53 protein-coding genes and 1 CRISPR repeat array (2 of these 54 cut by a window edge) are annotated in these 57,671 nt (G+C 35.0%); of the genes, 48 read left to right on the forward strand and 5 right to left on the reverse strand.

The genetic code is table 11. The features are described 5' to 3' along the window. Together mnmG and rsmG are read left to right on the forward strand one after the other, a co-directional pair. Positions 1–825, forward strand: the end of a protein-coding gene (gene mnmG / locus ACUN8G_RS03400) for a tRNA uridine-5-carboxymethylaminomethyl(34) synthesis enzyme MnmG (protein WP_437345718.1). Its footprint begins 1,059 nt before the window's first position; the window shows 825 of its 1,884 coding nt (coding positions 1,060–1,884); the start codon falls outside the window, past its left edge; its stop codon occupies positions 823–825. 8 nt (positions 826–833) lie between these two features. Then, complete coding sequence (rsmG, locus tag ACUN8G_RS03405) at positions 834–1,520, forward strand: 16S rRNA (guanine(527)-N(7))-methyltransferase RsmG (RefSeq protein WP_437345719.1); 687 nt, start codon at positions 834–836, stop codon at positions 1,518–1,520. Positions 1,521–1,744: 224 nt separating this feature from the next. Here rsmG and ACUN8G_RS03410 read toward each other — a convergent pair whose 3' ends face one another. Next, entirely contained in the window at positions 1,745–3,214 is a 1,470-nt protein-coding gene (locus ACUN8G_RS03410; protein WP_437345720.1) for an RtcB family protein, read from the reverse strand. Positions 3,215–3,332: 118 nt separating this feature from the next. Here ACUN8G_RS03410 and ACUN8G_RS03415 point away from each other — a divergent pair, with 118 nt between their 5' ends. From ACUN8G_RS03415 to ACUN8G_RS03455, 9 genes are all read left to right on the forward strand, one after another. Continuing rightward, positions 3,333–3,698: a YraN family protein gene (locus ACUN8G_RS03415; RefSeq protein WP_437345721.1), complete on the forward strand. Its 366-nt coding sequence runs from the start codon at positions 3,333–3,335 to the stop codon at positions 3,696–3,698. Positions 3,699–4,424: 726 nt separating this feature from the next. Beyond that, positions 4,425–5,729, forward strand: coding sequence for a S41 family peptidase (locus ACUN8G_RS03420; RefSeq protein WP_437345722.1), 1,305 nt, complete (start codon positions 4,425–4,427; stop codon positions 5,727–5,729). A gap of 224 nt (positions 5,730–5,953) precedes the next feature. Continuing rightward, positions 5,954–6,511 (forward strand): GNAT family N-acetyltransferase, encoded by a 558-nt coding sequence (locus tag ACUN8G_RS03425; RefSeq protein ID WP_437345723.1) that lies wholly within the window; start codon positions 5,954–5,956, stop codon positions 6,509–6,511. 148 nt (positions 6,512–6,659) lie between these two features. Further along, positions 6,660–7,133, forward strand: a complete 474-nt coding sequence (locus ACUN8G_RS03430) for a class I SAM-dependent methyltransferase (RefSeq protein WP_437345789.1) — start codon at positions 6,660–6,662, stop codon at positions 7,131–7,133. Further along, positions 7,123–7,959: a CPBP family intramembrane glutamic endopeptidase gene (locus ACUN8G_RS03435; protein WP_437345724.1), complete on the forward strand. Its 837-nt coding sequence runs from the start codon at positions 7,123–7,125 to the stop codon at positions 7,957–7,959. The genes ACUN8G_RS03430 and ACUN8G_RS03435 overlap by 11 nt, the downstream gene beginning before the upstream one ends. Positions 7,960–8,030: 71 nt before the next feature. After that, complete coding sequence (locus ACUN8G_RS03440; RefSeq protein WP_437345725.1) at positions 8,031–8,663, forward strand: class I SAM-dependent methyltransferase; 633 nt, start codon at positions 8,031–8,033, stop codon at positions 8,661–8,663. A 49-nt stretch (positions 8,664–8,712) separates the two neighbouring features. Continuing rightward, a complete protein-coding gene (locus ACUN8G_RS03445; protein ID WP_437345726.1) occupies positions 8,713–10,230 on the forward strand; it encodes a M1 family metallopeptidase in 1,518 nt (505 codons plus the stop codon). Between the two features lie 373 nt (positions 10,231–10,603). Then, positions 10,604–11,512 (forward strand): MBL fold metallo-hydrolase, encoded by a 909-nt coding sequence (locus ACUN8G_RS03450; RefSeq protein WP_437345727.1) that lies wholly within the window; start codon positions 10,604–10,606, stop codon positions 11,510–11,512. Next, positions 11,509–11,991: a hypothetical protein gene (locus tag ACUN8G_RS03455; RefSeq protein WP_437345728.1), complete on the forward strand. Its 483-nt coding sequence runs from the start codon at positions 11,509–11,511 to the stop codon at positions 11,989–11,991. The genes ACUN8G_RS03450 and ACUN8G_RS03455 overlap by 4 nt, the downstream gene beginning before the upstream one ends. Before the next feature lie 3 nt (positions 11,992–11,994). On the opposite strand, the gene ACUN8G_RS03460 is transcribed toward ACUN8G_RS03455, so the two are convergent. Next, positions 11,995–14,247 carry a PAS domain S-box protein gene (locus ACUN8G_RS03460; RefSeq protein WP_437345729.1) on the reverse strand — a complete coding sequence of 751 codons (2,253 nt, stop codon included), beginning with the start codon at positions 14,245–14,247 and terminating at the stop codon, positions 11,995–11,997. A gap of 205 nt (positions 14,248–14,452) precedes the next feature. Between ACUN8G_RS03460 and ACUN8G_RS03465 the strand changes: the two genes are divergently transcribed. Beyond that, positions 14,453–15,232, forward strand: coding sequence for a hypothetical protein (locus tag ACUN8G_RS03465; RefSeq protein ID WP_437345730.1), 780 nt, complete (start codon positions 14,453–14,455; stop codon positions 15,230–15,232). On the opposite strand, the gene trmB is transcribed toward ACUN8G_RS03465, so the two are convergent. After that, positions 15,229–15,873, reverse strand: a complete 645-nt coding sequence (trmB, locus tag ACUN8G_RS03470) for a tRNA (guanosine(46)-N7)-methyltransferase TrmB (RefSeq protein ID WP_437345731.1) — start codon at positions 15,871–15,873, stop codon at positions 15,229–15,231. The two genes, ACUN8G_RS03465 and trmB, sit on opposite strands and share 4 nt — an antisense overlap. A gap of 124 nt (positions 15,874–15,997) precedes the next feature. Here trmB and ACUN8G_RS03475 point away from each other — a divergent pair, with 124 nt between their 5' ends. The 28 genes from ACUN8G_RS03475 (at position 15,998) to ACUN8G_RS03610 (ending at position 45,991) form a co-directional block, all read left to right on the forward strand. Beyond that, positions 15,998–16,639, forward strand: coding sequence for an SOS response-associated peptidase (locus tag ACUN8G_RS03475; RefSeq protein WP_437345732.1), 642 nt, complete (start codon positions 15,998–16,000; stop codon positions 16,637–16,639). A 35-nt stretch (positions 16,640–16,674) separates the two neighbouring features. Further along, complete coding sequence (prfA, locus tag ACUN8G_RS03480; protein WP_437345733.1) at positions 16,675–17,760, forward strand: peptide chain release factor 1; 1,086 nt, start codon at positions 16,675–16,677, stop codon at positions 17,758–17,760. Positions 17,761–18,161: 401 nt separating this feature from the next. Further along, positions 18,162–18,635: a hypothetical protein gene (locus ACUN8G_RS03485; RefSeq protein WP_437345734.1), complete on the forward strand. Its 474-nt coding sequence runs from the start codon at positions 18,162–18,164 to the stop codon at positions 18,633–18,635. Then, positions 18,625–19,680, forward strand: a complete 1,056-nt coding sequence (locus ACUN8G_RS03490) for a hypothetical protein (protein WP_437345735.1) — start codon at positions 18,625–18,627, stop codon at positions 19,678–19,680. Before ACUN8G_RS03485 ends, ACUN8G_RS03490 begins: the two co-directional genes overlap by 11 nt. A gap of 19 nt (positions 19,681–19,699) precedes the next feature. After that, positions 19,700–20,572 (forward strand): hypothetical protein, encoded by an 873-nt coding sequence (locus ACUN8G_RS03495; RefSeq protein WP_437345736.1) that lies wholly within the window; start codon positions 19,700–19,702, stop codon positions 20,570–20,572. Continuing rightward, a complete protein-coding gene (locus ACUN8G_RS03500) occupies positions 20,556–21,644 on the forward strand; it encodes a hypothetical protein (RefSeq protein WP_437345737.1) in 1,089 nt (362 codons plus the stop codon). Before ACUN8G_RS03495 ends, ACUN8G_RS03500 begins: the two co-directional genes overlap by 17 nt. A 370-nt stretch (positions 21,645–22,014) precedes the next feature. Further along, positions 22,015–22,959 carry a type III-B CRISPR module RAMP protein Cmr1 gene (gene cmr1, locus ACUN8G_RS03505; RefSeq protein ID WP_437345738.1) on the forward strand — a complete coding sequence of 315 codons (945 nt, stop codon included), beginning with the start codon at positions 22,015–22,017 and terminating at the stop codon, positions 22,957–22,959. Beyond that, the gene (gene cas10 / locus ACUN8G_RS03510; protein ID WP_437345739.1) at positions 22,956–24,656 is read left to right on the forward strand and encodes a type III-B CRISPR-associated protein Cas10/Cmr2; all 1,701 of its coding nucleotides are present in this window, start codon (positions 22,956–22,958) and stop codon (positions 24,654–24,656) included. Before cmr1 ends, cas10 begins: the two co-directional genes overlap by 4 nt. Further along, a complete protein-coding gene (locus ACUN8G_RS03515; protein WP_437345740.1) occupies positions 24,640–25,290 on the forward strand; it encodes a type III-B CRISPR module-associated Cmr3 family protein in 651 nt (216 codons plus the stop codon). Before cas10 ends, ACUN8G_RS03515 begins: the two co-directional genes overlap by 17 nt. Positions 25,291–25,343: 53 nt before the next feature. Next, positions 25,344–25,688, forward strand: a complete 345-nt coding sequence (locus ACUN8G_RS03520) for a type III-B CRISPR module-associated Cmr3 family protein (protein WP_437345790.1) — start codon at positions 25,344–25,346, stop codon at positions 25,686–25,688. Next, complete coding sequence (locus tag ACUN8G_RS03525; RefSeq protein WP_437345741.1) at positions 25,685–26,848, forward strand: hypothetical protein; 1,164 nt, start codon at positions 25,685–25,687, stop codon at positions 26,846–26,848. Before ACUN8G_RS03520 ends, ACUN8G_RS03525 begins: the two co-directional genes overlap by 4 nt. A gap of 3 nt (positions 26,849–26,851) precedes the next feature. Next, positions 26,852–27,772, forward strand: a complete 921-nt coding sequence (gene cmr4 / locus ACUN8G_RS03530) for a type III-B CRISPR module RAMP protein Cmr4 (protein ID WP_437345742.1) — start codon at positions 26,852–26,854, stop codon at positions 27,770–27,772. A gap of 10 nt (positions 27,773–27,782) precedes the next feature. Continuing rightward, on the forward strand, positions 27,783–28,190 hold the full coding sequence (cmr5, locus tag ACUN8G_RS03535) for a type III-B CRISPR module-associated protein Cmr5 (RefSeq protein WP_437345743.1): 408 nt from the start codon (positions 27,783–27,785) through the stop codon (positions 28,188–28,190). Next, the gene (gene cmr6 / locus ACUN8G_RS03540; protein WP_437345744.1) at positions 28,183–29,040 is read left to right on the forward strand and encodes a type III-B CRISPR module RAMP protein Cmr6; all 858 of its coding nucleotides are present in this window, start codon (positions 28,183–28,185) and stop codon (positions 29,038–29,040) included. The genes cmr5 and cmr6 overlap by 8 nt, the downstream gene beginning before the upstream one ends. Positions 29,041–29,046: 6 nt before the next feature. After that, a complete protein-coding gene (gene cas6, locus ACUN8G_RS03545) occupies positions 29,047–29,985 on the forward strand; it encodes a CRISPR system precrRNA processing endoribonuclease RAMP protein Cas6 (protein WP_437345745.1) in 939 nt (312 codons plus the stop codon). 93 nt (positions 29,986–30,078) lie between these two features. Next, positions 30,079–31,035: a CRISPR-associated endonuclease Cas1 gene (cas1, locus tag ACUN8G_RS03550; RefSeq protein ID WP_437345746.1), complete on the forward strand. Its 957-nt coding sequence runs from the start codon at positions 30,079–30,081 to the stop codon at positions 31,033–31,035. Between the two features lie 7 nt (positions 31,036–31,042). After that, the gene (cas2, locus tag ACUN8G_RS03555) at positions 31,043–31,321 is read left to right on the forward strand and encodes a CRISPR-associated endonuclease Cas2 (RefSeq protein WP_437345747.1); all 279 of its coding nucleotides are present in this window, start codon (positions 31,043–31,045) and stop codon (positions 31,319–31,321) included. A 175-nt stretch (positions 31,322–31,496) separates the two neighbouring features. Next, positions 31,497–33,129: a CRISPR direct-repeat array (repeat unit 37 nt; unit sequence ATTCAAATTCACCACCTTGATAAAGAAGGATTGAGAC). Positions 33,130–33,570: 441 nt separating this feature from the next. Beyond that, positions 33,571–34,665 (forward strand): C39 family peptidase, encoded by a 1,095-nt coding sequence (locus tag ACUN8G_RS03560; protein ID WP_437345748.1) that lies wholly within the window; start codon positions 33,571–33,573, stop codon positions 34,663–34,665. 224 nt (positions 34,666–34,889) lie between these two features. After that, positions 34,890–35,141 (forward strand): hypothetical protein, encoded by a 252-nt coding sequence (locus ACUN8G_RS03565; RefSeq protein ID WP_437345749.1) that lies wholly within the window; start codon positions 34,890–34,892, stop codon positions 35,139–35,141. Between the two features lie 145 nt (positions 35,142–35,286). Further along, complete coding sequence (locus ACUN8G_RS03570; RefSeq protein ID WP_437345750.1) at positions 35,287–35,895, forward strand: hypothetical protein; 609 nt, start codon at positions 35,287–35,289, stop codon at positions 35,893–35,895. A gap of 77 nt (positions 35,896–35,972) precedes the next feature. Continuing rightward, the gene (locus ACUN8G_RS03575) at positions 35,973–36,332 is read left to right on the forward strand and encodes a hypothetical protein (RefSeq protein WP_437345751.1); all 360 of its coding nucleotides are present in this window, start codon (positions 35,973–35,975) and stop codon (positions 36,330–36,332) included. Further along, complete coding sequence (locus tag ACUN8G_RS03580) at positions 36,322–38,823, forward strand: ATP-dependent helicase (protein WP_437345752.1); 2,502 nt, start codon at positions 36,322–36,324, stop codon at positions 38,821–38,823. Before ACUN8G_RS03575 ends, ACUN8G_RS03580 begins: the two co-directional genes overlap by 11 nt. A 27-nt stretch (positions 38,824–38,850) precedes the next feature. Continuing rightward, on the forward strand, positions 38,851–39,645 hold the full coding sequence (locus tag ACUN8G_RS03585; protein ID WP_437345753.1) for a hypothetical protein: 795 nt from the start codon (positions 38,851–38,853) through the stop codon (positions 39,643–39,645). 9 nt (positions 39,646–39,654) lie between these two features. Further along, positions 39,655–40,023 (forward strand): hypothetical protein, encoded by a 369-nt coding sequence (locus ACUN8G_RS03590; protein ID WP_437345754.1) that lies wholly within the window; start codon positions 39,655–39,657, stop codon positions 40,021–40,023. 95 nt (positions 40,024–40,118) lie between these two features. After that, on the forward strand, positions 40,119–41,033 hold the full coding sequence (locus tag ACUN8G_RS03595; RefSeq protein WP_437345755.1) for a patatin-like phospholipase family protein: 915 nt from the start codon (positions 40,119–40,121) through the stop codon (positions 41,031–41,033). A 73-nt stretch (positions 41,034–41,106) separates the two neighbouring features. Next, positions 41,107–42,969: an NAD(P)/FAD-dependent oxidoreductase gene (locus tag ACUN8G_RS03600; RefSeq protein ID WP_437345756.1), complete on the forward strand. Its 1,863-nt coding sequence runs from the start codon at positions 41,107–41,109 to the stop codon at positions 42,967–42,969. 366 nt (positions 42,970–43,335) lie between these two features. Beyond that, complete coding sequence (locus ACUN8G_RS03605) at positions 43,336–44,592, forward strand: MFS transporter (protein ID WP_437345757.1); 1,257 nt, start codon at positions 43,336–43,338, stop codon at positions 44,590–44,592. Positions 44,593–44,692: 100 nt separating this feature from the next. After that, the gene (locus tag ACUN8G_RS03610) at positions 44,693–45,991 is read left to right on the forward strand and encodes a sodium:proton antiporter (RefSeq protein WP_437345758.1); all 1,299 of its coding nucleotides are present in this window, start codon (positions 44,693–44,695) and stop codon (positions 45,989–45,991) included. On the opposite strand, the gene ACUN8G_RS03615 is transcribed toward ACUN8G_RS03610, so the two are convergent. Together ACUN8G_RS03615 and ACUN8G_RS03620 are read right to left on the reverse strand one after the other, a co-directional pair. Continuing rightward, on the reverse strand, positions 45,977–46,519 hold the full coding sequence (locus ACUN8G_RS03615; RefSeq protein ID WP_437345759.1) for a hypothetical protein: 543 nt from the start codon (positions 46,517–46,519) through the stop codon (positions 45,977–45,979). The two genes, ACUN8G_RS03610 and ACUN8G_RS03615, sit on opposite strands and share 15 nt — an antisense overlap. After that, positions 46,512–47,489, reverse strand: coding sequence for an asparaginase (locus tag ACUN8G_RS03620; RefSeq protein ID WP_437345760.1), 978 nt, complete (start codon positions 47,487–47,489; stop codon positions 46,512–46,514). Before ACUN8G_RS03620 ends, ACUN8G_RS03615 begins: the two co-directional genes overlap by 8 nt. Positions 47,490–47,877: 388 nt before the next feature. Here ACUN8G_RS03620 and dnaA point away from each other — a divergent pair, with 388 nt between their 5' ends. The 8 genes from dnaA to ACUN8G_RS03660 all read left to right on the forward strand — a co-directional run. After that, the gene (gene dnaA / locus ACUN8G_RS03625; RefSeq protein ID WP_437345761.1) at positions 47,878–49,287 is read left to right on the forward strand and encodes a chromosomal replication initiator protein DnaA; all 1,410 of its coding nucleotides are present in this window, start codon (positions 47,878–47,880) and stop codon (positions 49,285–49,287) included. Between the two features lie 303 nt (positions 49,288–49,590). Next, a complete protein-coding gene (gene dnaN / locus ACUN8G_RS03630; RefSeq protein WP_437345762.1) occupies positions 49,591–50,712 on the forward strand; it encodes a DNA polymerase III subunit beta in 1,122 nt (373 codons plus the stop codon). A 1-nt stretch (position 50,713) separates the two neighbouring features. Beyond that, complete coding sequence (recF, locus tag ACUN8G_RS03635; protein WP_437345763.1) at positions 50,714–51,814, forward strand: DNA replication/repair protein RecF; 1,101 nt, start codon at positions 50,714–50,716, stop codon at positions 51,812–51,814. Continuing rightward, positions 51,789–52,085 (forward strand): DciA family protein, encoded by a 297-nt coding sequence (locus ACUN8G_RS03640; protein WP_437345764.1) that lies wholly within the window; start codon positions 51,789–51,791, stop codon positions 52,083–52,085. The genes recF and ACUN8G_RS03640 overlap by 26 nt, the downstream gene beginning before the upstream one ends. A gap of 2 nt (positions 52,086–52,087) precedes the next feature. Beyond that, positions 52,088–54,076, forward strand: a complete 1,989-nt coding sequence (gyrB, locus tag ACUN8G_RS03645) for a DNA topoisomerase (ATP-hydrolyzing) subunit B (protein WP_437345765.1) — start codon at positions 52,088–52,090, stop codon at positions 54,074–54,076. Then, positions 54,076–55,071 (forward strand): magnesium transporter, encoded by a 996-nt coding sequence (locus ACUN8G_RS03650; protein ID WP_437345766.1) that lies wholly within the window; start codon positions 54,076–54,078, stop codon positions 55,069–55,071. Before gyrB ends, ACUN8G_RS03650 begins: the two co-directional genes overlap by 1 nt. 33 nt (positions 55,072–55,104) lie before the next feature. Continuing rightward, positions 55,105–57,540 carry a DNA gyrase subunit A gene (gene gyrA / locus ACUN8G_RS03655; protein ID WP_437345767.1) on the forward strand — a complete coding sequence of 812 codons (2,436 nt, stop codon included), beginning with the start codon at positions 55,105–55,107 and terminating at the stop codon, positions 57,538–57,540. A gap of 95 nt (positions 57,541–57,635) precedes the next feature. Continuing rightward, a protein-coding gene (locus tag ACUN8G_RS03660; protein ID WP_437345768.1) for a M1 family metallopeptidase crosses the window boundary here: on the forward strand, positions 57,636–57,671 show its 5' end (the start). It continues 1,803 nt past the right edge of the window; only the first 36 of its 1,839 coding nucleotides appear in the window; the start codon lies at positions 57,636–57,638; its stop codon lies off the right edge, out of view.

A 57,671-nucleotide genomic window follows, 5' to 3' on the forward strand; every position in this document is an offset into this window, starting at 1 on the left:
TTAACTCTCGAAACTAAATTGATAGAAGGACTCTACTTTGCCGGACAAATTAATGGCACGTCCGGTTACGAAGAGGCGGCTGCTCAGGGTTTAATTGCCGGAATCAATGCCGCATTAAAAATTCAAGGTAGACCCGAATTCGTCCTAAAACGAAGCGAAGCTTATATCGGTGTATTGATTGATGACCTCGTGGATAAATCGACCGACGAGCCCTACCGAATGTTCACTTCAAGAGCTGAACATCGACTTATTCTCCGTCAGGATAATGCAGATAGGAGGCTGTTGAAATACGGATATCAATTCGGTCTAATACCTGAAGATTTATATAAGGATTTACAGGAGCGGGAAATATTAATTACAAAAGCTAAAGATTTCCTTTCGAACACAAAAATTCATCCCGACGAAATCAATCACTTACTCGAAAACACTGGTTCTTCTCCACTGAACAATTCCGAACAAATTGCCAAAGTTTTGAAACGACCGGAAGTTAAATTAGAAGATTTGTTGAAGCAGCTATTATCCAATCATAGTGAAAACAAGTTGGTCAAAGATCTACTAAACGACGTCAAAGCACTTCTTCAGGTAGAAATCGAAATTAAATATGAAGGATATATTCAACGCCAATTCGAATTAATCGAAAAGATGGAGAAAATGGAAGACCTGCTAATACCTTCTAATTTTAATTATAATAATTTGAAAGCAATATCTGCCGAAGGTCGTGAAAAGTTGAACAGAGTGCGTCCCCGTTCGATTGGTCAGGCGTCTCGAATTTCGGGTGTTTCCCCTTCGGATATTTCCGTTTTATTAGTATATTTGAAAGGCTAAATTTTGAGGTGTTTTTGGATTTACTGGAACAATACCTGAAAGAACTAAAAACATTATTCTGGGAAAACAATATTGTACCCGACGAATATCAGCTGGAAAGACTTGCTCGATTTGCTGAATTGGTTGTAGAAAAAAATTCGAAAGTAAATTTAATCTCCAGAAAAGACACGCAGAACATTATCGAGAATCATGTTTTTATTTCATCTTTTATTTCTGAGTTTATACCCAAAAAAGTAACAAGATTTATTGATATCGGAACCGGCGGTGGATTTCCCGGAATACCGCTTGCCATAACCCGCCCTCTTTTAAAAGGCGTCCTTGTCGATTCAACTGCAAAAAAAATTGATGCTGTTAAAGAATTTATTGACAAGCTTAAACTCACCAATCTAACCGCTGAAAACTATCGCGTGGAAGACGAGGAATTCATTCAAAAATACCACGACGCTTTCGATATGGTTATCAGTCGTGCAACAGTTCCTTTAATCATTCTCTTCCAGTACGCCCTTCCATTAATTAAAGAAAAGGCTTATTTAGTTTCGATAAAGGGCGGAGATTTATCAGAAGAACTAAAAACAGCCACTACCAAATACAAAGCTTATATTAAAAAAGATACTATCTTTGAACTTGCATACAAACCGACCAACTGCCGTAATGAAAAAGGGAAAAAACTGATTATTATTGAGATTTCTAAATAATAGAAAATTTAATACGATTTACATTCTGGCTACCAATGCATAAACCATCTAAATTCATTTTCCCCTACTAACTGCATAATCATTAATTTCTTAGGTTAAATGTGAAAAAGTGGATAAAAAAATTTTAATTTCTGTACACTGAAAAAAATACACTACTGAAGAATTGACTTGTTTTTTACGGAATATCTTTCAAACTGATTTTTTAAGAAATAAGAGTTAATCTTTCATCCTTTAATTACACCTACTGGTTTAAGTCGAGCTACCTTTTTGCTTATGCCAGCACTATGAATAATTTCTACAACTTCCGAAACATCTTTATAAGCATCTGGCATTTCTTCTGCGATCGTTTTTTTACCTTTAGCCTGAACAGTAATCCCCTTCTGCTTTAATTCGTGAATGATGTCTTTTCCCTTTGCAGACTGAAGTGCTTTATGGCGACTTTGCAGTCTTCCTGCACCGTGACACGAACTTCCGAAAGTTTCATTCATTGCCGATTCCAAACCGGCAAGTACGAACGAATAGCGTCCCATATCACCTGGAATTAAGACGGGCTGGCCAACGTTTTTATATTTTTCGGGTATGAATTTACTTCCTGGAGGAAAAGCTCGGGTTGCACCTTTTCGATGCACACAAACCTTCTTCAATTTTTTCTTGCCATTTTTTTCTGTAATTATATGTTCTTCAATCTTTGCAATATTATGGCAGACGTCGTAGACCAGGCTGAATCCCAGTTCATTTTTGGAAATCGAGAAAGTCTTAAGAAAAGTCTCCTTTGCAAGGTGCATAATGATTTGCCTATTATTCCATGCAAAATTGGCTGCAGCTTTCATTGCATTAAAATAGTCTACTCCTTCTTGCGATTTAATTGGAGCGCACGCAAGTTGTTTATCGGGTAAATTAAAGCCGTATTTCTTTTCTGAATTCAGGAGCAATTTCAGATAATCATCACAAACCTGATAGCCAAGTCCTCGGGAACCAGTATGAATTAAGACTACAATCTGATTTTTGAATAAACCGAATTGATGGGCAATATTATCGTCATAAATTTCAGTAACAACATCAATTTCGAGGAAATGATTTCCTGAACCGAGAGTTCCTGCCTGATCGGTTCCTCTTTCAATTGCTCTACTGCTTACGGCGTCGGGATCGGCTCCGTCAAGCTTTCCGTTTTCTTCAGTAAAATTTAGATCTTCTTCAGATCCATATCCATTCTCGACAGCCCAATGCGAACCGTTTATCAAAATTTTTTTGATCTCTTTTTCGGATAACTTTCGTATAGCACCACTTGCACCGACTCCCGTTGGTATTGCTCTGAACAGATTTTCAATTAATTGCGGAATTTTATTGTGTACTTCATCGTAATTGAGATTTGTACGTGCAAGTCGAACACCGCAATTAATATCATAACCGACTCCACCCGGAGAAATAACCCCTTCGTTTAAGTCAGTTGCTGCAACCCCTCCAATAGGAAATCCATACCCCCAGTGAATATCTGGCATTGCAATGCTATACATTTGAATTCCGGGAAGATGTGCAACATTAATCACCTGACGAATCGCTTCGTCTTTGCTTATTTGAGTCAGCAGCATATTTTCTGTGGTATAAATTCTGCCAGGTACAAGCATTCTTTCCTGCGCAGGTATTTCCCATAAATAGTCGTGTATTTTTTCAATTTCATAATCCCCGATTTTCATCTTAAGCCTCATTTAAATTTATTCTTCCCAGATGAATATACAATTCTTTCGCTTATTCATAAAGTGATGAATTATTCCATTTAATAATTTATCTTTATAATGAAAATGAAGAAGCACAATGAGTGGCAACTTCAATAAACGCAAAATAGGGAATCTGGGCGAAGAGATTGCATGCAATTATCTGATCAATTGCGGTATGGAGATTATCGAAAGAAATTATCACTACGGACATGGTGAAATCGATATAATCTGTAAGGAGAATGAAACCATTGTTTTTGTGGAAGTTAAATATAGAAAATCATTCAAATACGGTGACCCGGAACTGGCAATTACAAAAAGCAAACAAAGGCAAATTCGTAAAATTGCCGAAGCTTATCTCTATGAAAAAAATATTTTCGATGTTCCCTGCAGAATTGATGTAATTACAATTCTACATGAAAGTGGAAAAGAACCCGTGCTTAATCACTTTAAAGATGCCTTTTGATTTGAATAAACTTCTTCTCCTACTTAATAACAGCTGATTGCTCTCTCACAACCAAATTTGTCATCAGTTTGTTTTCGTAAAAGGAAAGAATGTTTTGCGACTGTCTAATTATTATCACTTTTAAAGTAACCAGGCAGAAATTTCCACGAATAAATTATATAGCTTTTTTGGTGCTTATGTATCTCTGAATAAAGAGCCTTTTATTTGTAGATCTATTATCGACAGTTATATCAGCCTTTTAGATAATCAATTATTAGTTTCTATTTATTCCTGCATTAATTCCAGCTGCCATCTGACTCAATTTTTATGCACAGCAATTAACCATAATAAAAGTAGCAGCAAAATTTTTAACTTATTCCCCTGTTCATCGGATCTTAGTTTATGTAACTTTTTTACTCTACTGCAAGTCATAATTGGGTATAAAATAAACGTTCTTTTAATAAGTAATTTCAAACACAAAAACCAATGCTATCTCCTTCGATGTGTATACTTATCTAATCTACCACCAAATAAATGCATTAGAAGCCGAAGAATAAATCATCTTCTGCATTTATGTAGGGGATCTAAAGTTTAAGTATATACTTACTTGCAATATTTTCAATGGAAGATGGTAAAACTTAGAATTAATCTGGAGTCACATTAAATCAAGAGTGTAGTTCCTGAAGAAAATACGGGATTTTTATGCGTTGACTCATATTATTTTAAATTTACTCAACGGAGGATAAAGTGAAAAAGTTTAGACTATTAATTTTATTGCACATCGTCCTATCTTCGATTGTGTTTGCTCAACTTGAAAATACGCTCTCAAGAGAGGACAAATTGAATGGACTGTCAAAGATATGGATGGAAGTTACATATAATTTTGCTTTCTTTCATCATGTACCTGATTTGAACTGGGATAGTACCTACAAAGCTTTTATACCAAAAGTATTAGAAACAAAAAGTGACTGGGATTACTATTTAGAATTACAAAAATTCATGGCGCTCTTAAAAGATGCTCACACCCGTCTTTTTCCGCCAGTTGCTTTACGAAAAAAATATTATGGGACTGCAACCAAACAAATTTTGACCCGCCTGATAGAAGGAAAAGTAATCATCACAAAAGTAATATCTGACTCACTTCGACAAAAAGGATTAAAAGAAGGAATGGAAATAGTAGCAATCAACAATACAAATGTTTTTGACTACGTCGAAAAAAATGTGGCACCTTATGTATTTGCATCTACTATACAGGACCTCAATTTGCAAAAATATGGTCATTTTTTGTTGAATGGTAGCGTTACAAAACCAATACAAATTGATGTAAAAGATTTCAGAGGCAAAATTAAAACATACTACATAAACCGCGAACCCTGGATTTTAGAAGAACAACTTTTTAGTGGAAAACAGTGGGATTTTGAAATACTGAACAATAATATTGGTTATTTAAAAACATATAATTTTATTTCGAGTGAACAATTTCAAACAAAATTCGATTCCCTATACAAAATAATTTTAACAACCGATGGATTAATTATTGATGTACGAAACAATATTGGTGGTTCGACACAAGTAGCTCATTATATTTTAAGACATTTTACACAAAAACCATTTAAATCGGTAAATTGGAGAACACCCAAAAATATCTCAGCAAATCGATCATGGGGTAAAAAAATTGAATGGTTAAATGTAGAGGGAAATTTTGTATATCCACACACGGACAAAACAATATACACGAAACCTCTAATTGTATTAGCGGATGAAAGTACATTTTCTGCAGCTGAAGATTTTTGTGTAGCGTTTCTAACAATGGAGCGGGGTAAATTGATTGGTCGCAAAACTGCAGGAAGCTCGGGTAGTCCACTATTAATTAATTTGCCCGGAGAAGCTTTTGCCTCAATATGTACAAAGGAAGATTTTTTCCCGGACGGTAGAGAATTTGTCGGCATCGGCATCTTGCCTGATATCGAAGTAAAGACTACAGTCAATGATATTATAGAAAATAAAGATGCCACGCTGGAAATGGCAATAAAAGAAATAATAAATGAATAGTCTTTTTTCAATTTATAGAAAAAAAGTTTCGCAAAGATTTGTAATTTTTTGTCGGTGTACCACCAGCAGCTTCTATAAAAGTAAGCAAATAAAGATTTAACAGAGCCATTTAAAATGGGAAAATTTATAAAAAATAATCTTTTTATTGAGTTTTCTCAGGATTTGTTCGTTATCAGATATGAATAGTACAAACTAACGTCCCGAAGAGAAAGGGAAATCATAATATGGATGAGTTAGAATTACAGCTGCCAGCATTAGAGCATAAAACAGCAGCAGAAAAATTCAAAAGTGAATTTTTTGAAAACAAGGAATATGTTATAAATGGAAGTGCTTTGTTTGACCGGATGGAATATGAAGAGTGGCTGATACATAATACAAATAATCGCCATGAAAGTACTGTAAATCCTGGCTGGGTAACGGCAACCACATTTTTTGCTGTCAGAAAAAGTGACTTAAAAATTATAGGAATGATTGATATCAGGCATAATCTTGAAAATGATTTTCTGGCAAAGTATGGTGGTCATATAGGTTATTCAGTTTGTCCGAGCGAAAGGAGAAAGGGGTATGCGACAGAAATCTTAAGAATGGGAATTGAATATGCAAAATCCTTGCATATTAAAAAACTAATGCTTGCATGTTTTTCGGATAATATTGCATCTATTAAAACAATTGTAAAAAATGGTGGAGTGTTGACTGAAACAAAAATATATACGGACGACCAACAGGTAAATATGCCTGACTCAAAAGGGAAACTTGTAAATATTTACTGGATTGACTTATGAGTTTTTAATTATAAAAAAAATAAAAAGGAGCGAGCGTAGATATACTAATATGAAAAAGAGTTTTGCAACAAAAGGTGTTTTTCCTCACCAATGAGCTTTTACACTGCTTTTTCCTTTAAGAAATATTTTTCTATCGCCGGAAAAATTAATTAAAAGGCTTGATGTAAAGGAAAACTATAAAGTATTGGAAGTAGTACCGGGTCCGGGTTATTTCAGTATTCCTGTTGCAAGAAAACTAAAAAGCGGTAAACTTTATCTTGCCGACATTCAATCTGAAATGCTGGATTATGCAAAAAAACGATTCGAAAAAAGAAAGATGAAAAATGTAGAATACTATTTGTGTAATGGAAAGACATTTGATTTCAGCGATGATTTCTTTGATGTTATTTATTTAATTACCGTATTAGGAGAAGTTGAAAATAAGGATGCGTACATCAAGGAGTTTTATCGAATGTTAAAAAGAGATGGAATAGTTTCGATTTCTGAACTTGCCGGGGATCCCGATAAGATGAGTATCGAAGAATTAGTTGCTCTCTTTGAAAAGCATAATTTTTATGTTGATGCTCAGTATGGAAACAAAAGAAATTTCACAATAAATTTTAAGAGGAAAAATGGAAAATAAAATTATTGAAAAGTACAACCGGCCGGTTTTCTTTTACGGCCTATCATTGTTAATCCCATGGATTTTATGGTTTGCAGCAGCCTATATCAGCCATATGCCAGAAAGAAATAACCTGTTACTTTTTGCCCAGGCAGGATTGTCCATACTTGGTTTACTGGCTCCGGTATTTGTAGCAGCTTATTTATTTTTATCGAATAAAGAGCTATACAACGACCTGAAAAACAGAATGTTCAGCCAAAAAGGGTTCAGTCCGATATATACTGTGTCAGCTTTTATATTGATTTTTCTATCAATGGTTGCAGCGCAGTTCATATCCCTTGTGTTTGGACATAGCCTCGACCAGTTTCACATTTCAGGTTCACCGAGTTTTACCTCTGCAATATTTTCACCATGGTTCATTCTGCTTTTTGCACCTATTGTTGAAGAATTAGCCTGGCACTCTTATGGCACTGATACATTGCGCAGGAGGTTCAATTTATTTAACACTTCGATTATATTTTCTTTATACTGGGTTTTATGGCATGTGCCTCTTTCCTTTATCAGTGGCTACTATCACAGTAATGTTGTAGCTCAAGGCGTATTGTATTCGTTAAATTTTGTATTCAGCCTGTTTGTATTTGTAATTTTAATGAACTGGCTGTATTATAAAACAAATCGCAATATTTTAGTAGCCGTAATATTTCACTGCTCGGCAAATGTAACGAATGAAATTTTTGCCACTCACCCCGATAGCAAAGTCATTCAAACAGTATTGCTGCTCATTATTGCTATCATAGTTTTAATTAAAGAAAGAGAGATGTTCTTCAGAAAGGATGTAATAAAGTAATAAATCAATCAAGCTATGATAATAAATTAATTTTTTTGGAAAAATATTTAGTTTAATCTGGGAATTCGAAGATGAATAATCCATGGGAAAAGATAGACTTAAATATTTATGAGACTCATATGTCATCAAAAAATGTGTTTCAACTTCAAACACTGAATAAGATTACGAAGGAACAGCTAACAGATTATGATAACTCTTTTATAACCATTCTTGGCATAGCAGGTGGGAATGGACTTGAGCATATAGATTGTGCAAGAACAAAAAAAGTCTATGGTATCGATGTCAATAAAGACTATTTAAAGGCCTGCAGAGAGAGGTATCCGAATCTTAATGAGATTCTGGAGTTGATTCATTGTGACCTCACAAAAGATGATGTCATTTTGCCTGAATCGGATGTTTTGATTTGTAATTTGATAGTTGAATACATTGGAGAAAAAAAATTTGCTAAACTCATTCAAAGAAACAGGAAAAATGTAAAGGTTATTTCTTGTACTATCCAAATCAATGATGGGAACGGTTTTGTGAGCCGTTCCGAAGTTCAGTCTGCTTTTGATTGTTTATCAGAGATTCACAATGATATTGATAAAAATGAACTTGTAAAGGAGCTTGCGGCCATTAACTTCGCCTGTATCAAAGAAATTAATCACCCACTTCCAAACGGTAAACGTTTAATGAGAATCGATTTTCGGAATAATGATGGATAATAGATTCAAAATATATTTTGATTTGCCAGGATTCGTTAAGGAGTAAAGTATGATCCGCAAATTATTCATTTTCACTTTTATTAGCTTTGTCTCGACAGTTTTTGCCCGGAGTAATTCTTACGATATTAAACAGTATGATTTGTATATTCAGCCCGACTTTGTAAACAAAAGCCTTTTCATCTCCACAACGATTCGTGTGAATAATCCGGCACTTCAGGATACTTTTTATTTCGGGCTTAACGATCGTTATGAGATGCCAACGGTCAGATCAAATACATCACCGGTTTCTGTACAAAGAGAAAATGGATGGATTATTGTCGTCTTGCAAAGGCCCGCTAAAAATGTCACTCTTGTAATAGAAACAAAAGGAATAATCGGGAAAAGTGATAGCGAGAACAGGCAGGTAATAACAGATTCGAGCCTTTTTTTACTCTGGTCAGATAGATTTTACCCTATTGATTTTACCCACTGGGCAAAGGTCAAAACCACAATTTTACTTCCTGATAATTTTCTTGCAATTGCTCCAGGAAAACTGATTAGCACAAGAAAAAATGGTAAAATGATTGAGCATACATTTTTAACAACTAATCCTACGGTATGCTTCTCAGTCTTCGCAGATTCAAGATGGATTATGTCGAAAAGGAAAATCAACGGGATAACGATGCAGACGCTCCTTTATCCGGAAAGTCAAAAATTTTTGGAGCAGATTTTTAGTACGAGTAGCGAAATATTAAAATTCTATTCAGAAACTTATTGTGCTTATCCCTTCGACCAGTTCAGTTTTATTACTCTCGATAGCATTTATGCAAGACGAGCGTTTCCGGGATTTGTTGGATATAATCCCGGCTATCTGAAAAAAGAATTCACAACAACTGGATTTGATGCACACGAAACTGCACTTTTGTGGTGGTTCTATACCATGCGGGGCGAAGGGCCGGGGAGTTTTCAATGGACAGAAGGTTTTGGAGACTATGCAGAATTTCTCTATAATGAAAAATATCAAAAACCAATACCAGGAATTTTCCGTTATTTCCGTGAAAAATATCTGTCAATGCCTTCACAGGAAGATGTATTTTACTACGACCTTACAGGAAATACCCCGCAACAGATTGTTCATGGTAAATATCCCTGGCTTATGCATCTTATCCGTTATAGAGTAGGCGACGAGAAATTCAGAGAAGCGATGAAACTGATTTTTAAGAAATTTCGATTTCGAACATTTACCATGGAAGAGTTCATCGGTGTTTTGGAAGCAGGATGTGGACAAAAGCTTCAATGGTGGAAACAGGATTGGCTGGAAAGAAAAGGTGTGCCTTCAATTACATTCAAATCGGAAATTTTATCAAGCGACAGTTTATACATTATCAAATGTATTTTTACACAAGTCGCAAACCTTTATTATTTACCTATCGAAATAAGAATTGAAACTGAAAAGGGGCCTGAGATAAAAAAAGTGAATATCAGTGAAAGACAGGCAATTTTTACTTTTGAATCTCGTGAAAAACCTACTAATATAACGATTGATCCAAATAACTGGCTTCTAATGAAAATAATCGAGTTGAACTGAGTATTAATAATCTTTTAATCTGACTTTATTGTGGCAAACAAATTATGTAGAGGATTTATATAAATTCTGAGTTGAAAGGAATAAAAAGGGCACACAAGATTTTGTGATTTAAGCTAACATAAAAATCATAAGAAATAGGAAAAGTTTCACTAAATTAGAATATGCAATCTACCTTAAAAAAGCGACAACAAACTATAAAGCACTATCAGAAATTATTGTGCGTTTAGTCTATACAACAATTGATGAAAATATCAAAATAGCAAACAAATATATACAATAGTAAACAACCTTCCTGCTGGATAAAATTAAGACCTTAGTAAACTTTAGGTAAGAAGATTGTGTTTTTATTTACAAACTAATTAAAGGGGCAAATATGAAAACAACGCGCAAGAATTTTATAAAAACCTCGCTTCTTATTACCGGTGGAATTTTATTGGAGGGAAATAAGTTTTTCGTAAAAGCAGCACAGCAAATTTCGGGATTTAGAAATCTAAATGAAAATATCGGTATCTATACAGAAAAAGGGGGTACAATCGCCTGGTACGTAAACGACGACGCTGTTGTTGTTATCGATGCACAGATGGACGATTCGGTACGCAATTTCTATAAAGGACTTAAAAACAAAACAAGTCGTCGTATCAATTTCTTAATCAACACGCATCATCATAGAGACCACACTGGTGGTAACCATTTTCTGAGAGAATTTACAGACAAAATAGTGGGACATGAAAAATGCCGGGAAATGCAACAAAAATTCTACGGCAACAGCGATACTCCCCAAGCTTATGCGGATATTGTTTTCGAAAATGAATGGACTGTCGACCTGGGAAAAGAAAAAATCCATGCAATTCATTTTAATCCAGCACATACCGCTGGCGACATCGCCGTTCGTTTTGTAAACTCGAATATTGTTCATATGGGCGACGTTGTATTTAACAATACTTACCCCTATATTGATTTTCCGGGAGGATCAAACCTTTACCAATGGATTGAATTTATTAATAAAACTCTCGCATTGTACGACGACAATACAACTTTTATTTTCGGACACGCCAACAATGACGAAAATGTGATCGGTAAAAAAGAGAGCTTGCTTCAAATGAAAAATTATCTGACAACACTCCTTGATTTTGTAGATAATCAGATTAAAACAGGTAAATCGAAAGAAGAAATTATTAACGCAGAAGAAATACCAGGATTTGCTTTCCTTAAAGAACGCTGGAATGGCGCGCGACGCATGAATCTTGAAAGCGCTTATGAAGAAATAATAAAAAGAAAATGAAAAGAATAATTCTATTTTGTCTGATCATTACAACTTTTTTTACAGTGGCTTGTGAAGAGGAAAAAAAACAACCACCCGAAATTCCTTTATCCACTCTTTTGGCTGCAGACGATACTCTAATTTTCAAGAACAAAAAGCTGATACTGAAAACCAGTATCTGGTACAATAAAATGCCTCCAATTCCAGAAGCCACTCCTAATTTTAATATTCTATTAACACTTCAAACTACGGACTCGAGTTTAATCGATTTCCCTGTTGATATAGTCGCTTACTACTTAATCCGGGATAATCAAGTGTTTGCTGGACTGACCAGCGAAGAGATCTATCCGAATAATTTTCCTTATAAATATGAAAAAATTGGACGCGACGGTCCTCCCGACTGGGAATACGAATCAATAACTGTAGTTGCACTGGTAACTTTAGAGGGGAAGCAATCTTTATTAAAAGCAAAAAATCAATTTATCGATGTGGCTTATTGAGAACTAAGTTGAATCAATATTAAAATCTCTTCTATTAAAGACAACGCGGAAAATTGAGCCTTTATTCTTTTTACTTTTTAGCGTAATTATAGCTCCATTAATGTTACAATAATTTTTAACGAGTGCAAGACCGAGCCCATTGCCTTCATATTTTCTTGAATATCCAATTTCCTCCTGCATAAAAGGTTTGAAAAGCTCCCTCTGGAATTCATCAGACATTCCAATTCCAGTATCCGCCACATCTACAAACAGTTGATTCCTTTTATTTCTATCAATGATAATTTTTACACTCCCTTTTTCGGTATATTTAATTGCATTGTCGATCAAATTCGCAAATATCTGAACAACACTATATTCATCACCAAGAATTTTTGTGTCATCAGTTTTTTTCTTAAGCTCAAAATTGAGATTTTTTACACTGGCAAAGTTCTGATACTCGTTATAAAGCAATAAAAGTCTTTCATAAAGGTCAAATTCCTTAAATAACGGTTGGTATGATTTTGTTTGCAACTCAGCCATATTAAGAATTAAATCGATCGTGCGTATCAACCGTTGACTGGAAATTTCGATGCCGTTAAAATACTCATTTGATTCGTTCGTTTTTTCGGGAAGATTTTCTACAATAAAGTCTTTTATCAACGAAACATAACCCAGTATTCGATTTAACGGCGAGCGTATTTCGTGCGATATTTGCGCAAGAAATGCAGATTTAAGCTTTTCAGAGTGCTCCGCCTTTTCCTTAGCAATTAATAATTGGTTTTCATATTGCTTTCTTTCAACTATTGCTTTTGTTATCGACAAAATATGCGGTTCGTTCTTCAGATAAATTATTTTAGCCGACATAAGAGCCGGGATTAACGTTCCATCTTTTGCTCTGAATAACGACTCAAGATTTTCAACAATTCCATTCTTCATTAGACCTGCGATCAATTTATCCCTGTCCTCTGGTATTGCCCAGATATTTATCTCAGACGAAAGTTTACCAATAACATCTTTTTCTGTATAACCCGTCAAGCGAGTAAACCCTTCGTTAATTTCAACATACTCGCCATTTAGTTTATTAATGTTCACTGCATCGGGACTGGTATAAAATGCTGCTTTAAATTTCGTTTCGTTTGCTTCGGCTTTCTCTTTGGCTTCAATTATTTCTTTCTCATATTTCTTCCTGTCACTTATATCTCTTACAATGTCGGAATGAATAATTTCACCATTATATTCAAATGATGTAACCGATATTTCTACTGGAATAATAGTTCCATCTCTGGTTTTGTGCTCTGTTTCAAACGTATAACTCCTTCTTTCAATTGACTTTTCCCAGTGTTGCTCCCAGTTTTCTTTTTTAACATGCGGATCGATATCAAAAACTGTTTTGGAAAGCAATTCTTTTTTTGTATAACCGAGTTCTTTACAGGCAGACTTGTTTGCATAGATTATTTGTCCCTTTGAATTAACCCAGAAAATTGGGTCGTGCGCATATTCAATCGTTTTCTCAATTGCTCTTAATTTTTCTTCTTTCTGTTTGCGTATGGTTATATCCGTATTTGCAAAAACACATGTTTCAATTTTACCATCGTGTGTTAATTTAGGATAAATTCTGGCAATGGTTATAATTTCCTTACCATTCCTGTCTTTGTATTTGATTTCAACATCTTTAAACTTTTTGCCTTTATATATTTCATCGACCAACTTCTTCACATAATCATTTTCATATTTCTTACGTTTTATAATTATTGGGGAGCTGATAAAATTCGATACTTTTTTTGAATCTAATTTTTCGAGATTACCAAAGACTTTTTCGGCAGCAGCATTGAGATAAACAAAGTTCAAATTCCTATCGACAGTAAAAATAATATTAGGTGAATTGTCGACGGCACTTTTGAATTGAAACTCGACCTTCTTTGATCTTTCTTTCTCTTCAATCATCTCTGAAATATCGTACAAAATTCCATTAACTACATGGTGATTATCTATCTTCGTTAATTTTGCAATGTCTCTAATCCATCGGATCGAACCATTTTTGTGTAATATTCGATAAATTAGATTAGCCGTATGATTCTTCTTTTTGAACAATTGTTCTCTTTTTTTCTTGAATAGTTTTATATCCTGTTTATAAATTATTTCACTCCATTTTAATTTGCCGGATATAAAATTCTTAGCAGGATATCCGGAGACTCTCATTGCTTCGCCTTCTAAATAAATAAAACGATTTTCTGTCAAATCGAACTGATACAAAATTCCATCGAGTCTTTTCGTCATAAGACGAACGACAATTTCTTTATTGGTCAGCTTCGTTTTTATTTTCCCTATGTTATCCGACTTTTTCAATATTAATATTTAATTTTCTCTAATTATTATCGGACGCATTGAATTTAACTTAAATTAATACAAAAATCATTATTGCTAATTACGAATAATAAATTTAATTTGAAGTGAGGTAATCCATTCAAAAATATGAGGGGCGATGAAAAGGTTATTGTATTTATGTTTATTTCTTCTAATTTCATGTTCAGAAAGCTCTGATATTGTAGCTCCAGTTCTTTACAACGTAGAAAAATCAAGCACAGCTACAATAAAATTAGGAATCAAAAATTATGCATATATCAACAACGAACTAAAAATCCTTTTTCTTGAGGTACCGTCTGATTCAAGATGCCCAATTGGAGTAGAGTGCTTCTGGGAAGGAAATGCAGTCGTTCGTTTAAGAATTGTGTTGGGTTCAGAAAAAAGGACTGTCGACCTTAATACTTTCAGGTCGTTCGGATATTCTTATTCGATTGGAAATTATTTAATACGACTCAAATCGTTGTCCCCTTATCCGGTCTATCCTGACTCGATTAATCCAGAAGAGTATGTAGTCGAACTTGAGATACTTAATTCTCCTAATCCAATTCAAATTGAAAGCATAAAAGAACTCGAATTATATAAGAAAGATCCTTACGTTATTAACAAGATGGAATTATTGGACGATAAATTAATCCTTCAAGTATCATACAGTGGCGGGTGTAGAAAGCATGAATTTTACACTCTTTGGTATTATCCACCATGGTCTTCCGTATCAGATGTAAATCTTTATTTAATGCATGACAACAATGGCGATATGTGCGAGGCGTATTTAAGTGATACCGTATTCATCGATTTAGGACCCATAAAACAATATTTTCAAAGTATGAATATCGATGGTGTAGCTCTACACGTTCATAACAATCTGGAATTATATGATTCGATCAGGTACAATTTTTAATCGAGAGTAAAACGGACGAGTTTTATTTTCTTCCCATCTGCGATGTGCTGATTTTCATATTTTGTGCGGATTTTTTCTTCTTCACTCAGATTTTCTTCCGAATAGAGGTCTTTAAGAGCTTTGATCAACTTAAGATTTTCCTCTTCAACAACAGAAAGCGTATATTCGTAAAGAGTGTCGTCATCGGTCTTTAAACTGATAACGGCACCTGGAGTCATAATTTTTTTATAAACTTCAAGAAAGCGCGGATGTGTAAGCCTTTTTTTCATACTGCTGCGACGGGGATACGGGTCGGGAAATGTAATCCAGATTTCTTCGGCTTTCATTGTTTTGAATACTTCGTCGAGGCGTTCAATGTAGGAAATTAAAAAGGCTGCGTTTTTAATTCCTTTATCATCGGCATTTTTAGATGCATTCCAGATACGAGCCGCTTTCCTGTCAATTCCGATAAAATACCTGTCGGGATAAAGTTGCGCCAGATTAATTGAATAATCCGCCTGTCCGCAGCCGAGTTCCAGCGTTACTTTTTCGGTATTATTCAGGTAACTCCTCAGCTTTTCCTCTACGTTTTCCGATTTAGCATCGAACACATTTTCAAACGTTCTAACTTCGAGTAATTTTCTTAATTTTCTTCTCGGCATAAGCAAATTCTTTTTTGAAAAATAAAATTAAACATTTCGAAAGAAATTCTTATTGAAATTTCTTCTAAAAAAATTACTATTTTTAATTATCCTCATCCGAAAAAGAAAAAAAGGGGGTACTTAAATGTGTTATGGTTTCGAGACTAAAATAGAAGCGGCTATTCTGATAAGAAAACTTCTCGAAAAAAAATATAACGTCGAGGCAAAAGAACTCGACGAATCGTTTAAGAAAATAAACATCCGACCAAACGATAAAATTCTATGTGTTTATAAAGAGGGTAATAAACTCCAGATAAGCCTGATTAAATGGGGAATTAAATTCGGTAAGGATAAACCGAATATTGTCAATTCGAGGAGCGAAACAATTAAAGAAAAAAAATTCTGGAATGACCTGTTTACAAATAATCGATGCCTTGTACCGATGACAAGTTTTTATGAATGGATCGAGGTAGACGGCAAAAAAGTTCAGCATAAAATTTATATTTATAACGAAGAGTATTTTTTTGTGCCTGGAATAATGTATAAAGACAAAGACAACAATCTTTCTGTATCAATTATTACAACGACGCCGAATAAATTTATAGAACCTTTTCACAACCGTATGCCAGTATTGCTGGAACTCGACGAAGCATTACAATTTATAGACGAGTCTGCAATCGAATCATTAAAAAGACTCAGACCTTATCCTCACTCAATTAAAATGAGAAAAGAAGTGGCCGTTTTGCCGATACGAAAAAAGAAAGTAAGCGAGGTAAAAAAAGACTAAACTTAGTATATTTGAAATCGAATTTCGAGGATATAATGGAAATTTACGACAAATTAAAATCAATACGGGAAAAGTTTGAAGAAATTAACACCAAACTTACCGATCCCGAGGTGTTATCGGACCAGAAGAGGGTTATTTCCCTTAGTAAGGAACGCAGAGACCTGGAAGAAATTGTAGCCGCTTTCAGCGAATACGAAAAAGTACTCAAAGAAATCAACGGCAACAAAGAGATAATAGAAACTTCATCCGATAAAGAATTAGTAGAAATTGCCGAAATCGAATTAAAGGATTTGAACAAGAAACTTGAAGAGCTCGAAGAGAAGATAAAATTATTGCTCATTCCGAAAGACCCGAACGACGACAAAGATGTAATTGTTGAAATACGAGCAGGAACAGGCGGCGAAGAAGCAGGATTATTTGCCGCCGATTTGTATCGGATGTATTCGAGATATGCCGAAAAGCGCGGCTGGCACAAGGAACTGATTGATATCAACGATACAGGTCTGGGCGGTATAAAAGAAGTTGTCTTTTCGCTCTCTGGTACAAACGTTTACGGAGACATGAAATTCGAAAGTGGTGTTCATCGTGTTCAACGAGTGCCGGAAACTGAAGCCAGCGGCAGAATTCATACATCCGCCGCATCTGTAGTCGTTCTGCCAGAAGTTGAAGATGTCGACGTTGAAATCGACCCAAATGATTTACGCATCGACGTCTACAGAAGTGGTGGGGCCGGTGGCCAAAATGTAAATAAAGTGGAAACCGCTATCCGTATTACACACCTGCCTACAGGACTTGTAGTTCAATGTCAGGACGAACGTTCGCAGCTCAAAAATCGACAAAAGGCAATGAAAGTATTAAAAGCTCGCCTTTACGATATGAAAATGCAAGAACAGATGTCCGAAATTTCTGCACAACGTAAATTGATGGTACGCAAAGGCGATCGGAGCGACAAAATTAGAACTTACAACTTTCCTCAAAATAGAGTTACCGACCACCGCATTGGTCTGACACTTTATAATCTCGATTCAATTATGGAAGGTGAACTCGACGAGTTGATTGAAAAACTTAAGATTGCCGACCGCACAGAAAAATTGAACATGGCTGGTAGTAGTCGTGACTAAAAAGAAAAAAGAAGATGAACGGTATAATCCTCGATGTCCTTTTTGCAATTCAAACGCTACTTTGATTCTAAACCCCCCAAAATATAACCATCCCGACAACGAGTGGCTCTGCCTTCTTTGCGGTAGAATTTTTACAGAGAATAAAAAGAAGAATCCAGACTTGTATAATTCTTCCAGGGAAAACTAATTGCCATTTCCGGTATAGCCGTAATTTCAATTCATAGAAAGCTACTCATCGTATTTCCGATAAAAAATTAATAGTAGCTTTGAAAAGTTTTTAGAACACCTCCTTTACAATAATTTTAGATTACAACTTATTTAAAATTTATATCTAACATATAAAGTTTATTTGTTGATTGTTTATTAATCTACTATTTTTATACATAAAACAGATTACTTTTATGTATACAATCGAGTATTTAAAGAAGAAACTACATACAAACGGCAATATTAAACTTACAGAAGTTCGTTTAACAAAAAGATTGATAAATAAAGAAGAATACGACCCACTGTTAATTTATAATTTTGGTTCTGTCTGGTCGATTCCCGACGCAAAAATAAAATTTGGTAACGAGAGGCGTAATATAAAAGACGCAAACAGGCCGGTCGTTTTGTTATCAAAAGTAAATCAATTTAACGCAAAGAGTGAAATTGAAGTAGCACCTGGCACTTCATTATACCACAGACCATCAGAAACAATTTTAGTAGCAAAGGTGCCTCCAGAAAGATTAAGAAACACCACTTACTTCCTTTTACATCATAGACAAACTATCTCAATAAGATCGCTACGCAAAAAACTTCCCGATTTAAGTTACTCATTAATAAATGAACTAAAAAAAATACTCGATAAAACAAATGCAACTAATGAAGGATAATATAACCGACATAATTCGAAAAATAATATCAGAAGATTACAATCATACTGATATTATTGAACTCGACAATCAGATTAATAATATGCTTCATAAGTGGATAAAAGACACTAATAAATTTATTGAAGCTGAATTAATACAAGATTTCAAGCAAAATGTAATGCAGTCCCTGTGGGAATCCTTTTCAAAAAACGAAATCTGGAAAGAAAAAATCGTGCCCTCTGAAGACAATGATAAGATTATGATTTCGTATGTCTATTCAATTATTAGAACTTGCTATAGAGAATCGATCGATAAATCCAGTTTTAAAGACGTCATCAATCTCCGCTCTTCTGTCATAAAAGCCTTAGAGACACTGGTAGAGAAAAAACTAATCATCAAAGAAAATAAATTCAACGAATTTTATTATTCCGTGAATAATAAAAAAGAAAAAAAGATTTACGACGGAGAAGTCGAATTCAACCGCCTCTTCATTGTAAGACAAAATAGCTCAAATGGCTTAGGTAAAATTAGTTCTCAGGCAGTTTATGAGGCAGTTTGGGAGATTCTAAAAAATTTAGAAAATTATTATTTGTCCCTCTCTCTTATCATTGAAATCATAAAGAATAACAGCGACGTTAACAGTTTTAAGTTACTGCCGCTGGAAAATACAACTGATAATATGGATGAAAATATGAATGTTTTAGCTGAAGATCGTTTAATAGTAGAAAACGATGCTATTTCAATTACTACTGATGCGAACAAGTTTATTGATTACTGCAATGCTAAATTGAATTACTATCTCTCAAATAAACAAAAAGCTGATTACTATAAAATCTGTTTTTATCTCTATTTTAAATCCGGATTTACTTATTCAGAAATTCGCGATTTCTTAGAATTAAAATTCAATAAAAACATTTCGATTCAGACCGTAAAAAATTATATTTCCGATTTTTTTAACATACTCGATTTTAAGAAAGACTATAACATTGACGACAAAGAGCTTATGGAATTAATTGATGCATATATGAGCCACATCGCAAATGAATTTAATCTTATAGAAGAATAAAATTGATGCAGGAATAAATATGAACAAAGAACACAAATACATAGAATTTATGCTGAACCCTCCCGAAGTATTTGAAGAAGGACAGGTTTGGAAATCTCCTTCGAAAAGACTCGAGTTCGTCATAACAGAAGTGCTAAACAAAGAGATTGTGCGAGCAGCGTTTATTACGTCAATTAAAGAAGTAGTTGATAAAGGAGATGTTTGTTTGACAGAAGATCCTGTTATGTCGGAAGTTTTCGCTGTAGAAAAGTTCGTGCTTCGAATAACAGATAGACCGATACCGACCAAGTACTTGACTGTTTACGAAGGGAAGGTTACACCAGAAACGCTGAAGAAGATAAAAGCATCGCTCAAAAATAAAACGTACGACTATGACGAGCTTCAGCGGGTATTTATTGATGAACTGCTCGAAGATTTAGAGCCCTATTCAATGGAGGCTCTCGAAATCTATGAAGATTCACTTCCCCGCATCTTTCCGATCAATCTACCCTATGTAGAAAACTACTCAATCGAAAAGAAAATTCGTCTCGCTGCCAACGACTTTGCAACCGAAGAAAAAGATCTGGAATTCTGGAGAAAGGAAAGAGATTCGCTTTACAGGCACGAATTGCCCTTTGAAATTCCTGGTTTGCTCATAAGAATTTCAAACGTCGATAATGTCTACTATTTAATTATTGTTTCGAATCAATTCAAAAAAATCGACAAAATTAATATTACCGAAGAAAATGGTTCTTTTCTAAAGATGGAAAATCTTGAAATTCCTGATTCAAACAGAATTGCCATCCCAATAAATAAAGCTTTTAACGAGGATTTCCCATACAATATCGAAGTAATAATTGACAGCAAGGTTTATTCTCTTTCTTTTGTAGTGAATTATGATAAACAAAATTGAAGAATTGCTTCAGAGAGGAAGATTTAGCGAGGCTACTAAATTTTGTAAAGAACTAATTTCTTCTAAATCGCTTAATCTCGACGACGAAATTCATTTTCAAAACGAACTTAAGAATATCTTCCAACTTTGGGAAAATTTTAAAACCAATTCCATCGGGGAAACATATTTACCTGTTGTCGACCTCAACTTGCAGAATGGCAGCCTCCTTAAAATTAAATGCTCTTACGACAACTATAACGATATTATTGTAAATGAAGAATGGACGGAATTATTAATTCAAACTTTACCCGACTTTATCGAGCTCTATCTTAAACGAGAATTCCCTGAATTGCTAATTTTAGATTGGAACTTAAATTCATTAAAGTGTGGACTCAAAAAAAACTCCTCCTCACAAACTAAATACGAGATTGACGGTCGTTCCTTTTTTTTGCCTCTCTTCTTTGCTGCTATCTCTCTTTTGACAGAGCAAAAGGTGCCCGAAAATTATTGTTTCACCGGAGATGTAGTAAAAGACAACAATAAATACCTGCTTAAAAAAGTTAGTGGTGTCGATCTAAAAAAAAGTGTAGTTGAAGAAGAATTGCCTGACACAAACAATTTCATTTATCCCGATGATACAACGAGCGATTTATCAGAACTCGTTAAAAAAATTTTCGCCGAAAAAATAAAAAATATAGTCAACTCGCCTTTAATCAAAAGATATTTTTTGCTCGAAAAAAGAAATGCCACATCAAATTTTGGTCTACATAAATTAATATCTATCAAAACAAAACCGCGCGAAGCCTTAAAAATAGAAGACTTTCCTGCAATAGCTGAATTTTTACACCACAATATTGAGATTCTAAAAGATGAAGGGACGGGAGTAATTATCGATGGTCCAGCACCAATTGTAGTTTATTCCATGATTTCAAGTTTTACAGAAATATTTAACTCGCTGCCTAACTTTTTTGCTATTACCTATACCTCTGCCCCTGTTACTAATCCTGAATTTAAGCACAATGCTATTGTAATTAAAACTTCTAAGGTTGGCGCTTCTAAATTGAAAGCCGGGCAAATTCTTCAGTACAATTAATTTTTTCTCTCATTATAATCTACCATTCATTGTTGCCTTTGAAGATTATAAATTTTTTTTGAGCACAATTTTTATTTCCACTTTCATATTTGTTTTTCTATTTTTATATTGCAATTGATACTATTAAAGAGGGTTTATGGAAAAATTAAATTACTTCCCATTCAATTTAGCATCTTCAGACTATTCAAAAAAATATTTATTTATTTTAATCCTTCTAAAATATCCGTTAAAACTCCCAACCCCGATTACCTGATAAATTAAAATCATGAAAAAAAAATTACGATTTTTATCAGGATACCATAATCTTATTTTTTGAAAATTTTCTTCTTCTGGACTCTTAATTAAATACAAATATAAACGAGGTATAAAAATGCCAATCGAAAAAACTTATGAGTGCGAAGTAGTTACGCCAATGTTTTTGGGAGGCGTTGACCCTACAAAAGTTGAATTACGGGCGCCTTCTGTTAAAGGGGCTTTGCGTTACTGGTGGAGAGCTTTGCACGGCAACTTGAATATTAAGGAACTTCACAGAAAAGAAGCAGAAATTTTTGGCAGCAGTCACACAGACTACCAATTAAAAAGCAAAATAAGCGTGCGTACAAAAACTATTAAACTTAAAAAGGATTGTAAGCCATTTAAAAGCGACAATCTAAACACTATAAAATATATGTCTTTTGGTAAATGGGAAACTGGAAATAATGGAGAATTTCATGAGTACTTTGATGTAGGCGGTAAATTTGAAATTATTATAAAATATGACGACCAACTTACTAAGGAACAGATCGATTCAGTAGAACAGGCTTTAGCTCTCGTTTTTATGGTAGGCGGACTCGGTTCAAAATCCCGAAATGGCTTCGGACGCTTTTCAATTACTAATTTAAATTATTCTATTGATAACGTTTTTGACTGGATTGGAGAAAGAAAAGAATATCCTCCCGCTGATTTTACTGCTTTTTCTGAAAAAACAGAAATATTTTGGTTAGATGACAACAACTCCTCTATAGACGCTCTAGTTAGTTTAGGTAATTCATATAAAGATATCAGAAAATTTTTAAATACTTCAGAGCGTAGTTATATTGGTAGTCCTTTTAAGAATTCAGCTTTCAATATTGAAAGACATGGCAAACCTCTTTTCTTATCAGTTATAAAGAATCAGGATAATACTTATTCCGGATGCATCTTTCTTATTCCTTATAATTATTGCAGTGGTTATGAGGTAAAAGGTATATCGAAAGAAGACTTACTAAAGAATTATAATGAAGCAATTAAAAGAATAATAAATTATATAGAATCCGCTGAAGGAGAAGAAGAATGAAAGATTTTCTTTTTGTACTTACAATTTCTCCGGTTCAATCTTTTATTGCCCAGGCCAGAAAAACAAAGGATTTATACTCGGGCAGTAAAATAATATCGGACTTAGTTAAAACAGCTCTCGAGAAGTTTAACAAAGAGGATATTATCTTTCCCCACAAATCGAACGGAAGTTTGCCGAACCGGTTTGTAGCGCAAGTCAAAGCTTCGAATTCCGAAGAAATTCAAAAACTCGGAGAAGAAATTGAATCGGATATACGAAACAAATTTTCTAAAATATCAGAAGAAACGATTAATAATTACCTCAACAACAATTTACCGGAATCTTACAAAAATCAAATTGATTCTTTTTTAGAAATTTACTGGACAGCTTATGAGTGCAAAGGGGATTTCCGCACCGATTATGAAAATGCAGAAAAATTATTAGCAACGCAAAAGAACTACCGCGGTTTTAATCAACTGGTTGAAACTGGAAGAAAATGCTCTGTCTGTGGTCAAAGAAATTTTATTGTAATTAACAACAACGAATCAAAACTGCCGCCTGAAGTTTCTTTTGGTCTGAATCGAAATGAAGGGCTTTGCGCAGTTTGTTTTACCAAACGATTCTACCAGACAAAAAACTACCCACCCACAGCCGAAATTGCTCTATACGACTCTCTGGAAAAAATTGAAAAGGATTTTTCGCATAACGGAATCGAAATACTTCAGAAGTATAAAGAAATCTTTAGAGAAAACTTCGACGAACAACTTTTATTCGAAGAAAATCTCGATGCTAATTACTTTTCGAAACAGGGTCTGAAAAGGTTTATTCCAAAGCTCGAAGAAATAAAAAATTCTTACGCAGAAATAAAAAAGGTTGCTGCAAAGCAAAATCTAAAATTCACTCCCTACTACTCTTTGGTTATGTTCGATGCCGATTGGATGGGCGATTGGATTTCGGGCAAATTTATAAAAGACAATGTAAACCTAATTGAATTTCAAAAAAACTTGTCAGAGGCTCTCAATAAATTTTCACAAAAATCTCAGCTCGATAAACCCATCGGTGCCACTGTATATGCCGGAGGCGACGATTTTATGGGCTTCTTTAATTTGAATCACGTCTTTAAGAAACTCGTTGAATTGAAAAAAGAATTCGACACTCAAATTAATTCATCTATTGAGTCGTATTCAGAAAAAAAGATTACTTTTACAGCCGGTATCTTAATTTCTCATTACAAAACACCTCTAAATGTTGTCATCGAAGAATGCCGCCGCCTCGAAAAAGAAGCCAAAGATATGTTCGACAACAAAAACGCCTTTGCCATTTCTGTTATAAAACATTCGGGCGAAATTAATAAAGCCTTCTTCCAGTGGTTCGATTCCGAAAATCAGTTCGTTATGAATTATATTGAGCAACTTACGTCCCTCTTATCCAGAAATCTTATCTCAAATTCTTTCATTAAGAATTTTGAATCTGAATTCTCGAGAATTAACCGCGAAAAACAGCTCGAAAACGACGCTTTATATCTTACAGAATTGAAACGACTTATTAACAAATCGAAAACCGGAAGAACTAATAAAGAGCTTGCTGAGGAAGTCTACAAAAACGTCGAAGCTCTCTTTATGGCTTCCAGTAATGTCAATAATTTCATTTCAGCTCTGAATATTGCCGACTTTATTTCAAAATATATCAATGGGAGCAATAATGAAAATAAAAATTGACGCCATCGATACACTTTTCTTTAAAGATGGAAAACCCTTTTCGATGGGCGAGGAATCGTGGGCTAATGGCATTTTTCCGCCTGCACCATCTGTATTTTATGGCAGTCTACGTACTTCCTATTTTTCAAAAAATCTGTCAGAATTCAAAAAAGTTAACACGCCCGAAGATCCAACTTTTAATCTCAAGATAAATAAAATTTCTTACTGGTCGGAAGACGAATTCTTCCCCGCTCCTGCCGACCTTGTTACCGATAATTCAAATAAAAACAATCCCGATTTATTTAAATTAACACTTAACGACAAGCCTAAATATGGAAATTTTCCTCTTCCAAAAATCCTGGAATACAAAGGAAATTTATCAAAAGTAGAAAGACCCGAAGAATACCATTTAATCAGCTCCTTTTCGATGAATAAATATCTTTCCGGCGACTTCGAAAAAATAACCTCCGTTAAATTAAACAAGTTTATTACAATTGAACCGAAGGTAGGTATTGGTCGTAGCAATACTACAAGATCCGCCGCCGAGAGCATGATCTATCGCGTTGGAATGAGACGCCTCGAAAATAAATCTTCTCTTTCATTTTTACTCGATTTCGAAGGTCTGAGCATTTCAGAGGAAGGGATTCTTAATTAGGCGGCGAAGGAAAAGCAGCTAAATATTCTCTCTTTAAGGACGACGAGAATTTAATTTCTAAACCCGTCCTATCCTCAAACATCGTAAAATTATATCTGCTTACACCGGCTATATTCGAAAACGGCAGTCTGCCGAATCTCGAAAAGCCCCTCTTCAAAAAATATAATATGAAACTCCTTACTGCTGCTGTTAGCGGTTATAAATCAATTGGCGGTTTCGACATCCAATCCAATCAACCCAAACCTATGTACCGCGCAGTAAAAGAAGGTTCTGTTTTCTATTTTTCCTTTGAAGGCGATTCGAATGATCTGCTTGATGATTTCTTCCTTGCTTCTATCTCCGATTTCAACTTAGACAAACAAGGCTTTGGCATAACATTAATCGGAAATTATAAATGAAAACTGTAATTACATCTGTCGGCACAAGTTTAATTTCTCAATTTCTCAAAGAAAAAAATGATTTCGTCGACTTTATTGACGATATGGAAAAACTACGATACGACGAAAATTATATTAAAAACAACGAACGCAGAATTAACAATCTCAAAAGTAAGTTGAAAGATTTCCTTAATACCAACTCAGATTACTCTGCTGAAGTTTCTAGCACGCTGAAACTTAAAGAAAAAATAAACGAAGAAGTTTCGATATTACCAGTAACTACAGACACACTACTTTCAAATATCTGTGCCGATGTAATTTCGGACCATTTACTCAGTCGTTATAATATTTTTACCGACGAAAAAATATTAATTAAAGGGCTTCAGGTTTTTGACGAAAGAGTATTCATCAAAGAAGGAATTCCCAATCTCATTGACCGCCTCGATAAATACAGCGCTCAGCCGAACATCTACCTCAATTTTACTGGCGGCTACAAAGGCGTTATCCCTTATTTAACTCTTTGGGCACAGGTTAATAACGTAAAGATGATTTATCTCTATGAGGAAAGCAATTCATTGCTTGAAATTCCTCAAGCTCCTATTGATATCAATTGGGGACTTTTTGCCAAGTATTATAAATTACTTCTTCAACTCGAAGATGGATTGGAAATTTCTAAAGAAGAATTCTTCCGAAAGAATAATCTCTACAATTCAGATTTTCCCGACGTTATCGAAGAATTAAACGAAGATAAATTCAGCTTTATTTCATTAAACAGCGTCGGCGTAATTTTTCTTAAAAAGTTCAATCGCTTTAACATCTTCTTTCTGCCTGTAAATTCGAAATACTTTAACGAAGACCCAAACAAAAAATTGCAGTTAAACAGAGCAATTTCTGACCTTATTACAAAAATTGATGCTATCTCCGATAAGTTCGATACTTATCTGGATATAGACCTCAAACACGCAAGACTTAAAGATAACACTTATATCTTTAAGTACGCACATGGTAGTCTTCAAATCAGAATTCATTACAAGTACCAGAATAACCGGCTTACTGTTTTCAATTATCTTTTTGTTCAATCTACAAGCGACGACCATGAATATTCAAAAATATTTAACAATGAATACGAACAATTAAAAAACTCTGAATTAAGCTGTATACCATTACAAAAGGAGATATAAACTATGTACAACCAAAAAAAACTTTTCGTATTCCGTGCTATTACACCATTACATGTCGGAAGTGGCAGCGAACTTGGAATAATTGATCTTCCGATTCAAAGAGAAAAACATACGGATTTTCCAAAAGTCGAGGCCTCTTCGCTCAAAGGGAGTTTAAGAGAGGCATTCGAAAAAAAATTAGGCTACGATAATCTCGACGTTCATCTCGTTTTCGGCTACGACGAAGATTCCGACAGGAAAGGTGAAGTCAAAAATCAACTCAATCAATCAAATCCAGATGGTAGAAATACTGAATTTGCTGGTGCTGTTGCCTTTTCTGATGCACGCATTTTGCTTTTCCCCGTCAAATCCGCTAAAAACATTTTTGCGTATGTCACCTGTCCAAACGTCCTCGAAAAATTCAATAAAGAGAGAATTCTACTCGGTTATCCTTCCTTAGAACTTAATTTACTCGAAAATATTAAAAAGTATCCCGATTTCTGCATTGCCGGCTCAAATTCCCTCCTCGTCAATAAAAAAGTCCACTTAGACGAATATTCATTCACAGCCGAAATTAATGAACAATTTGCAAAAGAATTAGCCGAAGTGATCAACATACCCGAAGTTTCCGATCATCTCGTAATTGTTTCAAACGAAATTTTCAAGAATTTTACGCTATTTTCCACCGAAGTTATTACCAGAACAAAAATAAACAACGAAACCGGCACCGTTGAAGAAGGAGCTCTTTTTAACGAAGAATATTTGCCTGCAGAAACGATTATGTACTCGATGGTCTTTGCTTCCTCAATTTTCAATGAAATTAAAAATAACTTTACAGACGATAAGAGTGTTCTCGATTTTATTACAGAAAACTTTCCTCCTTATTTTCAATTAGGCGGCAACGCCACACTCGGTAAAGGAATTGTCGAATCTAAACTATTATGAGGTAATTACTATGGAAACTACTATCATAACAAAAATTGAACAAGGACGAGCTGCTTTTGCATACAAATGCGCAAGCGATGTAGCCCAAGATCAAAAATTAAAAAAAGATGAAAAAAAAGAATACAAACAATATTCCAAAAAACTAATTACCATGATTAAAACAAACGGACTTGCTCCTACATTAGCTTTTATACTTTCTAAAAGTGGTACTTATGAAAAATTGGGTAATGATATTAGTGCGTGGCTAAAAAAATCAAATTTATTTTCTGACAAATTTGCCAATCTTCATACAACTGTAGACCTAATCAAACATTTAATTAACAATACTGGTTCTGTCGAATATAATCTCATTACAACAGAAGTTCTAAACTTTTTAGTTTGGCTCAAACGATTTAACGAGGGGTTAATCGATGAATAAAAAAAATAATGAACCGAAAGAAATTCTCCTTCTTCCAGTAGATACAAGTAACAGTATTGACAAAAATTTATCTCAAATCGATAACTTTGCCCTAAAATACAACAAATTTATACTTGGGGACATCAATAACAAATATAAAATTGACCCTAAGAAAATTAATATTACTATAAACGAAAAAAGTTTAAAAAATTTGTTAGAAGAGATTAACCTTCAACAGATAAAATCTGCACAAGCTATATTTGGTCCCCAAAACGTAATAGAAAATAAAAAAGAATTATCCGACAAAATTATTGTTGGATTGGGCAACGAGTCTGTCTACGAAACTTCGATGACCTTGCACTATACGTACGGTTTTCCATATATTCCCGGCCAGTCGCTCAAAGGCGCCGTAAGAAGCCACGTCATTAATTATTATTTCCATAAAAAGGAAGAAGAGGCACTTACAACAAGTAAAACTTTCTGCCTGCTTTTTGGATGTCCTGAAAAAATTAAAGATCAAAAAACAGCTCTGGCAAAAGAATACAAAGGAAGCGTCGTCTTTTTCGATGCTTTCCCAATTTATATGGATGAATTGTGCTTAAAAAAAGACATTATAAATCCTCATTACGGCGAATATTACGAAAAGAAAAAACCGCCGGCAGATTATTTAATGCCTGTTCCTGTCAGTTTTCTGGCTATTGAGAACACAATCTTTCAATTTATATTAGCCGCTAATAATAACGAATTAGTTCAATGGCAGGGCAAAGAGGTAAAATTACTCGATTTGGCGTGGAATCTTACAAACGAAGCTCTCACAAAATCGGGTGTGGGTGCAAAAACTGCCGTTGGATATGGATATTTCAAGGAATAATTTTCAATGGAACAAAACTTAAGTCTGTATAAATTTATTTTCCGCTTTGAGTCAGAAGAAGAAATTTCATTGCCTCTTTATAAATGGTCGATGCTCAGAGGCACATTCGGGCATTCCTTTAAGTCGGTCGTTTGTATTACAAAAAAGAAATATTGCGACAAATGCCTTATCAAAAATCAGTGCAGTTACTATTTAATCTTCGAAACAGAGGCTCGGCAAAGTAATCTTTGGTTTCTCAATGGCGTCAAAAAATTCCCTCACCCTTTTATTATTAATTCTCCCGACAACGATAAAACTTCTTTAAAAAAAGGAGAAACTTTTGACGTCTCTTTGACCATTATACCCAAGTTTAAGCACCTTTTACCATTTTTTATACTTACTTTTCAAAAATTCGGGCAATTTGGGATATCTTCCGCACGGCACAAGCTATCACTTCAAAAAGTATTTTCTGTAAATAGCAGCGGAGTAACTGATATATTTGATTCAGCCACTCAAAATTTCAACGAAAATTTTACGGCTTTTAATATCAACCTCAATTCCGTAAAAACAAATAAAGTTAAACTTGAGTTTACAACTCCTTTGCGCATTCAAGAAAATTCCACTTTAATCTATCATAAAGACAAAATAACGCCCGATCTTTTGATGCGCACTATTTTACGAAGAGTATATTCAGTTCTAACACTTTTTTACGATATTCCCGTTACAGAAACAAATGCCGGCATTCAAGATATTAGCATTGTCGAAAACGACTTATATTATCAAAAAATACAGAGATATAGTAATCGGCAGAAACAAAAAATGGAATTTGGTGGTCTTCTGGGCTCTATTATAATATCGGGAAAAAATCTTTCGGAATATCTTCCCCAAATTGTTCTTGCGTCTCACTTTAATATTGGTAAAAATACTTCTTTTGGTTACGGTTCTTTTAAATTAACTTATCTATAAATTCGATTCGGCTCTTTGAAATATTGTTCGACCAATTTCTATTGGTAATTGGGCACAAGAAAATTTTAACGAATAAAAAAAAGCGGAAGTTTTATGAAAAGAATACTTATACTTACCAATCCTTCCATTACAATTACTCGCAAAAGCAAAAGAGTGATTCTCGAGTCGAACGAAAATTCAGAGGAGATAAAAGTAAAAGAAATTTCTGCGTGTCTATTATTTGGCAACATACAGATAACAAGTCAGGCAATTCGGCTTTTTGCAGAGGAAGGAATACCAATAACAAACCTTTCTTTTGAAGGCGAACCACGTTATTTTGTTTTGCCTCCTAAATACATTAATTACGATCTAAAAATTCGCCAGTACGAAGCCTTTCGTTCGCCAGAAAAACGCCTTGAAATCGCAAAATTCATCATTAATCAAAAGATAATTAACTCTTTAAATTTTATTAAAACATCGAAAAGCCGAAACAAAAAAATAACTGCTCGCGAAATAAAAAAAGTGGAAGCAACTGCAATCGAATCCGTAAAAAGAGCCAGCTCGATTGAAGAATTGATTGGACACGAGGGTAACTTTACAAAGATTTATTTTGATATGTTAAAAGAAATTTCATCAGGTTCAATTCGTTTCACTCAGCGGAGCAAACGCCCTCCAAAGGACGAAGCCAATGCGCTTCTCAGTTTTATTTATACGCTCACCTATTCTCTTATTACTGGTATTGTTTTCGCGGCAGGTTTCGATCCTTATATTGGATTTGTTCATTCCGAAGACTACGGGCGAAATTCGTTTGCACTCGACATTCTCGAACTTTACCGTGCCCCTTTTTGCGACCGATTCTTTATTAACCTAACCAACAAGAACATTCTTCAAGCTCGCCACTTCCTTAAATCTGAAAAAGGCGGGTTCTTTCTAAACAACGATGGAAAAAAAATCTTTTTTGAACACTGGAAAAAGTACGTTTACGATTACGACAAACCTTCTAAAAGCATTATCTATAATATTCAGGAAAACCTTACTAAATTCTCAAAATTATTGAGAGCGGGAGGTTAAAAGGAGATTGAAACAATACATTATTACTTACGATATTCCATCGGACAAAAGACGAAATAAAATTTGCGAACTCTTGAAAGACTACGGATTGCACGTACAATATTCCGTTTTTGAATTAGAACTTGACGATAAAGACTACAAGTTACTTATCAAAAAAATTAAGAAGACCATAAACACAAGCCAGGATTCAGTACGCATCTACACAATTCAGAGCAATCTTGATAACTGCATAATTGAATTAGGTACGGATAAATTTAACAAAGGGCCTGTAATCTTTATCGATTAAAATTTCTGCAGGGTCGACACGATAAAAACAGCCGACCCTGCAGAAAAATTTTTATTTGATTTTTCTCCATTTTTCCATAATTTATCTTCGCAACAAAAAATTGTTTTTATTTTTCATTAGCTGCAGAAAATTGGTCAATTAAGTTGTTCTTTAACAACGGGTTACAAAGGGAAGTATTCAAATTCACCACCTTGATAAAGAAGGATTGAGACTAAGACCCAGGGAAGCTAATACATCTCTACTAACCATTTCCATTCAAATTCACCACCTTGATAAAGAAGGATTGAGACCTGATCTTATTTTTTTGCCACCATAGTATTTTGCACGGAAGATGATTCAAATTCACCACCTTGATAAAGAAGGATTGAGACAGGCAGTTTCGAAATGGCGTCCATTTCGCCTCTCCTTCTCCATTCAAATTCACCACCTTGATAAAGAAGGATTGAGACTCTTTGTCGTGAATGTTTAGAATTCATATATATTGCGGAACATTCAAATTCACCACCTTGATAAAGAAGGATTGAGACGCGAATGTGCTTCAGCATTGAACGTTTTGAACGTTTGCCCCATTCAAATTCACCACCTTGATAAAGAAGGATTGAGACGCGTAAAACTGCTTAATTCTTGCAGTTTTAGCTAATCTAACCTCATTCAAATTCACCACCTTGATAAAGAAGGATTGAGACAGGAGAGACTGTTAGTCAAGCTATTAGTGCGGCACGTAGGGTTGATTCAAATTCACCACCTTGATAAAGAAGGATTGAGACAGAGGCAGCTCTGCCAAAATGGTCTTCGCCATTTTGTCCCCATTCAAATTCACCACCTTGATAAAGAAGGATTGAGACGCGTAAATGCTGTTTTTACTGTCCGATCTATTATCTGGTGCCAGATTCAAATTCACCACCTTGATAAAGAAGGATTGAGACCTAACTCCTTTACTGCAAGGCTAGCGAAAAGTTCTTCGTAAGATTCAAATTCACCACCTTGATAAAGAAGGATTGAGACCTCGCTTGCACGAGGCAGGTTCATGTTGTCCAAGCCAAGGTCATTCAAATTCACCACCTTGATAAAGAAGGATTGAGACTTGCCTCCGGTTAAACCGGAATGATAGGGACTGCCTGGATCAGAAATTCAAATTCACCACCTTGATAAAGAAGGATTGAGACGATCTCCACAGATTAGTACCTTGCTGCAGGCTTCAGATAAGATTTACAGATTCAAATTCACCACCTTGATAAAGAAGGATTGAGACGCACCAACTGGAACGTACCCATCGGGAGAGTTTATAGAAACTATTCAAATTCACCACCTTGATAAAGAAGGATTGAGACGACCCTTTCGGGTCTTTTACCAGTTTCAGGTTTCGGCTTAGGATTCAAATTCACCACCTTGATAAAGAAGGATTGAGACCTAAAGAGGCGAGCGCATCTTTTATACTCACTCTTTTACCTCATTCAAATTCACCACCTTGATAAAGAAGGATTGAGACACACCCGTGCCCACTCGATAAATTGTCGAAGAGCCAACTCAATTCAAATTCACCACCTTGATAAAGAAGGATTGAGACGACCGAAGAAGAGCTTGAGATTATGAATATTAAAGCTGTTAACTCATTCAAATTCACCACCTTGATAAAGAAGGATTGAGACTGCTTCTACTTTTCAAGTACCATTTCATTCCTTATTTTATCCAATTCAAATTCACCACCTTGATAAAGAAGGATTGAGACGACCCTTTCGGGTCTTTTACCAGTTTCAGGTTTCGGCTTAGGATTCAAATTCACCACCTTGATAAAGAAGGATTGAGACGAGATGGGCTAAGAGAATGGTTATCTTTAAGATTACCTGTTTTTTTTAAGCAGAAATGCGTATTATCTTTTACGTCAAAATAATTGCCTGCACCTCAATTGGAGATTTTTTTGCTTTGACAAAAGCCCCGAGAATATTTATTTTGAAAGTAAAAGGCATTACACTGATATAGACGGTGGAAGCGAAAAAATTCGAATAGTTAGTGTGTAAATGAATATTTAATAAACACCCCCTTGCTCCTGAAAAAACAAATTACAAGTCAATTAAAAATATTTTTGGGAGTTATAGATCGGCTTATTGGTAAAAAATTAAAATTGTGTGTTATCTTGAATTTAACAAAAGAAAGCGAAGCGACGGATTTAAAAGTGTGTGATGTGTTACCTATGATGTCCTTAAGGTGATTAGTCAAATTAGTACAATAAAAGGGTAAAGGAGGAAATTATGCGGAATATAAATATTTTACTTATTATTTTTTCTATATGCTGTTTTTGTATTATGGTTTCATGTGGCGATCGTGGAGAAGACGTTGTTGGGACAGATCTTCCCGATATTCCTGAATATACTAATTTATCGTTAGCAAATTTACCTGATAGTAAAATTCTTGATGTACCGACCAGAAAGAGTTTAGCAGGATTATGTTATATTGAATCATTTTCAATGCAGATAGCTTATATTGATAATTCCATTACAATACAGGAAGTCGTCGCTTTCTCAGGAAGTGGAGCAATTCTAAGTTATGATTCTTATTTGAAAGCATTTAAATCCGAGGTTCCATATCCGCAGTCTGCACGTGAATATCAATTAAAAAATTATGGTGTTCATTATATTTTAGGGTCAGCACATGGATACTCACGCCTTTATAACAATGCCCATGCTAAAATTACTTATAAAAATGCAGATGATGCATTGAAGTATCTAAAAGCGGTAATAAATTCGGGCAGACCTGCACAGGTCTACATTGATCTGGGTTATATGCACTCTCATCCTAAATTTCCGAACATTCAACCTGGTAAAGGTAGTCACTGGATTCTTGTAACAGGATATGATTCTGATGGAATATATATGAATGAGACATATGACGAAAATGAACCAGAGGATAAATATAAAAATTTTGAAATCCCTGTAGAGGAATTTTTAACTGCTTGGGAAAAGGGAGGTAACCTCGCCTCTGGTGAGGATCAGAGTGGTCCATACTGGATGATGTTTATAGAAGAGAAAACTAAGGAGCAGTTGATTAATAAAAAGTCAATTGCCGATGTTTTGGCAATGCAGAAAGGACTCTCCGCTAATAACTCCAGCACTATTGAAAATAATTTGGATTCAGATTTTTCTGGTACTCACTGGAATGAGATAGCATCTCTTAAGGAATCGTTTGGTAATTTCCTGATAGATAATGGTTACACCGAGGCAGGTAATATTTATAAAGAACTTGGAACGGAATATAGAAGTTGCAACAATCTAAGTAGGGATGGTATTAAGACTAAACTTAATACTGAGATAAAGTCAAAAGAAATAGAAGCGAGAATAAAATACTAACGAATGTTGTATTAGCAATTCTTAATGTCACGCCGTGATTCAATCACAAGTCGTCGCGGGTACACCAGTATTGTTGTGGTCGCTCGTATGAGATGGGAGTCTGTCACGTACACCCAGTCCCGACATATGCAGTGAAACTAGTTCCAGTTCCATCAGGCCTCAGTTAGGATGCACGTTCAGCCATGTTGTAACAGTACAAAAAAGATAGGCCTGTTCCCGCGATCATGGCGAAGAGCCAGTCAAAGTATACTGCGTCGATCTTCCAGCGATGGAACCGCGACAGATCGCTCGGAGCCCCTGTTGTAGAACAGCCGAAACTCACTTATCAACCTGCCATCATCTGGGAACTGTCTCCCATCAAATCTATAGCTGTTTCGTTTCGATCACTCTGCACTCGATATCCCCATTGTGACGGAATACGTTATTCGTTCAGTTTACCTTTCTTTGCAATTTTGAACGCAAGAGTGATATTCTGAATTCATATTCACTACCTTGATAAAGAAATATCGAGAGCAATCTTACAAAGTTTCTCGATCTTGCTAATCTTGAAATCTCATTATTTACTATCAGAAAATTTGTAACCAATTAATTCTTAACAAAAAATTTAATAGGAGTTTATAAATGCTTCAAAACGAATTTAATATGTCAAAATTAAGCTTGAAGTATTTCAAGCATTTCTGCTTTCCTAAAATTAAAACAAGTCTTAAATCACACCCCGAATTTGTCGTCGACGCTATTACTCACTCGATGGATCAAGATGAACTGAAAAAAAAGTTCAAAGAAAACAGTCACAATATTATTACTGCCAGCAAAATTTATGTGAAAATTGATCACATGCTAACTTTAAAAAAAATGATCGGTCTGTTCATTGTAAAAGAGCTTTCTAAAAAAAATCTTTACAGTTCTGATATGCTAAATCCCGTCGATATACCTTTGTTTTACTTGGACGACTCCCTTTTCAACTATGATGATGATGGTGATGATGATAGTGAAGATAATTCTGAATCTAGTCTTTTTGCTTTTGCCTTAATACCGTTTTTGGATAACTATATTAAAAAAATATTTGAAATCGATTTTTACAATAACGGTAATAAAATTATTCAAGGTCAGCTCTGGATATTGGCCCCCGTTCTAAAATTACTTGATGTAAAAGTTACTCCCCCTGAAATGACTTTCGAACAGTTTAAAAAAGATGTTATCGATTTAATTGAGACTTCCGACACACTTTAATATCTCTATAAGATTCCTTAAAATAAATTTTAAAGAGCCCGCCTGCGTCCCTCTTATTAGCAATAAAGGGGAAATTTATGGCGGCAATTTTATTACTTGGTCTATTTATGGTTATACTGACCGTAGTGTTCTGGTATTTGGAGTTGCGTCCTTTTTTGGACCATCTCTACTTTCTGCCGGCACGAAAAAATAAGTTCTCGATACTCTTTTACTCGTTGTATGCACTCTTTAACAACATATTTCGATTTTTTTATTATGGCCGCTACTTTTTAATCGACTTGTTTGCCACGGCTTTTCTTGTTTCGTTTTTAGGATTTGGGGATGCTGTCACGGGTGCAATTTTGGGCCTCACAATGTCGAACGCCATATCGATTCTTTTACTCTACATTCAAAAAAGAAACCAAAAAAAGAGAGGGACACTGTCGAATGTTAACTGAGATTAAAAAAAATTCTGTGCATAGACTATCACGAGAACAACAAGGGGTAGTAAAATTATCTGAGGGAAAGCATATTGTATTTGCCCCGCCTGGTACAGGCAAAACAGAAATTTTAGCACATCGAATTAATTATGCGCTTGCTCATAATGTTAATCCAGAAGAGATGCTCTGCCTTACTTTTACCAATCGTGCTGCTAAAAATATGCAGACGCGTATTGAAAATTATAACGGAAGCCATTCAGTATTTGTTGGTAATCTTCACAGCTTTTCATATCGTTTTCTTATTAAAAATAAATTACTTCCACGCTACACTGCTTTAATGGACGAAGAAGATTCTTACCTTTTATTAAGAGAAGCTGTTGATAACTTACACTATAGACCTTATGGTGTGAAAAATTTTTATGAAAAATTATCCCTAATAAAAAATTATTTAAAACAGCGGAGTCTAAATTTTCCAGAAAACTTAATTAAAATACCAAATGATTGTCTCGAACTCCTAAACGATACACCTATAGTTAAAAACATATGCGAGGAATATGAAAGATTAAAAGAAGAATCGGAATTAATTGATTTCGACGACTTACTAAATCTGGCTTACTGTCATTTGAGCAATGGCGGTCATAAAAAATATAAATGGATTCAAGTTGACGAAGCTCAGGATTTAAATCCTCTTCAGTTCAGAATTATTGAACTCCTTTCAGAGGATTCGGCACACGTCGTATATTTTGGCGATCGGGAACAGTCGATCTTCTCGTTCATGGGTGCCGACCTTGAAACCGTAAATAAATTGAGGAACAGTTGTACCTTACATACACTTACAAAAAATTATCGCTCGCCTGCTTACCTACTAAAAGTATTTGTGCAATATGCAAATTCTAATTTAAACCCAACCTGGGATAAAGAACCGCGTTCAATGTTAACCGGTATCAAAAATGAAAATGCCCTTAGAATTTATCACGTCGATGGCCAACCTGGAGACGAAATTGATTTTATTGTAGAAAATCTTATTAAAAAAGCTAATATTAATAAAGAAGACAGAACAGCCATTCTTGTTCATTCAAACAAACGTGCTGAAGCCTTTTCTGAAGTTCTTTTACAGGAAAAAATTCCTCACTTCAAGATTTCTGGCTTCGACCTTTTCCGCAGACGTACGATCAAAGATATCATGGCCTTTTTAAGCGTCCTCGAAAATAAATACGACCGTTTGTCGTGGAGTAGAATTTTTCACCTTTTTGCTAAAATAAGCACTTTAAAAGAATCCCGTTTATTCATCAACAAATTCTGGGAAAAAGGTCTTTTTCCCGATGATTTACTGGACTCAAAAATTTTTAGTACAAATTACTTGTCGAAATTTCTATCAACAATTCAAAATCAGAGAGTGGTTGTTTTCGATACAGAGACTACCGGCTTAAATAAAAAAGAGGACGACATTATTCAAATAGCTGCAGTTGAACTTATTAACGGCTCAATAGGAAGAGAATTTTGTGTTTACATAAAAACTGATCTGCCACTGGAAGAATCCTCAAAAATTCATAATATTACGCGTGCAATCCTCGATAAACAAGGACTTGATGCAGCCGAAGCCTTTAAAAAATTTAACGAGTTTGTTGATGGCGCCCCATTAATTGCCCACAATCTTGATTTCGACTACGAGATTCTTTCTAATAACATAAAAAGAAAAGAGATTGAATTTAATATACCAGGAAAATTATTCGATACATTAAACGTAACAAGAAGAGTATTTCCAAAATTAAATTCTTACAAACTCGCAGATTTAATAAAATACTTTTCGTTGGAAGGCATAAATTCTCATAATGCCCTGGATGATGTTAAAGCAACGGCATCTCTTATAAAATTCTTAATTCCAGAAATAAAAAAGAAAATAAATGAGATCGAAGAATTTTTATTGTCACATAAAAGAACCATCGAAAAGTTACAAAGCAATTTTTCACCTCTCTGGGAAATTTTTTATTCCAGCAACGACATTCTTGATTTACCTTATTTAATTAACTTGTTTTTAGAGTACTTAATGGATAATAATATTCTTGACATGGAACAATTTGAAAAAGATAAACCCTATTTAGAAAAACTAATTAGACATATGAAATTAAATTGTAAAGAGTTACCAGTAAAAGAATTATTAAATAAATATGTGCCTGAGTATAAATTATACAAAGAAGCCGATCTTATAACAGGAGAAGAAAAAATTATAGTTTCCACAATCCACAAAGCAAAAGGATTAGAATTCGAAAATGTAATTATTCCCGGTTGTATTAATGGCGTTTTTCCTTCTTTTTACTCGAGAACTAAAGAAGAAGAATTAGAAAATGCCAGGCTTTTATACGTTGCATTAACCCGCTCGAAAAAAAATATAACTATCACCACATACTCAAAGTTTCTTTGCTATACTAAAACCCCATCTCGATATCTAAGAACTATAGAAAATCTGTTTGTAACCACAAAAGTGAATCATAAATATTATAAAATATGATTACTCAAAAAAAATATAGAGGGCTTTATGGAAACTACAATTAACTTAGAAAAAAACAACGCGTTCCAACAAATTTATGACGAACTAAAATTTTCACTTTCTTCTTTAAGAAACTCGGAATTAAACTCAATCCTCATTGGCTTGCTTAAAGAATCTGCAGTAGACACATACGAAAACAAGAAGACTATAGTCAATAAAATATATAAAAAGACAAGCGAGAAGATAAATAAATATAAAGAAGCTACTTTTAAAGTTGCCTTTAAGGAAGATCTACTAAAATTAAAAACTTTTCTTAAGAATGCGCCAGAGAATATATCAAAAATAATCAACAGCATAAAGAAAATGAGTAAAGAAGAAAAAATCGATTTAATAATTTCTTATCTTTTTGCTCTTACAATTTTTTTAGTTGCTGCGGGAGGAACCGACATTGAAGGTGGTATTCCTGATCTCGATATTACAATTGGAGGGATTGGAATGCATCGAAGTTTATTTTTCCATTCTATATTGGTTGGCATTACTTTTGAATTTACAATGAGATTTTGTTACAAAATTGTGCAGTTGGTGATTGAAAACTTGCCAGAAGATCATCATAAAATTTGGGACAAAATAAAATTATTTATCGATAAGAATAAGAATTTATCAATTGCGGCACTCTGGCTTGGGATATCTGTGCATTTAATTAAAGATACTGGCATCGTTACTGGAAACTTCAAACCTTATGCCGACCTACCAATCAGTTTGAAAACAATGCATCATAAAATTATTTTAACAGCAAACGGTGTTGGCTCTTCAATTATTGGAATAGAAAACTTACATAAATAGAGGTACTCAATGCTTATCAATTTATCTAATCATCCTTTTGAACGCTGGAGTGAAAATCAAAAAAAGATTGCTGAAAGTAATTTCGGAAAAGTTATAGACATTCCGTTTCCAGAAATTCCACCAGAAAGCAGTCTGGAATATGTAACTAAATTAGCTGAAGAATATATGACCAAAATCGAAGATTTGATTAATCAAAACAGACCGGATTATTATGCTGTTCACATTATGGGAGAACTAACGTTTGTTTATGTAATTGTAAATAAATTAAAAGAAAAAAATATACCCGCCGTTGCTTCTACAACTAAACGAGAGGTTGTTGATACACCGGAAGGGAAATTATCAAAGTTTAATTTTACCCGTTTCAGAAACTATTTTTAATTTACTGAACGGAACGAGGCATAAAGCCTAAAAAATTTCCTCCTGTTGTTAAATTATCTTCTATCTTTGCAGTTGTAAAATCGGGAAATTAAAAAGTGTCGAAGTTAGGAATAGCATTGGGAGGCGGAGGGGCGCGTGGTCTTGCGCATATTGGTGTACTTAGAGTGCTCGAAAAAAGAAAAATTAAAATTCACGCCATTACCGGCTGTAGCATGGGTGCAATAATCGGGGGACTTTATGCCTATTACGGAAATATTAACGATGTTGAAAAGTTTATATACAATGTTCTTAACAATCCTCGCTTCAAAGAACTTGGCATATCAAAATTAGGCGATTCAAAGAATGCTCTTAACAGAAACTTTATGGAACAACTTTTTGATTTTATCGAAGTTCGTTTGAAAGCTTTTAAATCCCTTACGAGTTTATCTTACTTCGAAGAAGAAGAAACAGAAGAGCTGTTCCAGATTATTCCCGATGTTCCAATTGAAAGTATGAAAATTAAATTTTCTGCGGTTGCTACCGATTTAATTTCAGGCGAAGAAATCAATTTTACAAGCGGTTCATTAAGAACGGCAATAAGAGCCAGCTCGGCAATTCCTGGAATTTTTCCTCCTGTCAAGTATAAAAACTATTTATTGGTTGACGGCTATACTTCTGAGACCGTCCCAGCCACAAAGTTGAAAATATTAGGAGCCGACCGTATCCTGGCTGTGGATGTTATGAGAAAATTAAAACACTCAAAAGCACCTGAAAACATTATCGACCTCCTTTATCGTACTGAAGATATTACTGCTTACCATCTGGCTCTGTTAAAATTAAAGGAAGCCGATCTCATAATTCATCCTGATATAAAAAATTTATCGTGGGCTGATTTTGAACATGCCGATGAAATTATTAAAGCAGGAGAACTCGCCGCAATCGAAAACCTATACGAAATAAAAAAACTCGTCAACCGTTTTCCAGTCACTCTCTGGTTTTTCAAACTGATGAGATATTTGAGGAGAGTCTAAACTTACCTCAGTGCTTCCCCTTTCGAATCAATTTTCCCGATGTAGCATCTAACCAAATAAAAAATTATAAAAAATGGCACTCCCTGAATTCAGAAACAGATTAATTATGTCGGCCGTCAAAACTGGCTATGGAGACGGCAGTGGTAAAATAACAGAAAGACACATCGCTTTCTGGGAAAGGCGTTCCCGTCATGTTGCAGCGGTTATCTTCGAACCGTTTTATATTGACCGCAGAGTTAGAGAACTTCCTACTCAAATAGGGATCGATTCCGACGATAAAATAGAGGGACACAAAAAATTAGTAGATACAATCCATAAAAATGGTGCACTTGCAATTGCACACATCAATCATCCCGGCAGAATGGCAAATCCAAAACTCGAAGGAAACATCTTTCTTTCTGCTTCAGAAATTGAATGCCCAAACGGCGGCAAAAAGCCAAAAGAAATGACAATAGATGATATTAATTCAGTAGAGAATCAATACATACAGGCTGCCATTCGTGCTAAAAATGCGGGCTATGATTTAATAGAACTTCAGTTTGGACTTGGCTATCTGATTGCACAATTCATCTCTCCAGATTCAAACAAAAGAGTAGATCAATACGGCGGTAGTTTTGAAAATCGTCTCCGTTTTGGTATAGAAATATTGAGAAGAATTAAAGAAGAAACCGGCCTGCCTGTAATTGTTCGGCTGAGCGGTGATGAGATGTACGACGGCGGAATTTCGATTGAAGAGACCATTAGAATAGCAAAAACGCTGGAGAATAAAAAAGTTGATGCCCTTCATGTCACTTCTGGTAATGTTTGTATGAGCCCACCGTGGTATTATCAACATCACTTCATTCCAAAAGGAAAAAATTGGGAGCTTTCAAAAAAAATTAAAGAAGCTGTTTCAGTTCCTGTTATTGCCGTTGGGCAGATTAACGAGCCGGAAGATATCGACACAATTTTTAATTCCGGTTCTGCCGATTATGTGGCAATAGGGCGTGCTCTTATAGCCGACCCCGATTTCGCGGGTAAATATTTAAAACTACTTGACGAACGAATCCGCCCGTGCAGTTCTTGTTTAACTGGTTGCTTGGGTAGAATAAAGATTGGCAAAACTTTGCAATGTGAAATCAATCCGACGGTAGGAAGGGAACTGGAAGATATTGTTCCTTCTACAACGAAAAAGAATTATGCGGTTGTTGGAGGCGGCCTGGCAGGTATGGAAGCTGCTCTCACTTTGGCAAAAAGAGGTCACAATGTAACTTTGTTCGAAAAGGAAAAACTCGGCGGTCAATTTAATTATGCTCCGCTGCCACCAGGCAAAATTTCATTAAATAAGCAAATCAATTTTTATATCGAAGAAATTAACGATAGTAATGTTAAGGTAATATACAAAGAGGCAACTCCCGAAGATTTGATCGGAAAATTTGATGGGGTTTTAATTGCCACCGGTTCCAGACCTTTTATTCCGAAAATTGAGGGGATGAAAAAATACAATTGGGCAGAAATAATGTTAGACCCTCCGCACAATAAAAATGTACTCATTATTGGTGGTGGCTCGATCGGAGTTGAAATAGCATCGGCACTCGTCGACAATAACAACAATGTTACAATAGTCGAAATGCTCGACGAAATTGCCCGCGACATGGAATTAATAACCAGAAAATTGAATTTAAATAAGCTCAACAAAGCGGGAGTTAAAATTATAACAGACTCGAAGGTAACGAGTTGTTCTAAAGATGAAGTCCGCATCTCAAATAAAAACGGCACAGAAACCGTGCTTAAGAACATCGATTTATGTGTTGTAGCTGCAGGCATGATACCCGATAGATCGCTTGTAGAAAAGCTCGATGGAAAAATCCCTTATTACATAATTGGAGATGCCGAAAAAGTAGGTGATGCTGTTTCTGCTATACAAAGTGGCTACTTTACTGCAAAAGAACTTTAAACAGGAAGTGATAGATAATTCATTAAAACTGGTGTATTTTCTTCGGTAAACCAGGTGGAAAAAAGATTTATTACGCTCTTCATTTTACTTTTATGAATACGATAAGAATAGGCATGTAAGCTCTGTCAATAAACTATAGAATCCAGGCGAAAAGAAATTGCAAAATTATTTGAAATGGAAAAGCAACTTTTATTGTAGAAAATTTTTTCCTCATGCGTTTGAAACTATTAACACACCCAACAGCAATGTGTCAATGCAATGGAAATATAGTTTAAAGTGGGAGTAGAAAAATTATTATATGGAACAGTCGATTATATAAAGTAACAAACGGCAAAAATGAGCGTTGGTTAATAAAAAAAGACTACGATGCAAAAGATAATTGACACAGCACATCCTGTTACTTACCAAAAAAGAAACTTTTTTTCCCTCATATGGCATGCATTCTGGTTAGCACTGGCAGAAACTTTTGCAGATAAAAACACAATACTTCCGGCGTTAATACTTTATGCTGGAGGTACTCAAACAGATGTTGGATATCTTACTTCGATTATGATTGGGGTGCCGTTGTTATCTCAGTTATTCTTTGCAATTCTTCTTAGAGACAAACCACACAAAAAGAATTTTCTTCTTGCTGCCATTTATTTAAGAGTTATTGCCTTTGCAGGCGCTGCTTATTCTATTTTTCTTATTGGACAAATTTCAACGACCTCTTTTATTTATTTTTTACTTTTCTGGATGTTTCTTTTTTCAGTAAGCGGTGCTTTTGCGGGAATTTCTTACGGCGATATTGTAGGCAAAAGTTTTGAGAATTCAATACGTAAAAAATTCTTTGCCTTTAAACAATTTTTTACAGGGATCGGTATTCTCTTTTCAGCCTTCCTGGCAAAATATTTATTGAACGGGATTGAATTCCCGCGTAATTATCAGGTTGCCTTCTTCAGTGCAGCTTCTTTTCTTTTTATTGCATCATTCGGCTTCTGGATGATTAATGAGAAAGCTTCTCAATTAATAATAAAAAAAGAAAAATTATTAGGAATAATCACTCGTGAAATAAAAGACAGCAAAACCTTACGCCAGCTAATATTAATTTCCAATCTCGCCGGTGTTTCATTTGTCACGCTCCCTTTTTTAATTGGATATATAAAGGAATCCATTCCAATAACAAAATTAGAAGTTGGGAATTTTCTACTTATACAGATTTCAGGAATGATTGCTTCCAGCTTAATTTGGAAAAAAGTAGTACACCGTTATTCATACAAGGGAATGATGAGAATTAGTATACCGCTACTTGCTTCTATTCCCCTCTTATCTTTATTAATTAACTCGATAATGTTGTTTTATGTTTTGTTTTTCATAATCGGGGGAGCCATCGGTTCATGGAAGATAATACAGGAGGGTGCAATTATTGAAATTTCGAATGAAGAAAACAGAACCCTCTATCTTGGATTGTTTGGAACACTTAATTTATCTTTAATTATAGCGCCCCTCTTTATCGGCACAATCATAAACTATATCGACATTTCATATATCTTTGTTACATCAGCGATCCTCACACTAATTTCATTTTTTATTATAAAAAAGATTGTGTGTCCAATAGACTTAAAAATTAATTTATCTATATAGTTTTACATTAATAAGTATGATAAAAACCAACAAAAATTTGATATAATCGTCCGAAAATGATAGTTTTGCATAATTTTATTCAACAAAACTGGTTATAATTATGGAAGCTCATGAAGTCACAATTCCACTAATAAGTATAATTCCATTTGTATTGATGCTTTTATCGATAGCAATATTCCCACTTTTCTGGGAACACTTCTGGGAAAAGAATCGGAATAAACTAATCGTTGCAATAATATTAAGCATTCCCGCAGTAATTTATTTACTCTCAGCCGGCTTTTCTCACGAGTTATTTGAAATAATGGTTTTTGATTACATTCCATTTATAATATTGCTTGGCGCACTTTTTACAATTACTGGCGGAATTTACCTGTCGGGAGATATCGAAGCAACTCCAAAGGTAAATTCTTTGTTTTTGGGAATTGGAGCAGTTCTGGCTTCGTTTATGGGGACGACTGGAGCCGCAATGCTTCTAATACGTCCAGTAATTCAGACTAACAAAGAAAGAGAATTCAAAGTACACACCATTCTATTTTTCATTGCAATAGTTGCCAATTGTGGTGGTCTTTTAACTCCATTAGGCGATCCACCTTTGTTCATGATGTATTTGCGTGGTGCTCCATTTACATGGTTCTTTAAACTAACTCCAGAGTGGCTGTTTGCCAATCTTTTATTAATCATTACTTATTTTATTGTAGATAGTTATTATTACAAAAAGGAATCAAATCGATCGATTGTGAAAGATCGTACCAATATTAAACCGATCCGACTCGAAGGAAAATTGAATTTCTTCTGGCTTATTGGGGTGGTTCTTTCGGTTGCTTTTCTAAATGAACAGTATCTCCCCTTTATAGAAAAAAATGAATATTACAAATTCATCAGAGAAGCAGTAATAGTTGTAATGGCAATTCTTTCACTTCTTTTTACACCAAAGTTAACACGACAATCGAACAATTTCACATGGGAGCCAATAAAAGAAGTGGCATATCTCTTTCTGGGTATTTTCATTACAATGGTACCAGCACTCCTCTACCTGGAAACAAACGCCCATCAATTAGGTGTATCTCTGGCTCATCAATTTTATTATTATACTGGTGCGCTCAGCAGTTTTCTGGATAATACTCCAACTGCAGTAACTTTTCATTCTCTTGCACTTGGTCTGGGCATAAAGACTGGTCAGCTCGTAGCTGGAATTCCAGAGGACCTTTTAAGAGCTATTTCAATTGGTGCTGTTTTATTTGGTAGCATGACTTATATTGGTAATGGGCCAAATTTCATGGTAAAAGCTGTTGCTGAAGAGAATAATATTAAAATGCCCAGCTTTTTTGCTTATATGTATAAATTTTCTTTGATAGTTCTTTTGCCAATATTTATACTAATTCAATTACTCTTCATCTAAGATATTTTCAAGGCTGTTCTCCTCTTCGGGGGACAGCCTTCTTTTTTCACCGATTAGCAATGGCATTATTAAGATATAAACAAAAATAAGAAGAGCCAGTAAATAAAATAACAGACCTATTATATTGTCGTACTCAAGCAAGTTTATACTACTTAGAATATAATTCCAGTCGTGGTACACTTTGCTTCCGCCTAAAAGTCTCAATTTTTTCTCTGCTGCATCTGATGCATATATACTTATGTTAATTAAATTTTGAGCTAACCATAAAAGAAAAATCCTGGCGAGCGTATATTTTTTTTCCTTGTAGTAATAAATTATAAAGAGCAAGGGAATGATAATTTGCATGAGAGTTCCACCGAGCGTATAGATAAATTTTCCAAAGAGAGCAAAAACTCCGTGTCCTCCTTCATGAATGAGAAGATTTATTTCATTCAGAAGAAATACCTTTCCATCATTATGTATTAAAAAAATTATTGCCGGTAAAAATAGAATCGAAGGCATCCATTTTTTTAGGTGACTATCAGTCATCGCCGAACATCGACCTTAATTTATCAATCTCTTTTGTAATACCGAGACAGACAATCAATTTTATTCTGGCTTTTTGTCCGTTGAGATAGTCAGCAAAAATAACACCGATTTTCTTGAGCCACTTTCCTGCTCCTTCGTAACCGTAAATATCGAGAGTTTCTCCTGCGGGGCATCTGGAGACCAAAACAACTGGAATCCCTTTTTCAATAACGTATTTTATTCCCTCAAATGCTTTTGGAGGCACATTACCCACTCCCATTGCTTCTACAACCAGCCCTTCCGTTCCGCTATCTGCCGAATATTTGAAAAACTTATCGTCCATGCCTGCATAAACCTTAATTAAATCGACATTAGAATTTATTTTTTTTGTCTCAAACGTTTCAAGTTTTCTTGGCAAGCGATTAAAGATTACTCTGTCTTTTTCAACAAAACCAAGCGAGCCGAAATCGAGACTTCGAAATGTTTCAATATCTTCAGTATGAGTTTTTGTTACTTCGCTTGCTGCATTGATTTCTCCATTAAGACAGACCAGCACTCCCATGCCCCTGCTATTGGGATTGTTAATAATCGATATTGCGTCGAGCAGGTTTTTTGGACCATCCCAATCGGGTTCAGAGCTGGTTTTCATTGCTCCAATAACAATTATCGGTTTCTGCGTCTTTACAGTCAAATCGAGAAAATATGCAGTTTCTTCAAGCGTGTCCGTTCCGTGAGTTACTATTATACCGTCAATTTCTTTTTTCTTAATATAATTTTTAACTATTTCCGAAAGTTTAAGCATTAACTCCGGTGTCATGTGTGGTCCTGGGTAATTACCAAACTCGTAAACGGAAATTTTTGCCTTCTTATCAGCTTCTGGAATTATTTTAAGCAATTCCTTGCCATGATAATAAGGTACGGCGGAATTGGTTTTCTTATCGATCTTCATCGAAAATGTGCCGCCTGTAAAAATTATTAAAATATTTTTCACTTTCTTTCTCCATTTTTTTCGTAATTCAAAATAAATTGAGTTCATCGAAAAGAAAAGTGAAAAAGAATTTAAAATTAATTTGCTCTTATCGTCGGCAACTCATATTTTCACGCCCGGATAAGGTATAGAAAACAGGTGTTGATAATTTGTTGATAAGTTGATTGTGTGAAACGTTTCACATCGCGTTTACAAGGGTAATTTTATCAACTTTACTATTAATTTTTGTTCGTTATTTTACTGCAAATTCCGTAACCTCCTTAATTTTAAGGAGTTATAAAATTTATTTAATGTGAATAATTTGTGGAAATTAAACCTTTTCACTTACAGTTTTCTTAACAAATAATTAATATTCTCAATTTTTTCATTAATCTAATTGTGGATAAGTGATATGGAATTTAATCAATCTGCTCTAAATACCGAAAAGATTGAAACTGAAAAAAACGCAAAAGATATCTGGAAAGAATGCTTGAGTATTATCAAAGATAATGTTCCTTATATAACCTATAATACCTGGTTTTTACCCATAAAGCCATACGAGCTCGAAAATAATACGTTAAAAATATTCGTACCGAATAACTTTTTTATCGAGTGGATCGAAGAGCATTACAACACATTAATTAACAGAACTGTAAATCAAGTTCTCGGTCCTGAAGGTAAACTTGTTTACATTGTTTATGAAGAAAACTATCCCTTTGAAGAAACAACAGAAGCGGTAAAGGAGGAAAAACAAGAGCCTGTTGTTTTAGAAAAGAAGAAAAATGAATTCGAGTCATTTCTTAATCCACGCTATACATTTGAAAATTTTATAAAGGGAGAGGGAAATCAACTTGCACGAGCCGCTGCTCTGGCTGTGGCCGATAATCCTGGTCAGACTTCTTTTAATCCTCTTTTTATTTACGGAGGTGTAGGTCTCGGAAAAACCCACTTGATGCATGCAATTGGAAATAAAATTTTGGAGAAAGATTCATCAAAAAAAGTAATTTATCTTTCTTCCGACGCTTTTACTGTTGAATTTGTAGAAGCTATCCAGAGCGACCGCGTTAACGAGTTCTCTGCTTTTTATAAAAGCATGGATACACTTATTATCGATGATATACAATTCCTGGTTGGCAAGGAAAAAACGCTCGACTTATTTTTCCAGATATTCAATACACTTCATCAAAGTGGAAAACAGATAGTTTTATCGAGCGATAAACCACCGAAAGAATTGAAAGGCCTAAACGAAAGATTAATTTCGAGATTTTCCTGGGGTCTTACAGCAGATATTCAACCCCCAGATTTTGAAACTCGCGTAGCAATCTTAAAAAACAAGAGCGAAAGTTTTGGACTGGAACTTTCAAACGAAATTTATGAATATATTGCACACAATATCACATCGAACATTAGAGAACTGGAAGGATGTCTGATAAAAATTCTTGCGACTTCTTCTCTTAACTCAAAAGAAATCGACTTTGCACTTGTCAAAAAAATTGTAAAGGAAGTTTCTACAAACAAGCATGTTTCCATTTCCATTGATTACATAACTAAGGTCGTCTGCGATTACTTTAAAGTGGACGAAAACAAAGTACGCGAAAAAAACCGCAAGAAAGAAATTGTACTTGCCCGTCAAATAGCAATGTACCTTTCCAAAATATTGACCAAGTCATCACTCAAAACCATTGGTCTTCACTTTGGTGGACGCGATCACTCAACCGTGATACACGCTTTTAATACTATGGAACAAATGTTAGAAAAAGATAGCAACGTTAAAGAGATAATAGAAAACTTAAAAAACAAGATCGAAATGAGCGCTGTTTGAGTGTTTATATCTTGTTGGTAAACTGTTTTTTAGCTGTGGATAATTTCTTTTTATAAACATCCTTTTGATAACTCACTTTTTTCAACTGTTTATCCACAATAATAAAATTTAACAATGTTCCTTTTTAATCTATTAACGAGACTTTCAGTGCTTATCAACATATCAACATCGTTATTGTTTTTATTCTTTTGTTTATATAATAAAACTATAAAAACATAATAATTACGTGTGTGGACAAGGCTAAAATAAAATTGTTTATCTCTCTCTATTTTATTATTTTTTGTTGAAAGCTGGAGATTATTTATGGAATTTAAAGTAAACAGTAAAGAACTTGAAAAACTACTTGCCAAAATTATTCCCGCTGTGCCTACAAGAACTCCAATGCAAATACTCGAAAACTTTCTTCTTGAAGTTGAAAACGGAGTTCTGACTATTTATGCAACGGACCTTGAAATATCTCTGAAGTCGTTTTTGAATATAGCATCCGACGAAAATGTAAAAATAGTTATTCAAGCGCGTTTGTTTTACGACATAATAAAATCGTTTAAGGATACTACTGTTCACTTTAAAATTAACAGTAATAAACGACTCGAAATAACTACAGAAAATGGAAGATACACATTAAGTTATATCGACGCAGACGAATACCCGGAAATTCCAACCATAAATACAAGCAACGAAGTATATGAAATTTCGATCAACGGCCAGGAACTGAAGAACGCATTCGACAAAACCGCTTTTGCTATGAGTAAAGAAGAGATAAGACCAGCAATGATGGGAACTCTTTTTGAATTTTGCGACGATGGATTGAGATTTGTCACAACAGATGGACATCGTCTTGTTAATTATCTGAATAAAAGTATAAAGACGGATATTAATAAACAGTATGTGATTCCAGAACGTGCTGTAACAGTTCTATCCAAAGTGCTGGACGAAAAAGAGCTGAAGATTTATTTTACGAACAGTTATGTGTCGTTCAAATTAAACGATATGGAATTAATTACACGTTTAATAGCACAAAAATATCCGGAGTACAAGAGTGTAATACCTCTCGAAAATGAATATAAGCTACGACTTAAAACAAATGAAGTACTTGAGTCAATCAAAAGAATGATGCTTTTTACAACAAGTACTACGAGAAGAGTAAAGTTCTCGATTGACACCGATAAAGTTATAATTTCTGCTGAGGATATCGATATAGGTGCGGCAGGCGAAGAAAAAGTGATGTGCGACTACCAGGGAGAAAAAATGGAGATTGGATTCAATTCTACTTATATCAATGATATTTTAAGTCATCTTTCGGATTACGATGAAATAATATTAAAACTGCACTCGCCTACCAAAGCAGTTATTATTGAACCGGTGGAACAGAAAGAAAATACAGATTTGATGATGCTGTTGATGCCCGTACGTTTGAATACATAAGATGATCCTAAGAAATATAAACTTGCGCAATTTCAGACTGCATGAAGACACATCGGTAGAATTTTCCAATAAATTAAATTTCCTGGTAGGAGGAAACGGACAGGGAAAGACATCCATTTTAGAAGCTATCTACTACCTTTGTACCACAAAGAATCTTTTATCTTTTTCAGATTCCGATACTGTAACTTTTGGCAGGCAATTTATGGAAATTAGAGGAGTTATTGAAGATTTGGCAGTCCATTCGGTTCGTTTGAACTTCGATTCCAGGAGAAAGTACTATTATCTCGACGATAAAATTATTCCTAATTCAGCCGAAATAATCGGCAAATTTCCCATTGTAACACTTATTCAGTCAGACCACCTGCTTACTCAAGGGTCTCCTTCCGATAGAAGGAAATTCGTCGATTCAACACTTTCACAGCTAAGTCATTCATATTTGAACATCTATATCGATTACAATAAAATTCTGAGACAACGTTCAAACCTATTGTCTCAAATTAGAGAAAACAGAAACACAAATCTTTACGACCAGCTGGAAGCCTGGACGGAATCGCTGATTCTCAAAGGTACTCAGATTATTGAACATAGAATTAAATTTGTATCGGAATTTAATGAATACCTAAGGCAAGCATATCAGCACATAATGGGGGAAATCGAGATTCCTTACATAAATTATACTACGCTCTGCAACCCAGAAGAAAAGATAAATGAGGAATTTAGAAAACAAATTGATCTTGCAAGGGACGAGGAAATAAGGAGGGGAGTAAATTTAATTGGTCCACACCGTGACGATTTGATTTTTTTAATTAACTACAAAGAATTAAAAAAATATGGTTCGCAAGGTCAGCATAAAACTTTTCAGATAGCGTTGAAGTTCGCGCAGTTTTTTTATATCAAGGAAAGACTGAATAGAATACCCATTTTTTTGATGGACGATGTCTTCGGTGAGCTCGATAAAAAACGCGCTGAAAAAATTAGCGGCTATCTTTCTGAAATAGGACAGGCTTTTATTACTATGACCGACCTGACATATTTTGAAGAACTCAATAACGACAATAGAATGATAAAAGTAGAAAATGGCAAAGCAAAAGTTGTCAACTGACATTAAGAGTATAAGTCAGATTATTGAGCAGGAAGAATTTAAGAATCTGAGAGAAATTGCGGAATCGTACGAAGTTGTAGAAGAATTTTACACGATTTTTCCAGAATTGAAAGAAATCGCAGTACCGAAAAAAGTGGAAGACAAGGTGCTTTTTATAAAGGTCGAAAATTCTGTTTGGAAAAGCGAGCTCTTTTTATACAGAAAACAGATAACAGAAAAGATCAATAACTTTTTTAATAAACAGATTTTAAAAACAATAAAACTGATATAAACATGAAAAACAACACAGTTCAAAATGGTGAATACACAGCCAAAAATATTAACATATTAAAAGGACTTGAAGCAGTACGAAAACGTCCTGCAATGTATATTGGGGACATTGGTTCTCGTGGTTTACATCATCTTATTAACGAAGTGGTAGACAACAGTATAGACGAAGCTTTAGCAGGTTTTAACGATACAGTTATTGTCACAATACATAAGGATCAGAGTATAACAGTAGAAGATTTTGGAAGGGGAATTCCTGTAGATATTCATCCAGTCGAAAAAAAATCTGCACTCGAAGTAGTAATGACTGTCTTACATGCCGGCGGTAAGTTCGATAAAAGCTCGTACAAAGTTTCTGGTGGTTTACATGGTGTAGGCGTTTCTGTTGTTAACGCTCTTTCAGAATGGCTGAGAGCTGAAGTAAGAAGAGATGGTAAAATTTATATGCAGGAATACAAAAGAGGAGTACCTCAGGGCCCGGTTAAAGAAATTGGAACTTATAAAAAAGGTACTTCTGGCACAAAAATAACGTTCAAACCAGACAAAGAAATTTTCAAAACAGTAAAATTCAAATACGAAATAGTAGCTGAAAGACTTAGAGAGCTGGCCTACCTGAATAAAAATGTTACCATGATTTTAAAAGACGAGAATGAAGGCATTGAAGAAAAATATCATTTTAAAGGCGGACTGATTGACTTTGTTAAGTATCTCGACGAACAACGCAATCCTCTCCATAAACCGATCTACATCGAAGGGGAAAAAGAAGGAACTCCGGTTGAGATAGCATTTGAGTACAGCGACTCCTACAGTGAAAACGTTCACACTTATGTCAATAACATAAATACAATTGAAGGCGGAACTCATTTAGTTGGATTCCGAAGCGCTCTCACAAGAACTTTTAATAATTACGCTTACAAGAATGGGCTTATTAAAGAAAACAGTAAAATCACTCTGACTGGAGATGATTTTAAAGAAGGACTAACGGCAGTCATTTCAGTAAAAGTTATGGAGCCTCAATTTGAAGGGCAAACAAAAACCAAACTCGGAAACAGCGAGGTTAAGTCGATAGTTGAGTCGATTGTTGGAGAAAAACTTTCAGAATATCTCGAAGAAAATCCCTCTGTAGCAAGAAAGATTATAGAAAAAAGTGTCAAAGCTGCCGAAGCAAGAGAAGCCGCAAGAAAAGCTCGAGAATTAATTAGAAGAAAAAATGCTCTCGATACATTAAATCTTCCAGGCAAATTGGCTGACTGTTCTATCAACGACCCTGAGCACTGCGAGATTTATATTGTTGAAGGCGACTCGGCAGGTGGATCGGCCAAACAAGGACGCGATAGAAGATTCCAGGCAATCCTTCCAATTAAAGGAAAAATTATCAACGTCGAAAAAGCAAATATTAACAAGATACTCGAAAATCAAGAAATACAGGCAATAATATCTGCTATTGGTGCCGGTATCGGCGATGAATTCGATGCTTCTAAGTCGAGATATGGTAAAATTATTTTAATGACGGATGCCGACGTAGACGGAAGCCACATCAGAACACTTCTACTGACGTTCTTCTATCGTTATATGAAAGACTTAATCAATCAGGGGAAAATTTATATTGCACAGCCGCCTCTTTATAAAATAAAAAAAGGTAAAGAAGAATATTATGCTTACGATGACGAGGAGCGCGACTCAATTTTGAAACGTTTGAAGAGTGACTCTAAAGGAAAAGATGAAGACGAGGTTTATGAAGTTGAGGAAGGAGAAGAAGGAACTCAAAAACAAATGAAAGGAATTGTTGTATCGAGATATAAAGGACTTGGAGAAATGAATCCTGAACAATTGTGGCAGACAACAATGAATCCCGAAACAAGAACAATACTTCAGGTCAATCTTGAGAGTGCTGCAGCGGCCGATAAAATCTTTGAAACTCTTATGGGGGATGCGGTTGAACCGAGAAGAGAGTTTATCGAAAAACATGCTAAATACGCAAATCTGGACGTTTAATGCATAAACATCATAAATATAATCATCCGGTTAAGGAATATATAAGGAGCGACTATACCGCTTTGAATCAGGAGTTAACAATCGAAGAGGCCTTAGAAAAAATCCGCATGGAAGGCATTGGAGAAAGGATTGTATATTTTTATGTGGTCGACAACGAGGAAAAACTGGTAGGAGTGTTACCTACAAGAAGATTGTTAACTGCTTCAAAAAATACACATATTAAAGATATTATGATTACACGTGTGGCAGCTCTGCCCGATAACGCTACAGTTTATGATGCATGTGAGTTTTTCGTTACATATAAATTTCTGGCGCTTCCTGTAGTCGATAAAGATCACAAAATAATCGGTATTGTGGATGTGACATTATTTACTGAGGAATTACTTGAACTGGATCCGGATATCGAAGCACGCCAAAAAAAGAGTGATATATTCGAAATCATCGGTTTTACAATCGAAGAAATAAAAAATGCCACACCGCTAAAAGCGTGGAGATATCGCTTTCCCTGGCTCATTACAACAATTATCAGTGGCACTATTTGTGCCCTGCTTGCCGGCTTCTTTGAAGCTACTTTAGCCGAAAGTATTGTAATCGCTTTTTTTATTACGCTTGTACTTGGACTCGGTGAAAGCATAAGTATACAATCAATGACGGTATCAATTCAAGCCCTTCATACAAATCGCCCTACGAAGGAATGGTATCTGAAATCGATTGTCAAAGAATTAAAAACCTCAGCCTTGTTGGGATTAAGTTGTGCGCTGGTTGTTTTTGCCGTAATTGTTATCTGGAAGAAAGATCTTAATGCTGCATTTGTAGTTGGACTGAGTATTATTATAGTGGAATTGCTGGCTGCTTTCTGGGGAATTAGTGTACCGGCAATTTTACACAGAACAAATTTAGACCCAAAAATTTCTTCTGGACCTGTAACGCTTGCTCTTACCGATATTGGAACAATTTTATTTTATCTCGGGTCTGCAAGTTTGATACTGAAATAAATTAGAAATTATTAATTAATACAGACTGGAAATATGAGTACAATATTCGAAAAAATAGTACCTGTCTCTTTAGAAGAAGAAATGAAGTCGTCTTACATCGATTATGCGATGAGTGTTATAGTGGCTCGCGCATTACCAGATGTCAGAGACGGTTTAAAGCCTGTGCATCGTAGAGTATTGTTCGGTATGCACGAACTTGGATTAACTTATAATAAGCCATATAAAAAATCAGCTCGTATTGTCGGTGAAGTACTTGGTAAATATCATCCTCACGGTGATAGTGCCGTTTACGATACGATGGTTAGAATGGTTCAGGATTTTTCGCTGCGATATCCATTAGTAGATGGTCAGGGTAACTTTGGTTCGATCGATGGTGATAGTCCCGCAGCAATGCGTTATACAGAAGCACGACTGGCTCGTATTTCGGAAGAAATGTTGCGTGACCTCGACAAAAACACGGTCGACTTTATCCCCAATTTCGACGATACATTGCAAGAACCTTCTGTATTACCTTCTTATCTGCCGAACTTACTTGTAAACGGTTCAAGTGGAATTGCCGTTGGAATGGCTACAAACATTCCACCACATAATCTTACGGAAGTAATTGATGGATTGGTAGCTTTGATTGATAATCCGAAAATTACACCTGAAGATATTATGAAGTACATTAAAGCGCCCGACTTTCCAACGGGCGGAATTATCTACGGTTATGAAGGCGTTCGGGAAGCTTATTTAACAGGCCGCGGAAGAATTGTTATTCGTGCAAAAGCTAATATCGAAACTCTGAAAAACGAGAGAGAAAACATCGTTATTACCGAGCTTCCTTATCAGGTAAACAAAGCCGCATTAATCGAAAAAATAGCAGAGCTCGTAAGGAATCAGAAGATTGAAGGAATTTCCAACATTCGTGACGAATCCGACCGCGATGGTATGAGAATCGTCATCGAAATGAAAAGAGATGGCCAGCCTGCAGTTACATTGAACCAGCTTTTTAAACATACTCAGATGCAGGTCACTTTCGGCGTAATAATGCTTGCTCTTGTAAATGGTGTTCCGAAAGTTCTTACACTTAAACAAATGATGGAACACTTCCTCGACCATCGTATGGATGTTCTTATAAGAAGAACAAAATTTGAATTAGACGCAGCCGAAAGGAGAGCCCATATTCTTGAAGGATATATTATAGCTCTCGACAATATCGACGAAGTTATTGAAACAATAAAAAGATCTCGCGACGTTGAAACTGCCAAACACAACTTGATGCGCAAATTCAAACTTTCTGAAATCCAGGCAAAGGCAATTCTCGATATGAGATTGCAACGCCTTACCGGTCTGGAAAGAAAGAAAATTGAAGACGAATACAAAGAAACTATTAAATTAATCGAAAAACTTAAAGGTATTCTTGACAGCGAAAAGAAGAGAAAACAAATCATCAAAGAAGAGTTGCTTGCGCTAAAAGAAAAATATGGAGACGAAAGAAGAACCGAAATTATCTATGACTATAAGGACTTTTCACTCGAAGATATAATTGCCGAAGAAGACGTTGTTGTTACTATTTCGCATAAAGGATTCATTAAAAGATTCCCCGTTAGTGGTTACAGACGTCAGTCCAGAGGCGGTAAAGGAGTTACCGGAGCTGGCACCAACGATGAAGATTTCATTGAACATATGTTTGTTGCCTCTACACACCACTACATTATGTTCTTTACCGACAATGGTAAGTGCTACTGGCTCAAAGTGCATGAAATTCCTGAAGGCGGACGAACAGCGAAAGGTAGATCGATACTCAATCTTATCGAAAAATCGAAGGATGAAAAAATTGCCGCTTTTGTCACCGTTAAAGAGTTCAGCGACGATAAATACGTTGTAATGGTTACCGAAAAAGGAACAATAAAAAAGACTGTTCTCTCGGCATACTCCAATATTCGACGCGGTGGTATTTATGCAATCAATCTCGTTGAAGGCGATAATCTCGTCGAAGCAAAACTGAGCGACGGTAACAACGATATTATTATCGGTACACAGAACGGGATGGCAATTCGATTCAACGAAAAAGACGTGCGTGATATGGGTAGAACTGCAACTGGAGTAAGAGGTATTAACCTTGCTAAGGACGACAAAGTTATCGGTATGATCGTCGTTAGAAATGCATCGACACTCCTTGTAGTTACAAATAAAGGCTATGGAAAACGCTCAGAACTTGACGATTATCGTTTAACTCACAGAGGTGGCAAAGGCATTATTACAATTAAAACTTCTGAAAAGAACGGCAGAATGATTGCCATGAAAGAAGTAAATGACACGGATGAATTAGTTATTATTACTACTAAAGGAATGGTGATCCGACAGGCAGTAAAAGATATTAGAGTAATGGGAAGAAACACTCAAGGAGTTCGATTGATTAAATTAAATGAAGGCGATGAAATTGCTGATATTGCCAGAGTGGTTCCTGAAGAAAACGAAGTATAATTACAAAGGAGCGGAGGAAAATTCCTCCGCTCAATTGTTTATTTCGAATATCTCTCCTAAATTGTATTTAATTAAAAGAACTTAGGGCACTTAACATGAAAAAGATAATCTTCTTTCTTTTTATACCTGTA

The sequence above is a fragment of the Melioribacter sulfuriphilus genome, from assembly GCF_052656625.1.

What these genes read in the sequence shown, in the direction of transcription:
- ACUN8G_RS03640 (WP_437345764.1), top strand. Translation starts at nt 51,789, where the DNA reads ATGGCAAAGCAAAAGTTGTCAACTGACATTAAGAGTATAAGTCAGATT.
- ACUN8G_RS03575 (WP_437345751.1), top strand. Translation starts at nt 35,973, where the DNA reads ATGGCGGCAATTTTATTACTTGGTCTATTTATGGTTATACTGACCGTA.
- cmr1 (WP_437345738.1), top strand. Translation starts at nt 22,015, where the DNA reads ATGCCAATCGAAAAAACTTATGAGTGCGAAGTAGTTACGCCAATGTTT.
- ACUN8G_RS03455 (WP_437345728.1), top strand. Translation starts at nt 11,509, where the DNA reads ATGAAAAGAATAATTCTATTTTGTCTGATCATTACAACTTTTTTTACA.
- ACUN8G_RS03590 (WP_437345754.1), top strand. Translation starts at nt 39,655, where the DNA reads ATGCTTATCAATTTATCTAATCATCCTTTTGAACGCTGGAGTGAAAAT.
- ACUN8G_RS03435 (WP_437345724.1), top strand. Translation starts at nt 7,123, where the DNA reads ATGGAAAATAAAATTATTGAAAAGTACAACCGGCCGGTTTTCTTTTAC.
- ACUN8G_RS03650 (WP_437345766.1), top strand. Translation starts at nt 54,076, where the DNA reads ATGCATAAACATCATAAATATAATCATCCGGTTAAGGAATATATAAGG.
- ACUN8G_RS03490 (WP_437345735.1), top strand. Translation starts at nt 18,625, where the DNA reads ATGAAGGATAATATAACCGACATAATTCGAAAAATAATATCAGAAGAT.
- ACUN8G_RS03515 (WP_437345740.1), top strand. Translation starts at nt 24,640, where the DNA reads ATGAAAATAAAAATTGACGCCATCGATACACTTTTCTTTAAAGATGGA.
- ACUN8G_RS03410 (WP_437345720.1), bottom strand. Translation starts at nt 3,214, where the DNA reads ATGAAAATCGGGGATTATGAAATTGAAAAAATACACGACTATTTATGG.
- ACUN8G_RS03465 (WP_437345730.1), top strand. Translation starts at nt 14,453, where the DNA reads ATGAAAAGGTTATTGTATTTATGTTTATTTCTTCTAATTTCATGTTCA.
- cmr6 (WP_437345744.1), top strand. Translation starts at nt 28,183, where the DNA reads ATGAATAAAAAAAATAATGAACCGAAAGAAATTCTCCTTCTTCCAGTA.
- ACUN8G_RS03425 (WP_437345723.1), top strand. Translation starts at nt 5,954, where the DNA reads ATGGATGAGTTAGAATTACAGCTGCCAGCATTAGAGCATAAAACAGCA.
- ACUN8G_RS03570 (WP_437345750.1), top strand. Translation starts at nt 35,287, where the DNA reads ATGCTTCAAAACGAATTTAATATGTCAAAATTAAGCTTGAAGTATTTC.
- ACUN8G_RS03605 (WP_437345757.1), top strand. Translation starts at nt 43,336, where the DNA reads ATGCAAAAGATAATTGACACAGCACATCCTGTTACTTACCAAAAAAGA.
- ACUN8G_RS03585 (WP_437345753.1), top strand. Translation starts at nt 38,851, where the DNA reads ATGGAAACTACAATTAACTTAGAAAAAAACAACGCGTTCCAACAAATT.
- ACUN8G_RS03525 (WP_437345741.1), top strand. Translation starts at nt 25,685, where the DNA reads ATGAAAACTGTAATTACATCTGTCGGCACAAGTTTAATTTCTCAATTT.
- cas1 (WP_437345746.1), top strand. Translation starts at nt 30,079, where the DNA reads ATGAAAAGAATACTTATACTTACCAATCCTTCCATTACAATTACTCGC.
- dnaN (WP_437345762.1), top strand. Translation starts at nt 49,591, where the DNA reads ATGGAATTTAAAGTAAACAGTAAAGAACTTGAAAAACTACTTGCCAAA.
- ACUN8G_RS03460 (WP_437345729.1), bottom strand. Translation starts at nt 14,247, where the DNA reads ATGACGAAAAGACTCGATGGAATTTTGTATCAGTTCGATTTGACAGAA.
- dnaA (WP_437345761.1), top strand. Translation starts at nt 47,878, where the DNA reads ATGGAATTTAATCAATCTGCTCTAAATACCGAAAAGATTGAAACTGAA.
- cmr5 (WP_437345743.1), top strand. Translation starts at nt 27,783, where the DNA reads ATGGAAACTACTATCATAACAAAAATTGAACAAGGACGAGCTGCTTTT.
- ACUN8G_RS03560 (WP_437345748.1), top strand. Translation starts at nt 33,571, where the DNA reads ATGCGGAATATAAATATTTTACTTATTATTTTTTCTATATGCTGTTTT.
- cmr4 (WP_437345742.1), top strand. Translation starts at nt 26,852, where the DNA reads ATGTACAACCAAAAAAAACTTTTCGTATTCCGTGCTATTACACCATTA.
- ACUN8G_RS03610 (WP_437345758.1), top strand. Translation starts at nt 44,693, where the DNA reads ATGGAAGCTCATGAAGTCACAATTCCACTAATAAGTATAATTCCATTT.
- gyrA (WP_437345767.1), top strand. Translation starts at nt 55,105, where the DNA reads ATGAGTACAATATTCGAAAAAATAGTACCTGTCTCTTTAGAAGAAGAA.
- ACUN8G_RS03445 (WP_437345726.1), top strand. Translation starts at nt 8,713, where the DNA reads ATGATCCGCAAATTATTCATTTTCACTTTTATTAGCTTTGTCTCGACA.
- recF (WP_437345763.1), top strand. Translation starts at nt 50,714, where the DNA reads ATGATCCTAAGAAATATAAACTTGCGCAATTTCAGACTGCATGAAGAC.
- ACUN8G_RS03615 (WP_437345759.1), bottom strand. Translation starts at nt 46,519, where the DNA reads ATGACTGATAGTCACCTAAAAAAATGGATGCCTTCGATTCTATTTTTA.
- ACUN8G_RS03500 (WP_437345737.1), top strand. Translation starts at nt 20,556, where the DNA reads ATGATAAACAAAATTGAAGAATTGCTTCAGAGAGGAAGATTTAGCGAG.
- ACUN8G_RS03600 (WP_437345756.1), top strand. Translation starts at nt 41,107, where the DNA reads ATGGCACTCCCTGAATTCAGAAACAGATTAATTATGTCGGCCGTCAAA.
- ACUN8G_RS03485 (WP_437345734.1), top strand. Translation starts at nt 18,162, where the DNA reads ATGTATACAATCGAGTATTTAAAGAAGAAACTACATACAAACGGCAAT.
- cas6 (WP_437345745.1), top strand. Translation starts at nt 29,047, where the DNA reads ATGGAACAAAACTTAAGTCTGTATAAATTTATTTTCCGCTTTGAGTCA.
- trmB (WP_437345731.1), bottom strand. Translation starts at nt 15,873, where the DNA reads ATGCCGAGAAGAAAATTAAGAAAATTACTCGAAGTTAGAACGTTTGAA.
- ACUN8G_RS03565 (WP_437345749.1), top strand. Translation starts at nt 34,890, where the DNA reads ATGGCGAAGAGCCAGTCAAAGTATACTGCGTCGATCTTCCAGCGATGG.
- ACUN8G_RS03440 (WP_437345725.1), top strand. Translation starts at nt 8,031, where the DNA reads ATGAATAATCCATGGGAAAAGATAGACTTAAATATTTATGAGACTCAT.
- ACUN8G_RS03580 (WP_437345752.1), top strand. Translation starts at nt 36,322, where the DNA reads ATGTTAACTGAGATTAAAAAAAATTCTGTGCATAGACTATCACGAGAA.
- gyrB (WP_437345765.1), top strand. Translation starts at nt 52,088, where the DNA reads ATGAAAAACAACACAGTTCAAAATGGTGAATACACAGCCAAAAATATT.
- ACUN8G_RS03415 (WP_437345721.1), top strand. Translation starts at nt 3,333, where the DNA reads ATGAGTGGCAACTTCAATAAACGCAAAATAGGGAATCTGGGCGAAGAG.
- ACUN8G_RS03450 (WP_437345727.1), top strand. Translation starts at nt 10,604, where the DNA reads ATGAAAACAACGCGCAAGAATTTTATAAAAACCTCGCTTCTTATTACC.
- prfA (WP_437345733.1), top strand. Translation starts at nt 16,675, where the DNA reads ATGGAAATTTACGACAAATTAAAATCAATACGGGAAAAGTTTGAAGAA.
- ACUN8G_RS03475 (WP_437345732.1), top strand. Translation starts at nt 15,998, where the DNA reads ATGTGTTATGGTTTCGAGACTAAAATAGAAGCGGCTATTCTGATAAGA.
- cas10 (WP_437345739.1), top strand. Translation starts at nt 22,956, where the DNA reads ATGAAAGATTTTCTTTTTGTACTTACAATTTCTCCGGTTCAATCTTTT.
- ACUN8G_RS03495 (WP_437345736.1), top strand. Translation starts at nt 19,700, where the DNA reads ATGAACAAAGAACACAAATACATAGAATTTATGCTGAACCCTCCCGAA.